This window comes from Bradyrhizobium sp. 142, assembly GCF_023074015.1.
Classification (GTDB): domain Bacteria; phylum Pseudomonadota; class Alphaproteobacteria; order Rhizobiales; family Xanthobacteraceae; genus Bradyrhizobium.
In genome coordinates this window covers 1-57671 of the sequence record NZ_JADPKQ010000509.1, presented here as the reverse complement: position 1 = coordinate 57671, position 57671 = coordinate 1, and the positions used below count along the sequence as shown (strand labels likewise).

48 protein-coding genes and 1 pseudogene (1 of these 49 running past the window's edge) are annotated in these 57671 nt (G+C 65.2%); 30 read left to right on the top strand and 19 right to left on the bottom strand.

Translation table 11 applies throughout. From position 1 onward, the window contains the following. Positions 1–454 carry the 3' portion of a tRNA (guanosine(46)-N7)-methyltransferase TrmB gene (gene trmB, locus IVA82_RS45685; protein WP_247384130.1) on the top strand. It extends 257 nt beyond the left edge of the window, so the window shows 454 of its 711 coding nt (coding positions 258–711); the start codon falls outside the window, past its left edge; its stop codon occupies positions 452–454. Here trmB and IVA82_RS45680 read toward each other — a convergent pair. Next, positions 451–1533, bottom strand: coding sequence for a DUF2336 domain-containing protein (locus IVA82_RS45680; RefSeq protein ID WP_247384129.1), 1083 nt, complete (start codon positions 1531–1533; stop codon positions 451–453). The genes trmB and IVA82_RS45680 overlap by 4 nt on opposite strands. A 381-nt stretch (positions 1534–1914) precedes the next feature. On the opposite strand from IVA82_RS45680, the gene rimP reads away from it, so the two are divergent. The 8 genes from rimP to pnp all read left to right on the top strand — a co-directional run bounded on the left by rimP (position 1915) and on the right by pnp (position 12275). Next, entirely contained in the window at positions 1915–2673 is a 759-nt protein-coding gene (rimP, locus tag IVA82_RS45675) for a ribosome maturation factor RimP (protein ID WP_247384128.1), read from the top strand. Between the two features lie 2 nt (positions 2674–2675). Beyond that, complete coding sequence (gene nusA, locus IVA82_RS45670; RefSeq protein ID WP_247384127.1) at positions 2676–4286, top strand: transcription termination factor NusA; 1611 nt, start codon at positions 2676–2678, stop codon at positions 4284–4286. 23 nt (positions 4287–4309) lie between these two features. Then, positions 4310–4993, top strand: coding sequence for an RNA-binding protein (locus IVA82_RS45665; RefSeq protein ID WP_247384126.1), 684 nt, complete (start codon positions 4310–4312; stop codon positions 4991–4993). A 72-nt stretch (positions 4994–5065) separates the two neighbouring features. Next, positions 5066–7753, top strand: coding sequence for a translation initiation factor IF-2 (infB, locus tag IVA82_RS45660; RefSeq protein ID WP_247384125.1), 2688 nt, complete (start codon positions 5066–5068; stop codon positions 7751–7753). A gap of 158 nt (positions 7754–7911) precedes the next feature. Then, positions 7912–8346 carry a 30S ribosome-binding factor RbfA gene (rbfA, locus tag IVA82_RS45655; RefSeq protein WP_247384124.1) on the top strand — a complete coding sequence of 145 codons (435 nt, stop codon included), beginning with the start codon at positions 7912–7914 and terminating at the stop codon, positions 8344–8346. Continuing rightward, entirely contained in the window at positions 8343–9461 is a 1119-nt protein-coding gene (gene truB / locus IVA82_RS45650) for a tRNA pseudouridine(55) synthase TruB (protein ID WP_247384123.1), read from the top strand. Before rbfA ends, truB begins: the two co-directional genes overlap by 4 nt. A gap of 2 nt (positions 9462–9463) precedes the next feature. Then, positions 9464–9733, top strand: coding sequence for a 30S ribosomal protein S15 (gene rpsO, locus IVA82_RS45645; RefSeq protein WP_148741028.1), 270 nt, complete (start codon positions 9464–9466; stop codon positions 9731–9733). Between the two features lie 379 nt (positions 9734–10112). Further along, positions 10113–12275: a polyribonucleotide nucleotidyltransferase gene (gene pnp, locus IVA82_RS45640; protein ID WP_247384121.1), complete on the top strand. Its 2163-nt coding sequence runs from the start codon at positions 10113–10115 to the stop codon at positions 12273–12275. Between the two features lie 244 nt (positions 12276–12519). Here the strand turns inward: pnp and katG are convergent, their stop codons facing one another. Then, positions 12520–14688, bottom strand: coding sequence for a catalase/peroxidase HPI (katG, locus tag IVA82_RS45635; protein WP_247384120.1), 2169 nt, complete (start codon positions 14686–14688; stop codon positions 12520–12522). A 113-nt stretch (positions 14689–14801) separates the two neighbouring features. Here katG and IVA82_RS45630 point away from each other — a divergent pair, with 113 nt between their 5' ends. The 4 genes and pseudogenes from IVA82_RS45630 to IVA82_RS45615 all read left to right on the top strand — a co-directional run bounded on the left by IVA82_RS45630 (position 14802) and on the right by IVA82_RS45615 (position 17861). Next, complete coding sequence (locus tag IVA82_RS45630) at positions 14802–15731, top strand: hydrogen peroxide-inducible genes activator (RefSeq protein WP_247384118.1); 930 nt, start codon at positions 14802–14804, stop codon at positions 15729–15731. Between the two features lie 7 nt (positions 15732–15738). Further along, complete coding sequence (locus IVA82_RS45625; protein WP_247384117.1) at positions 15739–16203, top strand: GNAT family N-acetyltransferase; 465 nt, start codon at positions 15739–15741, stop codon at positions 16201–16203. Positions 16204–16724: 521 nt separating this feature from the next. Further along, positions 16725–17225: a hypothetical protein gene (locus IVA82_RS45620; protein WP_247384116.1), complete on the top strand. Its 501-nt coding sequence runs from the start codon at positions 16725–16727 to the stop codon at positions 17223–17225. A 43-nt stretch (positions 17226–17268) separates the two neighbouring features. Beyond that, positions 17269–17861, top strand: a pseudogene (locus IVA82_RS45615) (glutathione S-transferase family protein). A 111-nt stretch (positions 17862–17972) separates the two neighbouring features. On the opposite strand, the gene fabI reads toward IVA82_RS45615, so the two are convergent. From fabI to fabA, 3 genes are all read right to left on the bottom strand, one after another. Beyond that, positions 17973–18770, bottom strand: coding sequence for an enoyl-ACP reductase FabI (gene fabI / locus IVA82_RS45610; protein WP_247384115.1), 798 nt, complete (start codon positions 18768–18770; stop codon positions 17973–17975). Between the two features lie 136 nt (positions 18771–18906). Then, a complete protein-coding gene (gene fabB / locus IVA82_RS45605; RefSeq protein WP_247384114.1) occupies positions 18907–20130 on the bottom strand; it encodes a beta-ketoacyl-ACP synthase I in 1224 nt (407 codons plus the stop codon). A 39-nt stretch (positions 20131–20169) separates the two neighbouring features. Continuing rightward, entirely contained in the window at positions 20170–20688 is a 519-nt protein-coding gene (fabA, locus tag IVA82_RS45600; protein ID WP_247384113.1) for a bifunctional 3-hydroxydecanoyl-ACP dehydratase/trans-2-decenoyl-ACP isomerase, read from the bottom strand. A gap of 346 nt (positions 20689–21034) precedes the next feature. Here fabA and irrA point away from each other — a divergent pair, with 346 nt between their 5' ends. After that, positions 21035–21529, top strand: a complete 495-nt coding sequence (irrA, locus tag IVA82_RS45595) for an iron response transcriptional regulator IrrA (protein WP_247384112.1) — start codon at positions 21035–21037, stop codon at positions 21527–21529. 173 nt (positions 21530–21702) lie between these two features. Here the strand turns inward: irrA and IVA82_RS45590 are convergent, their stop codons facing one another. Next, entirely contained in the window at positions 21703–22233 is a 531-nt protein-coding gene (locus IVA82_RS45590) for an SH3 domain-containing protein (protein ID WP_247384111.1), read from the bottom strand. Between the two features lie 320 nt (positions 22234–22553). Between IVA82_RS45590 and IVA82_RS45585 the strand changes: the two genes are divergently transcribed. Then, entirely contained in the window at positions 22554–23555 is a 1002-nt protein-coding gene (locus IVA82_RS45585) for a D-glycerate dehydrogenase (protein WP_247384110.1), read from the top strand. Between the two features lie 3 nt (positions 23556–23558). On the opposite strand, the gene IVA82_RS45580 is transcribed toward IVA82_RS45585, so the two are convergent. Then, the gene (locus IVA82_RS45580; protein WP_247384109.1) at positions 23559–24470 is read right to left on the bottom strand and encodes a LysR family transcriptional regulator; all 912 of its coding nucleotides are present in this window, start codon (positions 24468–24470) and stop codon (positions 23559–23561) included. Positions 24471–24588: 118 nt separating this feature from the next. Here IVA82_RS45580 and IVA82_RS45575 point away from each other — a divergent pair, with 118 nt between their 5' ends. Then, on the top strand, positions 24589–25596 hold the full coding sequence (locus tag IVA82_RS45575; protein WP_247384108.1) for an aldo/keto reductase: 1008 nt from the start codon (positions 24589–24591) through the stop codon (positions 25594–25596). 9 nt (positions 25597–25605) lie between these two features. Here the strand turns inward: IVA82_RS45575 and moeB are convergent, their stop codons facing one another. Continuing rightward, positions 25606–26409, bottom strand: a complete 804-nt coding sequence (gene moeB / locus IVA82_RS45570; protein ID WP_247384170.1) for a molybdopterin-synthase adenylyltransferase MoeB — start codon at positions 26407–26409, stop codon at positions 25606–25608. A 232-nt stretch (positions 26410–26641) separates the two neighbouring features. Between moeB and IVA82_RS45565 the strand changes: the two genes are divergently transcribed. Together IVA82_RS45565 and IVA82_RS45560 are read left to right on the top strand one after the other, a co-directional pair. Next, positions 26642–28003, top strand: coding sequence for a serine protease (locus tag IVA82_RS45565; protein WP_247384106.1), 1362 nt, complete (start codon positions 26642–26644; stop codon positions 28001–28003). 257 nt (positions 28004–28260) lie between these two features. After that, complete coding sequence (locus IVA82_RS45560; RefSeq protein ID WP_247384104.1) at positions 28261–29001, top strand: ParA family protein; 741 nt, start codon at positions 28261–28263, stop codon at positions 28999–29001. 341 nt (positions 29002–29342) lie between these two features. On the opposite strand, the gene mutM is transcribed toward IVA82_RS45560, so the two are convergent. Further along, the gene (gene mutM / locus IVA82_RS45555) at positions 29343–30224 is read right to left on the bottom strand and encodes a bifunctional DNA-formamidopyrimidine glycosylase/DNA-(apurinic or apyrimidinic site) lyase (protein ID WP_247384102.1); all 882 of its coding nucleotides are present in this window, start codon (positions 30222–30224) and stop codon (positions 29343–29345) included. An 81-nt stretch (positions 30225–30305) separates the two neighbouring features. Here mutM and ubiE point away from each other — a divergent pair, with 81 nt between their 5' ends. The 12 genes from ubiE (at position 30306) to IVA82_RS45495 (ending at position 48670) form a co-directional block, all read left to right on the top strand. Next, positions 30306–31067, top strand: coding sequence for a bifunctional demethylmenaquinone methyltransferase/2-methoxy-6-polyprenyl-1,4-benzoquinol methylase UbiE (ubiE, locus tag IVA82_RS45550; protein WP_247384101.1), 762 nt, complete (start codon positions 30306–30308; stop codon positions 31065–31067). After that, complete coding sequence (ubiB, locus tag IVA82_RS45545) at positions 31064–32638, top strand: 2-polyprenylphenol 6-hydroxylase (protein WP_247384100.1); 1575 nt, start codon at positions 31064–31066, stop codon at positions 32636–32638. The genes ubiE and ubiB overlap by 4 nt, the downstream gene beginning before the upstream one ends. A gap of 56 nt (positions 32639–32694) precedes the next feature. After that, positions 32695–34146, top strand: a complete 1452-nt coding sequence (gene coaBC / locus IVA82_RS45540) for a bifunctional phosphopantothenoylcysteine decarboxylase/phosphopantothenate--cysteine ligase CoaBC (RefSeq protein WP_247384099.1) — start codon at positions 32695–32697, stop codon at positions 34144–34146. Continuing rightward, positions 34143–34601: a dUTP diphosphatase gene (gene dut / locus IVA82_RS45535; RefSeq protein WP_247384098.1), complete on the top strand. Its 459-nt coding sequence runs from the start codon at positions 34143–34145 to the stop codon at positions 34599–34601. The genes coaBC and dut overlap by 4 nt, the downstream gene beginning before the upstream one ends. Positions 34602–34958: 357 nt before the next feature. Further along, positions 34959–37463 (top strand): PAS-domain containing protein, encoded by a 2505-nt coding sequence (locus tag IVA82_RS45530; protein WP_247384097.1) that lies wholly within the window; start codon positions 34959–34961, stop codon positions 37461–37463. Continuing rightward, positions 37460–38992 (top strand): tRNA (adenosine(37)-N6)-threonylcarbamoyltransferase complex ATPase subunit type 1 TsaE, encoded by a 1533-nt coding sequence (gene tsaE / locus IVA82_RS45525; protein WP_247384096.1) that lies wholly within the window; start codon positions 37460–37462, stop codon positions 38990–38992. Before IVA82_RS45530 ends, tsaE begins: the two co-directional genes overlap by 4 nt. 87 nt (positions 38993–39079) lie before the next feature. Further along, positions 39080–39397: a PilZ domain-containing protein gene (locus tag IVA82_RS45520; protein WP_148741006.1), complete on the top strand. Its 318-nt coding sequence runs from the start codon at positions 39080–39082 to the stop codon at positions 39395–39397. 120 nt (positions 39398–39517) lie between these two features. After that, positions 39518–40240 carry a nucleotidyltransferase family protein gene (locus tag IVA82_RS45515; RefSeq protein WP_247384095.1) on the top strand — a complete coding sequence of 241 codons (723 nt, stop codon included), beginning with the start codon at positions 39518–39520 and terminating at the stop codon, positions 40238–40240. 222 nt (positions 40241–40462) lie between these two features. Next, positions 40463–43609: a double-strand break repair protein AddB gene (gene addB, locus IVA82_RS45510; protein ID WP_247384094.1), complete on the top strand. Its 3147-nt coding sequence runs from the start codon at positions 40463–40465 to the stop codon at positions 43607–43609. Further along, entirely contained in the window at positions 43603–47112 is a 3510-nt protein-coding gene (addA, locus tag IVA82_RS45505) for a double-strand break repair helicase AddA (protein ID WP_247384092.1), read from the top strand. Before addB ends, addA begins: the two co-directional genes overlap by 7 nt. 63 nt (positions 47113–47175) lie before the next feature. Further along, positions 47176–47496, top strand: coding sequence for a thioredoxin (gene trxA / locus IVA82_RS45500; protein ID WP_092289405.1), 321 nt, complete (start codon positions 47176–47178; stop codon positions 47494–47496). A 160-nt stretch (positions 47497–47656) separates the two neighbouring features. After that, entirely contained in the window at positions 47657–48670 is a 1014-nt protein-coding gene (locus IVA82_RS45495; RefSeq protein WP_247384168.1) for an ATP-dependent DNA ligase, read from the top strand. Positions 48671–48713: 43 nt separating this feature from the next. On the opposite strand, the gene IVA82_RS45490 is transcribed toward IVA82_RS45495, so the two are convergent. The 10 genes from IVA82_RS45490 to sppA form a co-directional block, all read right to left on the bottom strand. Further along, positions 48714–49142: an SRPBCC family protein gene (locus tag IVA82_RS45490; protein WP_247384090.1), complete on the bottom strand. Its 429-nt coding sequence runs from the start codon at positions 49140–49142 to the stop codon at positions 48714–48716. 96 nt (positions 49143–49238) lie between these two features. Next, positions 49239–49979 carry a metallophosphoesterase family protein gene (locus IVA82_RS45485; protein WP_247384166.1) on the bottom strand — a complete coding sequence of 247 codons (741 nt, stop codon included), beginning with the start codon at positions 49977–49979 and terminating at the stop codon, positions 49239–49241. A gap of 125 nt (positions 49980–50104) precedes the next feature. Further along, entirely contained in the window at positions 50105–51448 is a 1344-nt protein-coding gene (locus IVA82_RS45480; RefSeq protein ID WP_247384089.1) for a folylpolyglutamate synthase/dihydrofolate synthase family protein, read from the bottom strand. Further along, positions 51445–52386 (bottom strand): acetyl-CoA carboxylase, carboxyltransferase subunit beta, encoded by a 942-nt coding sequence (accD, locus tag IVA82_RS45475; protein ID WP_247384088.1) that lies wholly within the window; start codon positions 52384–52386, stop codon positions 51445–51447. The genes IVA82_RS45480 and accD overlap by 4 nt, the downstream gene beginning before the upstream one ends. 107 nt (positions 52387–52493) lie before the next feature. Further along, positions 52494–53330 (bottom strand): tryptophan synthase subunit alpha, encoded by an 837-nt coding sequence (gene trpA / locus IVA82_RS45470; RefSeq protein ID WP_247384087.1) that lies wholly within the window; start codon positions 53328–53330, stop codon positions 52494–52496. After that, positions 53327–54544, bottom strand: a complete 1218-nt coding sequence (gene trpB, locus IVA82_RS45465) for a tryptophan synthase subunit beta (protein WP_247384086.1) — start codon at positions 54542–54544, stop codon at positions 53327–53329. Before trpB ends, trpA begins: the two co-directional genes overlap by 4 nt. Beyond that, on the bottom strand, positions 54541–55200 hold the full coding sequence (locus tag IVA82_RS45460; RefSeq protein WP_247384085.1) for a phosphoribosylanthranilate isomerase: 660 nt from the start codon (positions 55198–55200) through the stop codon (positions 54541–54543). The genes trpB and IVA82_RS45460 overlap by 4 nt, the downstream gene beginning before the upstream one ends. A 66-nt stretch (positions 55201–55266) precedes the next feature. After that, positions 55267–55659: a lipopolysaccharide assembly protein LapA domain-containing protein gene (locus IVA82_RS45455; protein ID WP_247384084.1), complete on the bottom strand. Its 393-nt coding sequence runs from the start codon at positions 55657–55659 to the stop codon at positions 55267–55269. Between the two features lie 71 nt (positions 55660–55730). Next, positions 55731–56036 carry an integration host factor subunit beta gene (locus IVA82_RS45450; RefSeq protein WP_007598410.1) on the bottom strand — a complete coding sequence of 102 codons (306 nt, stop codon included), beginning with the start codon at positions 56034–56036 and terminating at the stop codon, positions 55731–55733. A 172-nt stretch (positions 56037–56208) separates the two neighbouring features. Then, complete coding sequence (gene sppA / locus IVA82_RS45445) at positions 56209–57189, bottom strand: signal peptide peptidase SppA (protein ID WP_247384083.1); 981 nt, start codon at positions 57187–57189, stop codon at positions 56209–56211. Between the last annotated feature and the right edge of the window lie 482 nt (positions 57190–57671).

The following is a 57671-nucleotide window of genomic DNA, read 5'->3' as shown; positions in this document are numbered from 1 at the left end:
CGGCTTCATCGGCTGCGAGCCCTATGTCAACGGCATGGCGAAGATCCTAGCGCAGATCGAGGCCGGCAACATCGGCAATATCCGCCTGTTCGCAGGCGATGCTGCCGAGCTGCTGGCGTGGCTGCCGCAAGCCTCGCTGTCGCGGATCGACCTGATCCATCCCGATCCCTGGCCGAAGCGGCGGCACTGGAAGCGGCGCTTCGTTCAGGACAGGACGATCGCAGCGATGGCCCGCGTGCTGAAGGCGGGCGGCGAATTCCGCTTCGTCTGCGACATCGACGACTACTGCGCCTGGACGCTGTCGCATCTTTCACGCTCGCCGGATTTCCAATGGCTCGCGGAGCGCGCCGACGATTTCCGGCAGCCCTGGGCCGGCTACACCATGACGCGTTACGGCCGCAAAGCCGCGCGCGAGGGACGCAAGGCTGCGTATCTGCGGTTTCGCAGGGTCTAGATCGTCTGCCGGTTGCGCCAGAAAGTCACGACGCGCTCGGCGGTCGCCGGCATCAGGCGCGTGAAATTCATGCGCGCCGCCTCGATGTCGGCATCGGCCGGGGTGCGATGCGGCCCGTACCACAGCAGGATGAGCGCGCGCACCGTGGGCCAGCCCAGGTTCAACATCCGCCCCACGATCAGAATCGGATCGTAGCGGTCGCCCGCGATCAGACGGTCGAGGATCGAGATCCTGACGCCCGACATCGCCGAGAGCGAGGCGATCGCCTCCTCGTATTTGTGCGCTTTGGCGAATCCAAATAGCGCGCTTTCGCCGAGATGACCGCCGCGATGCAGGCCGAGCACCGTGCGCTGCGCCGCCGAATAATCGCGCCGCGGCCCGGGCGGCTGCGTGGCTTCCTCGATTGAAGCCATCGCGCGCTTGATCTCGACCTGGCGCGCCGGTTTGACCACGATGGAGAGGCGGCGGCGGATTACGTCGAGCGTGCCGTTCAGCAGCTCCTTCAGATGCGCGCCGGATAGATCCTCGCGCTGGCCGATCTTGAGCGTCAGCACGCCGTCCTGCGCCGCGCGCTTGATCAATTCCGAATAGCCGCCGGACGAGAACGCCGCGCCGGCATTGCCGGCGGCACGGCGCACCACGTCGCGATCGCCGCGCTCGACCAGCACGTCGGTGATGTCGGCCGACAATGTCGGCCGCTCGGTCATGGCGAGCAGATGGCCCTGTCCCTTCAGCCGCGCGATCTCGACCAGCGCGGCGTCATCGAGCACGGGCGAGCGGCGCAGCACGGGCCCGGCCACCATGATCTCGTTTTCGCGCGCGAGCTGGCGCACGAGGTGGGGTGGCGCGTTGTTCAGGTGCGAGAAGCGCTCGGCGAGATCGACGCGCGAGGCAAGCTCGGCGTGCGGGACGAGATCGATGAGGAGATTGTCGAAGAGGTCGACGAGGTCGGGACGGAGGTTTGCTGCGTCGTGAAAGAACAATTCGGAGATGGCACGCGCCACCTCGCCACGGCGTCTCGGATCGCCGCGTTTGACGATATCGTCCAGTCCTGGAATGAGCGACGTGGCAACGGTCATGGAACGCTACTCGAATCTGGCACGCCGTGGGCGCGCCATAGGCTCAAGCCGCCCCACAATCAGGGAATTTAGGCCCCCTTGATGAAGGAAGCGTTGCGCGAGCGGCCGCAGACCCGGGCGCAAAAAGCCCGTTCGCAGCTGCAATGGGCCTTGTCCGTGTGGGTGGAAAGCGCTATATCCAGCCCAACTTCATCTTCTCATACGATCCGCGTAGTGAGAGTGGGCCCGAAAGGACCCGCTCTTTTTTATTACCTGAAGGTTTATTACCTGAAGGCGGCTTGGCAGAAGATGCACGGCCGACCACCTGTCGGGACAGAGAGTTCCGAAGCAGGCTCTGAAATCGTAACCAAGCCTTAACCATCGAGCGCCTTGACCCTGGATATGACCGAGCCGAACCCTGGTTCCACGGATGCCGAATTGCTGGCCGAGCCGCGGCTCGTGGTCGAGCCGGGCGTGGCGGCGCGGGTGTCTGCGGTCGCGGGTCCCGTGCTCGAGGGCATGGGCTACCGGCTGGTGCGGATTCGCATTTCAGGTGAGGCCGGCTGCACCGTGCAGATCATGGCCGAGCGGCCGGACGGCACCATGCAGATCGAGGATTGCGAGGCGATCTCGCGGGCGCTGTCGCCGGCGCTCGACGTCGCCGATCCCATCGAGCGCGCCTACCGCCTGGAGATTTCCTCGCCGGGAATCGACCGGCCGCTGGTGCGTCGCTCCGATTTCGAGCGGTATACGGGTCACCTGGTCAAGGTCGAGATGGCGACCGCCCATGAGGGGCGGAAGCGGTTCCGCGGCACGCTCGCAGGCGTCGAGGGCGACCGCGTGCGGCTCAAGCGCGACGACGTTAAGGGTAACGACGAGGCCGAGGTTCTCCTGGTGATGGAGGATATCGGCGAGGCGCGGCTGGTGCTGACCGATGCGCTGATCGCGGAATCCATGCGCCGCGGCAAGGCCGCAGTTCGCGAAATGCGACGCAATCTCGGCCTGGAGCCGCCGGCTGCCCCGCACGCCAGCATCAGCGAGAAGACCACCAAGAACACCAGGCCGGAGAAGAAGAAGCCGGCCCCGACCAATACGAAGAAACATCGCCTTGCTGCCGAACGTGCGCGGCGCGGCGAGATCGAGCCTGACGAAGGAGACTAGCCATGGCAGTCAGTGCCAATCGACTTGAACTGCTCCAGATCGCCGACGCCGTTGCGCGCGAGAAATCGATCGACCGCGGCATCGTCATCGCGGCGATGGAAGATGCCATCGCCAAGGCGGCGCGGGCACGCTATGGCAGCGAAACTGACGTTCATGCCGAGATCGACCCGAAGAAGGGCGAGCTACGGCTGTCGCGCCATATGCTGGTGGTCGACAAGGTCGAAAACCATTCCAACCAGATCTCGCTGGCGGACGCGCAGCGCGCCAATCCCGGCGCCCAGGTCGGCGACACCATCGCCGACACCCTGCCGCCGCTGGAATATGGCCGTATCGCCGCGCAATCGGCCAAGCAGGTCATCGTGCAGAAGGTGCGCGAGGCCGAGCGTGACCGGCAATATCAGGAGTTCAAGGACCGCATCGGCGACATCGTCAACGGTGTCGTCAAGCGCGTCGAATATGGCAGCGTGATCGTCGATCTCGGCCGCGGCGAAGCCATCATCCGCCGCGACGAGATGCTGCCGCGCGAGGTGTTCCGCAACGGCGACCGCGTCCGCGCCTATATCTTCGACGTCCGCCGCGAGACCCGCGGCCCGCAGATCTTCCTCTCCCGCACGCATCCGCAGTTCATGGCCAAGCTGTTCGCGCAGGAGGTGCCGGAAATCTACGACGGCATCGTCGAGATCAAGGCGGTCGCTCGCGATCCCGGCTCGCGCGCGAAAATTGGCGTGATTTCCCGCGATTCCTCGGTCGATCCGGTCGGCGCCTGCGTCGGCATGCGCGGCTCGCGCGTGCAGGCGGTGGTGAATGAATTGCAGGGCGAGAAGATCGACATCATTCCCTGGTCGCCCGACATTGCGACCTTCGTGGTCAACGCGCTGGCGCCGGCCGAAGTCTCCAAGGTCGTCATCGATGAGGACCGCGAGCGCATCGAGGTCGTGGTGCCCGACACCAACAACCAGCTTTCGCTGGCGATCGGCCGCCGCGGCCAGAACGTCCGTCTCGCCTCGCAGCTGACCGGCTGGGACATCGACATCCTGACCGAGCAGGAGGAATCGGAGCGCCGTCAGGCCGACTTCGAAAATTCCACCCGCGTCTTCATGGAATCGCTCAACGTCGACGAGGTTGTCGGCCAGCTGCTGGCGTCCGAAGGCTTCACCTCGGTCGAGGAACTCGCCATGGTGGACATCAAGGAGCTCGCCGGCATCGAGGGCTTCGACGAGGAGACCGCACAGGAGCTCCAGAACCGTGCTCGCGAATATCTCGATCAGCAAGAAGCCGAGCTCGAGGCCCGGCGCAAGGAACTCGGCGTCGAGGACGCCGTCAAGGACGTGCCCGGCGTGACCTCGAAGATGCTGGTGAAGTTCGGCGAGAACGACATCAAGACCGTCGACGACCTCGCCGGCTGCGCCACCGACGACCTGGTCGGCTGGACCGAGCGCAAGGAAGGCGGCGAGCAGACCAAATTCGCCGGCGCGCTCGAAGGCCTCGACGTCTCCCGCGACGATGCGGAAGCCATGATCATGCAGGCCCGCGTCAAGGCCGGCTGGATCACCGAAGCCGACCTCGCCAAGCCGGCCGAAGAGGCTGAGGCGACCGAAGATCAGCCGGCTTAAGGGCGGCAGGAGATGTCGACCGGATGCTCGCGGACAATGACCACGATCTCGACAATGGCCCGCGGACCGAAAGGTCCGCGACCATGCGGATGTGCGCGGTCAGCCGCGAGGTCAAGCCGATCGACGAGCTGATCCGCTTCGTCGTCTCGCCGGAAGGGCAGATAGTTCCCGATCTCAAGCGCAAGCTGCCCGGGCGCGGCATGTGGCTATCGGCCTCGCGGCAGACGGTTGCGGAAGCCGTCCGTCGTCACCAATTTAGCAAGGCCTTCAAGCGCGAGCTTCGAACGCCTCAGACGCTTCCCGCCGACATCGAGGCGCTCCTGGTTCGGAGCGTGATGGAAGCCCTTGGGATCGCCGCCAAGGCGGGCCAGATCGTAGCCGGTTTCGGCAAGGTCGAGAGCGCCCTGCGGGAAGGCACGGTCGAGGTCCTGATCCACGCCAGCGACGGGGCCGCGGACGGAATCCGCAAATTGGACACGCTGGCGCGTCAAAATGCCGGAAATCGCGGTACCAAGCCGCAGATTCCCGTCATCACCGCGCTGAAATCGATAGAATTGGATTTGGCACTTACCCGGTCAAATGTGATACATGCTGCGCTGCTCGCGGGCCCGGCGAGCCGGTCATTCCTGTCACGTAGCCAGATGCTGGTCCGATACCGGATGGCGGACGATGACAAGACGGCCGAAAAGCGCGGCCAGGATTTCTGAGAGACAACGACCACCCGATAGGACGGTGCGGCAACGCACAACGTTAACAAAGATCAGGATTAGGACTGCTGAATGGTTGATACCAAGACCCCTGGCGACAAGAAGCTGAGCGTTCCGAGCAAGACGCTATCGCTCAAGCCGCGCGTCGAAACGGGCACCGTGCGCCAGAGCTTCAGCCACGGCCGCAGCAAGCAGGTCGTGGTCGAAAAGCGCGGCAAGCGCCGGATCGGCGACGGCCCAGAGCCGCAGGCAGCCGAGGTTGCGAAGCCGGCACCGGCCGCGCCCGCTGCAGCGCCGCGTCCCGTGCCGAAAGCTGCTCCGCCGCGCAACGCCGGTTCCGGCGTGGTGTTGCGGACCCTGACCGAGGACGAGCGTTCGGCGCGTGCCAGCGCGCTCGCCGATGCCAAGGTGCGTGAGGTCGAGGAGCGTCGCCAGGCCGAAGAGGAAGCCCAGCGCCGCGCCATCCGCGAAAGCGCCGAGCGCGTCGAGCGCGACGCCGCCGAAGCCCGCCGCAAGGCCGAGGAAGAACGTCACCGCCACGAAGAAGAGGCCAAGCGCAAGGCCGAGACCGAGGCCAAGAAGCGTTTTGGCGAGGGCGAGCAGTCTCCGTCTGCCGCGCGCGCTGCGACAGCCGCGCCGGCCACCAGCGCACCGCGCTCCGCACCGACCACGTCGCGACCTGCGACGACCACAGCCCGACCGGCCACGACGACCGCTCAGCGGCCGGCCGGTGCGCCGGGTCGCGCCCCCGGCGTTGCAGCCGGGCCGGACGAGGATGATGGTCCGCGCCAGATCCGTCGCGGTCCCGGCGGCGCCATGCGTCCCGTGGCAGCCCCCAAGACCACCCACAAGCCGGGTCCGCAGAAGGAGCGCGGCCGCCTGACGCTCGTCACCGCGCTCAGCGCCGGCGACGTGCGCGAGCGCTCGATCGCGTCGTTCCGCCGCCGCACCCAGCGCCTGAAAGGTCACGTCTCGAACGAGCCGAAGGAAAAGCTGGTCCGCGAGGTGGTGATTCCGGAAGCGATCGCCATCCAGGAACTCGCCAACCGCATGTCCGAGCGCGCGGTCGATGTCATCCGCATGCTGATGAAGCAGGGCGCGATGCACAAGATCACCGACGTGATCGATGCCGACACAGCGCAGCTCATCGCCGAGGAACTCGGCCATACGGTCAAGCGCGTGGCGGCATCCGACGTCGAAGAAGGCCTGTTCGATGCCATCGACGATTCCAACGACACCGAGCCGCGCTCGCCGGTGGTGACCGTGATGGGCCACGTCGACCACGGCAAGACCTCGCTGCTCGACGCGCTCCGTCACGCCAATGTGGTCTCCGGCGAGGCCGGCGGCATCACCCAGCATATCGGCGCCTATCAGGTGCTGTCGCCGGAAAGCGGCAAGAAGATCACCTTCATCGACACGCCCGGCCACGCCGCGTTCACAGCGATGCGCGCACGCGGCGCCAAGGTCACCGACATCGTCGTGCTGGTGGTTGCGGCCGATGACGGCGTGATGCCGCAGACGGTCGAAGCCATCAACCACGCCAAGGCGGCGCGGGTGCCGATCATCGTTGCCATCAACAAGATCGACAAGCCCGATGCGAAGGCCGAGCGCGTGCGCACCGAGCTGCTCCAGCACGAGGTTCAGGTCGAATCCTTCGGCGGCGATGTCGTCGACGTCGAGGTGTCGGCCAAGAACAAGACCAATCTCGACAAGCTGCTCGAAATGATCGCGCTGCAGGCCGACATCCTCGACCTGAAGACCAATTCGGAGCGCCCGGCCGAAGGCACCGTGATCGAGGCCAAGCTCGATCGCGGCCGCGGCCCGGTCGCGACCGTGCTGGTCCAGCGCGGCACGCTTCGCGTCGGCGACATCATCGTCGCCGGCGCCGAGATGGGCCGCGTCCGCGCGCTGATCTCGGATCAGGGCGAGACGGTGCACGAAGCAGGTCCGTCGGTGCCGGTCGAGGTGCTCGGCTTCAACGGTCCGCCGGAAGCCGGCGATCGTCTCGCGGTGGTCGAGAACGAAGCCCGCGCCCGCCAGGTCACCAGCTATCGCGCGCACCAAAAGCGCGAGAATGCGGCTGCCTCGATCTCCGGCATGCGCGGCTCGCTCGAGCAGATGATGTCGCAGCTGAAGACCGCGGGCCGCAAGGAATTCCCGCTGATCATCAAGGCCGACGTGCAGGGCTCGCTGGAAGCGATCCTCGGCTCGCTGGAGAAGCTTGGCACCGACGAAGTCGCCGCCCGCATCCTGCATGCCGGCGTCGGCGGCATCTCGGAATCCGACGTGACGCTCGCGGAAGGCTTCAACGCCGCGATCATCGGCTTCTCGGTCCGTGCCAACAAGGAGGCCGCCGCGGCCGCCAAGCGCAACGGCATCGAGATCCGCTACTACAACATCATCTACGACCTCGTGGACGACGTGAAGAAGGCGATGAGCGGCCTGCTCGCGCCGACATTGCGCGAAACCATGCTCGGCAATGCCTCCATCCTGGAGATCTTCAACATCTCCAAGGTCGGCAAGGTCGCCGGCTGCCGCGTCACCGACGGCACCGTGGAACGCGGCGCCAATGTGCGCCTGATCCGCGACAACGTCGTCGTGCACGAGGGCAAGCTGTCGACGCTGAAGCGCTTCAAGGACGAAGTGAAGGAAGTCCAGTCCGGCCAGGAATGCGGCATGGCCTTCGAGAACTACCACGATATGCGCGCCGGTGACGTGATCGAGTGTTACCGCGTGGAGACGATCCAGCGCTCCCTGTAAGTCCAAATCTTACCGAAGCGCCCGGATCTTTTTGAGCTGAAATTGCGAGAACGCGATGGCCGGATTTATTCCGGCCATCCGCGCCTCATTCGTTTCCAACCGGACAAATGACAATGCCCGTGTCGCAAACGCGGACATGACGAGGTGATTTTCGAACAATGCCCCGCCACCATCAGAAGAGAAGTTCCGCGCCAGGCGGAGGCTCGCAGCGTCAGTTGCGCGTCGGCGAGCAGGTTCGCCACGCGATAGCCGATATTCTGGCGCAAGGCAGCGTGCATGATGCGGACCTCGAAGGCCACATCATCACCGTGCCGGAGGTGCGGATGTCGCCCGACCTGAAGCTCGCCACGGTCTACGTGATGCCGCTCGGTGGCCGCGACACCGGGATCGTCATCGCAGCGCTCGAACGCAACAAGAAATTCCTGCGCGGCGAGGTTGCGCGGCGCGTTAACCTGAAATTTGCACCTGACCTTCGCTTCCGCGTCGACGAACGATTCGACGAAGCGGAACGGATCGAGAAGCTTTTGCGAACGCCTGCGGTGCAGAAGGACCTGGAACAGGATCCGGACTCGGATCGGGAAGAAGAACGATGATGATGGACCCGGCTCACGGCACGATCGGCGGCGAAGAGCCCGATACGCGCGACGTGCAGAAAAATAATTTCGCGGACGTGGGCGGCGATACCCAGCCGCATCAGGAGCCGCGCCGCGTCAACAACGATCCTCGCGCGGGCAAGCAGAAGGGCAATCAACCGCGCCGCGACCGGCGCGATGTCCACGGCTGGGTCGTGCTGGACAAGCCGATCGGCATGACCTCGACGCAGGCCGTTGCCGTGCTCAAGCGCCTGTTCCAGGCCAAGCGCGCCGGCCATGCCGGCACCCTCGATCCGCTGGCCTCCGGCGGCCTGCCGATTGCGCTTGGGGAAGCCACCAAGACGGTCCCCTTCGTGATGGACGGCCGCAAGCGCTATCGCTTCACCGTATGCTGGGGCGAGGAGCGCGACACCGACGACATCGAGGGCCGGGTCACCCACACCTCCGACCAGCGCCCGACCCGGGAGGCCATCGAGGCCCTGCTGCCCCGCTTCACCGGGGTGATCGAGCAGGTCCCGCCGCGCTATTCCGCGATCAAGGTCCAGGGCGAGCGCGCCTATGACCTCGCCCGCGACGGCGAGATCGTCGAGCTGGCCCCCCGCCCGGTCGAGATTCACCATTTATCCCTTGTGGATCAACCAGATATCGGCAGGTCCACGTTCGAGGCCGAGTGCGGCAAAGGCACCTATGTCCGCGCGCTGGCCCGCGATATGGGCCGGATTCTCGGCACTTATGGCCATATCTGCGCGCTGCGGCGGACCCTGGTCGGCCCATTCGGCGAGAACGACATGATTCCGCTGGATCAGTTGGAGGCTTTGTGCGATAGAGCCGCGTCCGGCGAGGGTAGCCTCGCCGACGCGCTTATGCCCGTTGAGACCGCGCTGGACGACATCCCGGCACTGGCCGTCACTCGGGCTGATGCGGCAAGGCTCCACCGGGGCCAAGCCGTTTTGTTGCGCGGACGGGATGCGCCCAATTGTAGCGGCACAGTCTATGTCACGGTGGCAGGCCGGCTTCTCGCGCTTGCTGAAGTTGGCAATGGCGAAATCATCCCCAAGCGTGTGTTCAACCTGACCGGCCTGACTGCCAGCTCCGGTCGCAACGAGAGAAATTGACGATGTCGATTGCCGCAGAACGCAAAGCGGAAGTCATCAAGACGAATGCCACCAAGGCCGGCGACACCGGCTCGCCCGAGGTTCAGGTCGCGATCCTTTCGGAACGCATCAACAACCTCACGAGCCATTTCAAGACCCACGTGAAGGACAACCATTCGCGTCGCGGCCTCTTGAAGCTGGTCTCGACGCGCCGCTCGCTCCTCGACTATGTGAAGAAGCGGGACGAGGCGCGCTACAAGGCGCTGCTCGAGAAGCACAACATTCGTCGTTAAGTGTTCCTGCGCGCGCCAAACGGCGCGCGTTTTCACGCGTGGTTTCGAACGAAAGCGCTTGTTTAAAGGTTTTTGATCGAGGCTGCGTGCGCGTCGGGTGCGAGCCAATGATGATTCGCATCCGGGGTATGACCGGCGAAGACCGCGGTTTGGTATTCGCGTTCGTGCCGACTGACAGTCCAGCAGCAATCCGGCGGCTGGGCACAACGGGCAAGGCGCCCGTATGACCCGAAGGGATGGACGCCATCCGAATTCCAAAAACCATGGCAGGATCGCAGGACGCTGATCGCCCGCTCCGATCAGCGTCCCGCAATCTTGCGCATGGTTTTTGTTTTTCGGGGCCGTCCCTTCTTTCGAGAACCCATGAAAGAAGACCTCTATGTTCAATAAGCATTCAGTCGAGATCGACTGGGGCGGACGCCCTCTCAAGCTCGAAACCGGCAAGATCGCACGCCAGGCCGACGGCGCCGTCGTCGCCACCTATGGCGAGACCGTGGTGCTCGCCACCGTCGTCGCGGCGAAATCGCCGCGCGAAGGCGTCGACTTCCTGCCGCTGACCGTCGACTACCAGGAAAAGACCTACGCTGCGGGCCGCATTCCCGGCGGCTATTTCAAGCGCGAGGGCCGTCCGACCGAGAAGGAGACGCTGGTCTCCCGTCTGATCGACCGTCCGATCCGCCCGCTGTTCGTCGACGGCTGGCGCAACGAGACCCAGGTGATCGTCACCGTGCTGTCGCACGACATGGAAAACGATCCCGATATCGTGGCGCTGGTGGCCTCGTCGGCGGCGCTGACCCTGTCGGGCGCCCCCTTCAAGGGTCCTATCGGCGCAGCGCGCGTCGGCTTCGTCAATGACGAATACGTGCTCAACCCGACCCTCGACGAGATGGTCGACACCCAGCTCGACCTGGTCGTCGCCGGCACCGCCGACGCGGTGCTGATGGTGGAATCGGAAGCCAAGGAGCTGAACGAAGACATCATGCTCGGCGCGGTGATGTTCGGTCACCGTCACTTCCAGCCGGTGATCAACGCGATCATCGAGCTCGCCGAGAAGGCCGCGAAGGAGCCGCGCGAGGTCACCACGATCGACAATTCGGCGCTCGAAAAGGAAATGCTCGGCCTCGTCGAGCAGGAACTGCGCGCCGCCTACGCCATTCCGGTCAAGCAGGATCGCTACGCTGCGGTCGGCAAGGTCAAGGAAAAGGTGATCGCCCATTATTTCCCTGAAGGGCAGGAGCCGAAATACGACAAGCTGCGCATCGGCGGCGTGTTCAAGGAGCTCGAAGCCAAGATCGTTCGCTGGAACATCCTCGACACCGGCAAGCGCATCGACGGCCGCGACTCCAAGACGGTGCGCAACATCGTCGCCGAAGTCGGCGTGCTGCCCCGCGCCCACGGCTCGGCGCTGTTCACCCGCGGCGAGACCCAGGCGATGGTCGTGACCACGCTGGGCACCGGCGAGGACGAGCAGTACATCGACGCGCTGTCGGGAACGTACAAAGAGACGTTCCTGCTGCACTACAACTTCCCTCCCTACTCGGTCGGCGAGACCGGTCGCCTCGGCGGCACCAAGCGCCGCGAGATCGGCCATGGCAAGCTCGCCTGGCGCGCGATCCACCCGGTGCTGCCGCCGCATCACGAGTTCCCCTACACGATCCGCGTGGTCTCCGAGATCACCGAATCCAACGGCTCCTCGTCGATGGCTTCGGTCTGCGGCGCCTCGCTCGCGTTGATGGACGCCGGCGTGCCGTTGAAGCGTCCGACGGCGGGCATCGCGATGGGCCTGATCCTCGAAGACAAGCGCTTCGCGGTTCTCTCGGACATCCTCGGTGACGAGGACCATCTCGGCGACATGGACTTCAAGGTGGCCGGCACCGAGCAGGGCATCACCTCGCTCCAGATGGACATCAAGATCGAGGGCATCACCGAGGAGATCATGAAGGTCGCGCTCGGCCAGGCCAAGGATGGGCGTATCCACATCCTCGGCGAAATGTCGAAGGCGCTCACCAACGCGCGCGCCGAGCTCGGCGAATATGCGCCGCGCATCGAGACCTTCAAGATTCCGACCGACAAGATCCGCGAAGTGATCGGCACCGGCGGCAAGGTGATCCGCGAGATCGTCGAGAAGACCGGCGCCAAGGTCAACATCGAGGACGATGGCACCGTGAAGGTCGCCTCCAGCGACGGCGAGGCGATGAAGGCCGCGATCAAGTGGATCAAGTCGATCGCGTCCGAGCCGGAAGTCGGCCAGATCTACGAAGGCACCGTCGTCAAGGTGATGGAGTTCGGCGCCTTCGTGAACTTCTTCGGCTCCAAGGACGGCCTCGTTCACATCAGCCAGCTCGCTTCGGCGCGCGTGCAGAAGACCTCCGACGTCGTCAAGGAAGGCGACAAGGTCAAGGTCAAGCTGCTCGGCTTTGACGACCGCGGCAAGACCCGGCTGTCGATGAAGGTGGTCGACCAGACCACCGGCGAAGACCTCGAGGCCAAGGAAAAGGCCGCCGAAGGTCAGCAGGCTCCGCGCGAAGCGGCGGGCGAGTAAATCGCTCCACTCCATCAGAAACACGAAGGGCGGCCGAAAGGCCGCCCTTTTTGTTTGTGTTCGCTCCGGGAGTGCTTCGCTCCCTCTCCCGCTTGCGGGAGAGGGCTGGGGTAAGGGTGTTTCCGCAGAGAGACTCCCAACGAGGAGAGAGCCCTCACCCGGCGCGTGCGGGACGATGCTTCGCATCGCCCAGAGCGCGTCGACCTCTCCCGCAAGCGGGAGAGGTGAAGCAAGGCCGTTAAGCTCAGGCGGCGAGGTCGAACCGGTCGAGGTTCATCACCTTGGTCCAGGCCCTGGCGAAGTCCTTCACGAACTGCTCCTTGGAGTCGGACGTGGCATAGACCTCGGCATAGGCACGAAGCTGCGAGTGCGAGCCGAAGATCAGGTCGACGCGCGTGCCGGTCCACTTGACCGCGTTGGTCTTGCGGTCGCGTGCCTCGTAGGTGCCGTCAGTGCCGGCCGGCATCCATTGCGTGCTCATGCCGAGCAGGTTGACGAAGAAGTCGTTGCTCAGCGTTCCCACCTTCGAGGTGAACACGCCATGCTTCGAACCGTCCGTATTGGCACCGAGCACGCGCAGGCCGCCGACGAGCACGGTCAGCTCAGGCCCGGTGAGCCTCAGGAGTTGCGCGCGATCGATCAGGGCCTCTTCGGGCATCATGAACTGCTGCCGCTTGCCGATGTAGTTGCGGAAACCATCGGCCCGCGGCTCCAGCGGCGCAAAGGAAGCTGCGTCAGTCTGCTCCTGCGAGGCATCCATGCGGCCCGGCGTGAACGCGACCTTCACCTCGACGCCGGCGTCCTTCGCGGCCTTCTCGACCGCGGCGGTGCCGCCGAGGACGATCAGGTCGGCAAGCGAGATCTTCTTCGCGCCGGCCGAAGCGTTAAACTCCTTCTGGATCGCTTCGAGCTTGCCCAAAACCTTCGAGAGCTGAGCCGGCTGGTTGACCTCCCAGTCCTTCTGCGGTGCAAGCCGGATACGCGCGCCGTTGGCGCCGCCGCGCTTGTCGGAGCCGCGGAACGTCGAGGCCGATGCCCAGGCCGTCGACACCAGCTCCGGCACCGAGAGGCCCGAGGCCAGGATCTTCGTCTTCAGCGCGGCGATGTCCTGATCGCTGGCCAATTCGTGATTCACGGCCGGGATCGGATCCTGCCAGATCAGCGTCTCCTTCGGCACCAGCGGGCCGAGATAGCGTGCGATCGGTCCCATGTCGCGATGGGTGAGCTTGAACCAGGCGCGGGCGAAAGCGTCCGCAAGCTGATCGGGATGCTCCAGGAAGCGCCGCGAGATCTTCTCATAGATCGGATCGAAGCGCAGCGAGAGATCGGTGGTCAGCATTGTCGGCCGATGCTTCTTGGACTTGTCGAAGGCATCCGGAATGATTGCCTCCGCGCCCTTGGCCGTCCACTGGTGCGCGCCCCCCGGGCTCTTGGTCAGCTCCCATTCGTACTTGAACAGGTTCTCGAGGAAGTTGTTGCTCCACTTCGTCGGCGTCGTCGTCCACGTCACTTCGAGGCCACTGGTGATGGCGTCACCCGCCAGGCCCGAAGCGTGCTTGCTCTTCCAGCCGAGGCCCTGATCCTCGAGCGCCCCCGCTTCCGGCTCCGGTCCGACCAGCGACGGATCGCCCGCGCCATGGGTCTTGCCGAAGCTGTGGCCGCCGGCGATCAGCGCGACGGTTTCCTCGTCGTTCATTGCCATGCGGAAGAAGGTCTCGCGGATGTCCTTTGCCGCCGCGATCGGATCCGGCTTGCCGTTCGGGCCTTCCGGATTGACGTAGATCAGGCCCATCTGCACGGCGCCCAGCGGCTCTGCGAGCTGGCGTTCGCCGCTGTAGCGCTCATCGCCGAGCCACGTGCCTTCCGGACCCCAATAAAGCTCTTCCGGCTCCCACACATCGGCGCGGCCGCCGGCGAAACCGAAGGTCTTGAAGCCCATCGACTCCAGCGCGACGTTGCCGGCGAGGACCATCAGATCGGCCCAGGAGAGCTTGCGGCCATATTTCTGCTTGATCGGCCACAGCAGCCGGCGCGCCTTGTCCAGGTTAGCGTTGTCGGGCCAGCTGTTGAGCGGCGCGAAGCGCTGCTGACCCGCACCGGCGCCACCGCGGCCGTCGGTGATGCGGTAGGTGCCGGCGCTGTGCCAGGCCATGCGGATCATCAGACCGCCGTAATGGCCAAAATCGGCCGGCCACCACTCCTGCGACTCCGTCATCAGAGCGGTCAGGTCCTTGATGACCGCGTTCAGGTCGAGCGTCTTGAATTCCTTGGCATAGTCGAATTCCTTGCCCATCGGATCGGACAGGCCAGAATTCCTATGCAGCATGTCGATGCTGAGCTGGGTCGGCCACCAGTCGCGGTTCGTCGGCGCGGGTTTTCCGCCCGTAAACGGGCATTTTGAAGTGTCGTCCATGAATACCTCCTCTGGGGCGTCGAACTCGCGCCTTTGACCAGATGGAAACACTCTAAGCTCCACATTCCATCAGGGGAAGTTGACTTTAATGATCGCTGCGATAGGATTTTCTGATGGTCGTCAACGTAACGATGCGCCAGCTCCGGTATTTCGATGCGCTGGCGCGCCACAACCATTTCGGCCGCGCGGCGGAGGCCTGCTCCATCTCGCAGCCGGCCCTGTCGATGCAGATCAAGGAGCTCGAGGAGGCGCTCGGCGGCCTGCTGCTGGAGCGCAGTGCCCGGCAGGTCGCGCTGACCCGGTTCGGCGAAGAGCTCGCGCCGCGCGTCCGCGACATCCTGCGCTCGGTCGATGAACTCGGCGATTTCGCGCGCGCCTCGCAGGACCGGTTCGCAGGGCGCCTGCGCATCGGCATGATCCCGACGATCGCGCCCTATCTCCTGCCCAAGATCACCAAGAATCTGACGCGGATGCATCCCGAACTCGACATCCGCGTGCGCGAGACAATGACGCCGCGGCTGATCCAGGAACTGGTGGAAGGCCGGCTCGACACCGCCATCGTCGCGCTGCCGGTGTCCGAGCCCTCTCTCACCGAGGTCGCACTGTTTGATGAGAAGTTCCTGCTGGTCCGGCCGGGCGCGGACGAGGGAACGCCGGTGCCGTCGCGCGAGATGATGCGCGAGATGCGGCTGTTGCTGCTCGAGGAAGGGCACTGCTTCCGCGATCAGGCGCTCTCGTTCTGCAATATGCAATCGGCGCCGCCACGGGAGATGCTAGATGCGAATTCACTGTCGACGCTGGTGCAGATGGTCAGCGCCGGCATCGGCGTTACGCTGATTCCGGAGATGGCCGTGCCGGTGGAGACGCGATCGGCCTCGGTCTCGCTCGCGCGCTTCCGCGACCCGCAGCCCTCGCGCACCATCGGCATGGTGTGGCGCAAGACCAGCCCGTTGGCGCGACAGCTCCTGCAAATCTCCGAGGTGGTGTGCCTCTCGGCCGGCAAGGAGCGCCTACCGCAATCCCTGCGTAGCCAGAGGGCTTGAGCTCGCGATGTCACATCCCGTTATCCGCCTCGCCCGCGCGGACGAATATGATGAGATCGCCCGCGTCTGGATGGAGAGCTGGGTCTCGACCGGGCTCGCTGAAGCGAGCGACTTCCTGCTCGCGAACCTGCGCGCGCGCATCCGTCGCGAGATCGAGGACGGCTGGAGCCTGTTCGTCGCCGACGACGCCGGCACGATTGCCGCCATGCTGGCGCTGCATCTACCAAAGCTCTATCTCGACATGCTTTTCGTCGCGCCCGCCTATCAGGGTCAATCGCTCGGCCGCCAATTGCTCGCCTTCACGCGCGCGCAAATGCCGGATGAAATTTATCTGCGCTGCGTGCGCGAAAACGAAAAAGCCTGGCGCTGGTACGAGCGCGAGGGCTTTGTGTTCGTGAAGGAAGAGGTCGAACCCTCGAACGGGTTTGTGATGAAATATTATCGGTGGAAGCGGCAGCGGCCAACCGGATAGACAGCGATTTTCCGACTGCAGCTTGCGGTTGTCACGATCCCAACCTAGTGTGGTGTGTCCGATGACCTCTTGCCTCTGATCCCTGGAATCCATGATTCGATCTGCTGCCTCGGTGCTCGTCCTGCTGTCCTTTCTCACTCCGGCAGCCGCGCAAACCCCTTCCTCGACCGCCCCGCCATCCGCTCAAGCTGCACCGGCGAAACCGGTTGCCAAGAAGTCGGCGCCGAGGCCAAACCGGTTGCGAAGCAACCGATCGCGGTGGAGAGCGGCCCTTGCCGGCTTGGCGTGATCCCGGTGATCGGAGACCATTACTCCGTACAGAAATTTGGTCTTACGATCTTCGAGAATGAGGCAAGCGAGGTTGCAGTCGACTGGAGCCTCGATGACCTTGTCTTTGCGCGGGTGCGCGCGGCAACGAACAACGATCCCGCAGTGCGCAGGATCGCCTATCCCAAGGGCATTTCGAGCCCTTCTATAATCCGAAAACGATCCTCATCCGAGATCCCGGAGAGCGTCTGCCGGTGATCGTGCGCAGCTTCACCGCGAATGCGAATTGCGATCGCTATCTTGTTGCAACCACGTTCAAGGCGGAGTTGCCGAACACGCATATGACGCTGAATGGCATCGGCACCTACAATCAGGGGCTCGGCGGCCTGCTCCGGCACTCCCACCTTTTCGCCAATGTTGCGATCACGCTGATTGACGGCCGGAGCTACGAGGAGATCAAGCGCCCCTTTGTGAATTTCGGCGCGAACTTCGCCGCAAGCATGCGACTGTCCGAAGACCCGCTGACCAAGCTCGACAACTCTCTATTCCCTGACCGGCCCGCGGCGGCTTCGGCCAACGCGGCGCTCCGCGAGAGGACGCGAGCACTCGTCGCAGACAGGCTCGACCGGGGCCTGCCGGGCTATCTCAAAGGAAGACTGAGCTGGAGCATCGATTCCGGACGAGGCCGCCGAAGAAGCTCGGATCATCTGGACCTAGACGTATTGCGTTGCGGATTCGAAGGAGACGCTCGATGAATGGACCGGTGCCCGCCACCCGCCGAGGAAAGGTCCGCTCGCCATGATCAAGCTTTATTGGTCGCCCCGCTCGCGCTCGTTCACTGCGCTCTGGCTGATGGAAGAAAGCGGCCTGCCCTATGAGCGTGTGCTGACCGACATTTCGACCGGCGCGAAGGCGCCGGATTTCCTCAAGGTCAATCCGATGGGCAAGGTGCCGGCGCTCACCGATGGCGACGCCGCGCTTGGCGAGGGTGCGGCGATCTGCGCCTACATTGCCGACCGCTATCCCGAGACCAGGCTCGCCCCTGCTGTGACCGACCCGCGTCGCGCGCGCTATCTGCAATGGCTGTTCTTCTCATCGGGCTGTATCGAGCCCGCCATCATCCAGATCTTCACCAAGGTCGAAGTGCCGACCTCGACCGCGGCCTGGGGCAGCGCGACGCAGGTCTTCGACGTGCTGGAAGCTGCGCTCGCCAAAGGACCAGGGATTCTCGGCGAGGACTTTTCCGCCGCCGACATCGCGATCGGCTCGGGCCCCAACTTCGCGGTGCGCCTGTTCAAGATGGTGCCGTCGCGCCCAGCCTTCGATGCCTATCTCGCCCGCTGTATGGCGCGGCGGCATTCCAGCGCGCGGAGAAGATCGCGGCGGGCTAGCGCAATTGTCGTAGGATGGGCAAAGCGAAGCGTGCCCACCTACCGTCTCGCCATTGTTGAGAGATGGTGGGCACGTCGCTTGCGCTGCTTTGCCCACCCTACCGACTCTGTCTATTCCGACTTCAGATCCTCCGGTTTCGGCATCAAAACAATGTTGTAGCCGGAATCGACATAGTGGATCTCGCCGGTCACGCCGCCGGAAAGATCCGACAGCAGATACAGCGCCGAGCCGCCGAGCTCGTCGAGCGTAACGCCGCGACGGAGCGGCGAGTGCTTCTGCTGGAACGCGAACATCGCGCGCGCCTCGCCGATGCCGGAGCCGGCGAGCGTGCGGATGGGGCCTGCGGAGATCGCGTTGACGCGGATGCCGCGCGGTCCGAAATCCGCGGCGAGATAGCGCACGGAGGCTTCCAGCGCCGCCTTGGCGACGCCCATCACGTTGTAGTTCGGCATCGCGCGCTGAGAGGCGCCGAAGGTCAAGGTGATCATGCTGCCGCCCTGCGGCATCAGCTCGGCGGCGCGCTTGGCCACTTCCGTGAACGAGAAGCAGGAGATCACCATGGTGCGCGAAAAATTCTCGCGGCTGGTGTCGGCATAGCGGCCCTTCAGCTCGTTCTTGTCGGCGAAGCCGATCGCATGGATGACGAAGTCGAGCTGCCCCCATTTTTCGCGCAACGCAGCGAACATGGCATCGACGCTGGCGATGTCCTCGACGTCGCAAGGCAGCACCAGATCGACGCCGAGCTGCTCCGCCAACGGCTTGACCCGCTTGCCCAGGGCCTCGCCCTGGAAGGTGAAGGCAAGCTCGGCGCCATGGGCATGCAGCGTCTTCGCCATGCCCCAGGCGATCGAATGATCATTGGCGATGCCCATGATCAGACCGCGCTTGCCCTTCATTAATTCCTGCATCTCCTACTATTCTCCGCTTTTCGTCATGCCCGGGCTTGTCCTGGGCATCCACGTTCTTCCGAAGCCTCGGGCTAAGACGTGGATGGCCGGGACAAGCCCGGCCATGACGAACAATCACTGGTCACCGATAAAAACGTCACACGTCGAGCCGGCTGAACACCAGCGTGGCGTTGGTGCCGCCGAAGCCGAAGGAGTTCGACAGCACGGTGCCGATCTTGACGTTGTCGATGCGCTTGCGCACGATCGGCATGTCGGCGAACACGGGATCGAGCTCCTGGATGTGTGCGCTCTCGCAGATGAAGCCGTTGTTCATCATCAGCAGCGAATAGATCGCCTCCTGCACGCCGGTGGCGCCCAGCGAATGGCCGGTCAGCGCCTTGGTCGCCGAGATCGGCGGGCACTTCTCGCCGATGCCGAACACCTTGCGGAGCGCTTCGATCTCTGGCGGATCGCCGGCTGGGGTCGAGGTGGCGTGCGGATTGATGTAGTCGACCTTGGTCTTCACCGTCGACATCGCCATGCGCATGCAGCGCTCGGCGCCTTCGCCGGAGGGCGCGACCATGTCGTAGCCGTCGGACGTCGCGCCGTAGCCGACGATCTCGCCGTAGATGCGGGCGCCGCGCGCCTTGGCATGCTCGAGCTCTTCCAACACCAGCACCCCGGCGCCGCCGGCGATGACGAAGCCGTCGCGGTTGATGTCGTAGGGGCGCGAGGCGGTGGCGGGGGTGTCATTGTATTTCGACGACATCGCGCCCATCGCGTCGAACAGCACCGAGAGCGACCAGTCGAGCTCTTCGCAGCCGCCGGCGAAGATGATGTCCTGCTTGCCGATCTGGATCGTCTCATAGGCGTTGCCGACGCAATGGTTCGACGTCGCGCAAGCCGAGGAGATCGAGTAGTTCACGCCCTTGATCTTGAACCAGGTCGCGAGCGTCGCCGACGCCGTCGACGACATCGCCTTCGGCACCGCAAACGGTCCGACCCGCTTAGGTCCCTTGGTGCGGGTGAGGTCGGCGGCTTCGACGATGGTCCGGGCGGACGGACCACCGGAGCCCATGATGATGCCGGTGCGGACGTTGGAGACTTCGTCGGGTCCGAGACCGGAATCCTGGATCGCCTGCTCCATCGCAATGTGATTCCACGCCGCACCTTGGCCGAGGAAGCGCATCGCGCGCCGGTCGACCACCGTCGAAGGATCGAGCGTCGGCTCGCCCTGGACCTGGGAGCGGAAGCCGAGCTCGGCGTATTTCTCCGCCCGCGAGATGCCTGACTTCGCCTCGTGAAGGCTCGCAAGCACTTCCTGGGTGTTGTTTCCGATGGAAGAGACAATGCCCATCCCGGTGACCACAACCCGCCTCATGACAGCCTCGCCCTAATCGTTGTCTTCTTGGTGATGCGCTCAGCCCAGGCTCGTGCCCTGCTTGAACAAGCCGACTTTCAGATCCTTCGCGCGATAGATAATCTGGTCGTCGACCGAAAGCCATCCGTCGGCGATCCCGAGCACCAGCTTTGAACGCATCACCCGCTTCATATCGACATTGTACACAACCTTGCGGGCCTCGGGCAGCACCTGGCCGCCGAACTTCAGCTCGTTCAGGCCAAGCGCGCGCCCGCGACCTTCGCCGCCAACCCAGCCCAGATAAAAGCCGACCATTTGCCACAGCGCGTCGAGGCCAAGGCAGCCGGGCATCACCGGATCGTTCTTGAAGTGGCAGCCGAAGAACCAGAGATCGGGCTTCACGTCGAGCTCAGCGCGCACCAGCCCCTTGCCGAATTCGCCGCCGGTCTCGTTAATGTCCGTGATGCGGTCGAACATGAGCATCGGCGGCAGCGGCAATTGTGCATTGCCGGGGCCGAACATCTCGCCGCGACCGCATGCCAGCAAGTCTTCATATTCGTAATTGCGCCTGTTCAACATGCGGAAGCCTCTGTGTTCTAACCCGATTGAGCGGCGTTTCTGGCGAAAATGGGCTCCGTCTTGTTCGGAAAGCAACGCCGATTGCCGTCGTCAGGCGCGAATACCGAGGGCCCGGATGGACCTGCGGGCCTCAATGCCTGGCTGCGCCAAAATCGGCTAAGCGGAACCGCGCGCTCTCTAACACAGGCCTTTTCGAGTGGCAAAGCGGTCTCATGAAGGTAAAATAACGAGGGCCGCGCCCGGTTCCTGCTCATTAGAACCGCTCTAGTTGCGAGAAACTTGCATCTGCATCTATCTCTCCATATATTGCGAGATAGATAGTGTTCACGCGTGCCCGAATTTGGAAATGAACGAAAACAACGCGCCCCATCGCGACGACGACGACGCCCATGCGGCGGCCCTTCTGTCCGGCCGCCAGCCGGCACTGACCGGCTGCCCCTGGCATGACGTCAACGAAATGCTCCAGTCCGCCGGCCTTCGCCCGACGCGGCAAAGGATGGCGCTTGGCTGGCTGCTGTTCGGCAAGGGTGCCCGCCACCTCACGGCTGAAATGCTCTACGAGGAAGCGACGCTGGCCAAGGTCCCGGTCTCGCTTGCGACGGTCTACAACACGCTGAACCAGCTCACAGATGCAGGCCTGCTGCGTCAGGTCAGCGTCGACGGCACCAAGACCTATTTCGACACCAACGTCACCACGCACCACCACTATTACCTTGAGAACAGCCACGAACTGGTCGACATCGAGGACCCGCATCTTGAGCTGTCCAAGATGCCGGAGGTGCCCGCGGGCTACGAGATCGCGCGCATCGACATGGTCGTGCGCCTGCGCAAGAAGCGCTGAGGTCAATCCTAAACTGTCGATTTCGTCGTCATGGCCGGGCGTAGCCGTCTGAAGGACGGCGTCGCTTCGCTTGCCTATGTCCCGGCCATCCACGTTTTTGGGCTAGGTGCGAAGTCCGTGGATGCCCGGGACAAGCCCGGGCACGACGACGGGGCGCCAGATTGCCCCTAAACTCAGTTCACCTGCTCGTCCGAGTACACGCCCCAGAGGCGTTCCTGCTGGATCCAGCCGTCGAAGCCGTTGCCGGTGACACGGCACCAGTTTGCGCTGCACCTTTTCACCTGCGTGACGACTCCGGCCTGGAGCTTTGCTGCAATCGCACTATCGACATCGGCCCGGTCGTAGATCGGAGCGAGCTCGTCCTTCTGCTTCATGGTCACGACCGCGGTGCGGCGGCCCGACAGCAGCGAGTGATAGACCCAACCTTCGGCGCCTTCGGAATCGCGCACCCGGCGCCAGTTCTCGAACTCGGCGGTGATTTCGACCGGCAGGCCGGCGCGGGTATAGACCCAGGCCACGTCATTGTCCTTGGTCGGGCCGGCACGGACGTTGACGTGGTCCGACTTGAGGCTGACATAACGCGGCACCGGCAGGCCGCTGGCGGTCTGCGGCGTGTTGTCCTTGGCCGAATGCCCGGGGCTGACCGAGGCGCTCAACCAGCCGCAAACGAGCGCCATCACCGCGCAAAAACGCCCCAACGCCATCAACCCGTCTCCTGTCGAGGACCGGCCAAGCCGGATCCTCACCCCAAGTCCAAACCCTGCCGCGCACCCCTTCGTCTTGCCCCACGCGGGTGTTCCCGAAGCCCGGCCCGTGGTTCTTGTCTTGGCCCGGCCTTCTGCTAGAGAGGACGGACGCTTGAACAACCAGTTTGCCCGATTTTCCGGCCGGAAATGTCGGGGGAGCTTGAAGGAAACGCCGGGGACGACGCGGCAAGGGCAGTGTCGAACAACCGGGTTAATGAGGCCTGAACGGCCGGCCTTTGGCGACAGAGGCGGCTTGCGACGCCTGATGAGAGCAGGACATGTCGGTGAAGAAAAAGCCCCTCGTCGTCGTGACGCGCAAGTTGCCGGATTCGATCGAGACCCGGATGCGCGAGCTGTTCGACGCGCGGATCAATCTCGACGACACGCCGATGTCGGCCGAGCAGATCGCCGAAGCCGCGCGCGGCGCCGACGTGCTTGTTCCGACGGTCACCGACCACATCACGGCCGACATCGTCAATCAGCCCGACTGCAAGCTGCGGCTGATCGCGAATTTCGGCAACGGCGTCGACAACATCGATGTCGAGGCCGCGCACGCCCGCGGTATTACCGTCACCAATACGCCGAAGGTTTTGACCGAAGACACCGCCGACATGACCATGGCGCTGATCCTGGCCGTGCCGCGCCGGCTGATCGAGGGCGCTTCCGTCCTCACGGAGGGCAAGCCCTGGGCCGGCTGGTCGCCGACCTGGATGCTCGGCCATCGCATCGGCGGCAAGCGCCTCGGCATCATTGGCATGGGCCGCATCGGCCAGGCGGTGGCGCGCCGCGCCCGCGCCTTCGGCTTGCAGATCCACTATCACAACCGCCGGCCCGTGGCGCCGAAGATCGCCGAAGAGCTTGGCGCGACCTATTGGGAAAGCCTCGACCAGATGCTGGCGCGGATGGACATCATCTCCGTGAACTGTCCGCACACGCCGGCGACCTATCATCTGCTCTCGGCGCGACGGCTGAAGCTGATCCGGAAAGACGCCTACATCGTCAACACAGCGCGCGGCGAGGTCACCGACGAGGACACGCTGATCAAGCTGATCGAAGCCGGTGACATCGGCGGCGCCGGCCTCGACGTCTACGAGCACGAGCCCGCGGTCAACCCGAAGCTGGTACGGCTCGCCAGGGCCGGCAAGGTGGCGCTGCTGCCGCATATGGGCTCGGCCACCATCGAGGGCCGCGTCGAGATGGGCGAGAAGGTGATCATCAACATCCGCACCTTCCTCGACGCGCACAAGCCGCCGGATCGCGTGCTGCCGAGCATGCTCTGAGGTTTATTTCCTTGGGTTCTCGCGCTTGCGCCAGCCTGCGACGAAATCGATGAAGGCGCGCAGCGCCGGCGGCACCTGGCGCCGGCTCGGATAGTACAGGAACGGGCCCGGAAACGGCTCGCACCAATCCTGAAGCAAGCTGACCAGCGCGCCCGACCTCAGCGCTTCGTGTACGTAGCCATCGAGCGTTGCCCAGATGCCGGCGCCGTCGAGCGCAGCGCGCATCGCAAGGCCAATATTGGTCGAGATCAGCTTTGCCGGCGGATCGACCTTCACGAGCTGGCCAGCCTTCTCGAACTCCCAATCATGCATGACGCCACTCGAGTAGCGGGCGCGGATGCAATCATGGTCGAGGAGATCCTTCGGATGCCTCGGCCTGCCGCGGCGCGCGACGTAATCAGGCGATGCGACCACGACGTAACTCTGCGGGCCGCTCAGCGAGATCGCCACCATGTCCTGCGCGAGATGCTCGCCGTAGCGCACGCCGGCGTCGAAGCCTGCGCTGACGATATCGACAAACCCGCTTTCGGAGACGATGTCGAGATCGACCTGCGGATGCGCCTGCAGGAACGGCCCGACCATCGGCGCCAGCACGAGGTCGACCGCCGGCGGCGGCGCGTTGATGCGCAGGCGGCCAGATGCCACCTCACGCAAACCGCGGACCTGATCGAGGGCATCGCCGACGTCACGCAGGGCCGGCGCGACGCGCGACAGCAGCAGCTCACCCGCCTCGGTCAGCGCAACGCTGCGGGTGGTACGGTTCATCAGGCGAACGCCGAGGCGTTCCTCCAGGTCCCGTAGCCGCTGACTAAGGCTCGACACCGACACGCGAATTTCTACCGCCGCGCGCCGAAAATTACGGGTGCGGGCCACCGCCACGAAGACATCGAGATCGCGCAAGTCTGGATCGGCCATTGTTCGATAATGTGAACAAGCTATTCTTGATTGTCCAGCTTATCGGCGCAATGGAGCGGAGGCATATGTGCCCCGTCACGCGGCGCAAACAGCTTGCCGCCTTTCTAGGAGAGCCATCATGGAACAGCGCAAACTCGGTTCAACCGGCCCCACCGTCTCGAGCCTCGGTCTCGGCTGCATGGCCATGTCGGACGCCTACGGTCCCGCCGATCGCGGCGAGAGCATCGCCACGATCCGCGCGGCACTCGATGCCGGCATCACGCTGCTCGACACCGGCGACTTCTACGCCATGGGCCACAATGAAATGCTGGTCCGCGAGGCGCTGAAGGAGGTCCCACGCGACAAGGTGCAGATCAGCGTCAAATTCGGCGCGCTGCGCGGCCCCGCCGGGGAATTCGCCGGGATAGATTGCCGGCCGGCCGCAACGAAGAATTTTCTCGCCTATTCGCTGCAGCGCTTGGGCACCGAGTACATCGACATCTACCGCCCGGCGCGTCTTGATCCCAACTTTCCCATCGAGGAGACCATTGGCGGCCTCGCCGAGATGGTAAAGGCCGGTTACATCAGGCATATCGGGCTGTCCGAGGTCGGCTCCGACACCATCCGCCGCGCGCATGCGGTGCATCCGATCGTCGATCTCCAGATCGAATATTCGCTGATCGAGCGCGGCATCGAGCGCGACATCCTCAAGACCTGCCGCGAACTCGGCATCGGCATCACCGCCTATGGCGTGCTGGCGCGCGGCCTGATCAGCGGTCACTGGTCGAAGGGCAGCGGCAAGGTCGGCAAGGACTACCGCCTGATGAGCCCGCGCTTCCAGGGCACGAATCTCGATGCCAATCTCGCGCTGGCGGAGCAGTTGCGCGCGATCGCCGCCGGGATCGGTGCAACGCCTGCGCAGGTCGCGATCGCCTGGGTGGCGGCGCAGGGTGAGGAGATCGTTCCGCTGGTCGGCGCCCGGACCCGCAACCGCCTCACCGAGGCGCTCGGTGCAACCAAGGTCAATCTGACGCCGGTTCAGCTTGCGACACTGGCGAAGGCCTTTCCGCCCAGTGTCGCCTCAGGCACGCGCTATGCGGCCGAGCAGATGGCGCATCTGGACAGCGAGAAGCCGGCCGCCGCGTAACATCTGCACTCAAGTGCGATGGGCGCTGAGGTCGGTCATGACCGGCCCATCGCCGTTGAGCGGATTGGCCGGATCGCGCGCGTAGCGCAAGGTCTCGAAGCGCATCGCGCGTGCATCGATCATCAGGAGGCGGCCGACGAGACCGTCGCCAAAGCCGACGATCTCGCGGATCGCCTCCAGCGCCATCATCGAACCCATCACGCCCGCAAGCGCGCCCATGACGCCGGCCTCCGCGCAGGCCGGCACCGTGCCCGGCGGCGGCGCCTCCGGAAACAGGCAGCGGTAGGTCGGGTTGAACACACCCTCGTCGTTCTTTTCATGCGCGCGGATCGTCGTCAGCGATCCATCGAAGGTGCCGAGCGCGGCGGTGATGAGGGGCCGCTTGGCGAAGAAGCAGGCGTCGGAGGCCAGATAGCGCGTCGAGAAATTGTCGGAGCCGTCGAGCACAAGATCGTAGTCGCCGATCAGCGAGAGCGCGTTGTCGGCGTTGAGCCAGGTGGCGTGGCCGACAAAGCGCACATGCGGATTGAGCGCGGTGATCCGCTCGGCGGCGCTCTCGACTTTGTGCCGGCCGATGTCAGGTGTCGTATGGATGACCTGGCGCTGAAGGTTGGACAGCGACACCACGTCGTCATCGACCACGCCGAGAGTGCCGACGCCGGCAGCGGCCAGATACATCAGGGCCGGCGCGCCGAGCCCGCCGGCGCCGATCACCAGCACGGATGCCCGTTTCAGCGCGGCCTGGCCGGGGCCACCGACATCGCGCAGCACGATATGGCGGGCATAGCGTTCGAGTTCGTCCGCGCTCAGCATCGTCATCCTTTCAGGTGCCTACCCTCATGGTGAGGAGGCGCGAAGCGCCATCTCGAACCATGAAGGCCCCGTTGCAACAGCTTGGCCTTCATCCTTCGAGACGCGCGGGAAGAGCGCGCTCCTCAGGATGAGGAGTCAGCTACCTTTCCCTGGCCTGAACCACCTCAACATTGTTCGCGACCGATGAGATGTGCTTCAATGGCAGCACGTTCAATGGGCTGGCTGATTTGTCATGAGATCGATGCTTGCGGCAACACTGTTGGTCGCGACCGCCGCAGGCGCGAACGCCCAGATGACGACGCCGCAGGTCTCCGGCACCAGGCCGAAGACGATCCAGACCGTTCCGATCCGCCCGCCCGCCTTGCAGACGCCGTCGGAGACCGCCGACGCCATGGCGCAGGCGGAACGCCTGTCGCTGCAATCCGACCTCGCCTGGGTCGGCCAATATAACGGCGCCATCAGCGGCGACGTCAGCGCGCGCATGGTCGACGCAATCAAGGAATACCAGAAGGCCAAGGGCGGCAGGCCAACCGGCGCGCTCAATCCGCAGGAGCGCGCCGCACTCGCCGAGACGGCGCGCCGAAAGCAGGACAGCGTCGGCTGGAAGATCGTGATGGAGCCGACCAGCGGCGCCCGGCTCGGCATCCCCGGCAAGTTGGTGACGCAGCAGGCGACCGATGCCAACGGCTCGAAATGGACCTCACCGACTGGAACGGTGCAAGTGCTGCTCGGCCGCCGCAAGGAGGCGAACCCGACCACAGCCAAGCTCGCGGCAGCGGAGAAGAAGGAGCCCCCCGGACGCAAGGTCGACTACACCGTGGTGAAGCCGGACTTTTTCGTGCTTTCGGGCCTCCAGGGCCTGAAGAAATTTTACGTCCGCGGCACCTTCAAAGGCGACGAGGTCCGCATCATGACCATCCTCTACGACCAGGCGACCGAGAACACGGTCGAGCCGGTCGTGATCGCGATGTCGAGCGCGTTCAACGCATTCCCGGCGGGGCCGCAGGCCGGACCGACACCGCGCAAGAGCGTCGAATACGGCACCGGCATCGTCGTCAGCGACGACGGCGCGATCGTCACCGATCGCCTCATCACCGACAGCTGCCTCGCGATCACGGTCGCCGGCTATGGCAATGCCGACCGGCTCGCCGAAGACAAGGAGCACGATCTCGCACTGCTGCACATCTACGGCGCGCGCGGCCTGAAACCGCTCGGCCTCACCGGCGGCGCGGCCAAGACGAACGTCGATGTCATCGGCATCGCGGATCCGCAAAGCCAGGGCGGCGCGGCCAGCGTCTCAAGTGTCAAGGCGGCGCTGGCGCCGGTGACGAGCAACGATTCCGCACTGTCTCCGCCACCGGCCGTGGGGTTCTCCGGCAGCCCGGCGATCGACGGCGACGGCAAGTTTGCCGGCATCGCGCTGCTGAAGCCGGCGATAGTCGCGGGTCCCGCGACATCGGTCCCTGCGTCACAAGCGGTGATGGTGTCTGCGGAAACGGTGCGCGACTTCCTGAAAGCGAACGATGTCATGGCGAACGGCACGTCGACCGATGCAAAGGCCGCCGTGGTGCGCGTGATCTGCGTGCGCAAGTAGGCCAAGGGCAGCATCCCTGATTCCCCGCGCCCTTGGGTGGTAACGAGCACGCCCACGTACGACTACGGGTCCAGTAGTGGTACGGATTCGCCGTCATTCCCTATTCCGCCATCATCGTTAGCGTTGATTCGGACATCCGCGGTCCCCCTTGGACTGGGCAGGGCACGTCCTGAGCGAGAAGAGCTCAGCATCGAGAAGCGATGCACGTTCGCGTGGCGTTACCCAGAGACCCAAGCACTCCAAAGGATTCATCTTCCATGCACACGATCGTACTGGCCACCCAAAAGGGCGGCAGTGGCAAGAGCACGCTCGCCATCGGCCTCGCGCTGGCAGCCAAGCAGGTCGGCTTCACCGTTCGCCTGATCGAGACCGACCTGCAGGGTACCCTGTCCAACTGGCGGCGCCGCCGTACCGCGGATGATCTCGTCGTCGAGCCGATCTATCATGCCGCCGACATCGAACCGCGTCTGAAGATGCTGGCCAAAAGCGGCCTGCAGCTCGCGATCGTTGACACCGCGGCCGGCCTTAGCGCCGCCACTACCGCCGCGATCCGCCATTGCGACCTCTGCCTGATCCCGGCCCGGCCGAGCGTCGCCGACATCGAGGCGACCGCTTCGACGCTCAGCGTCGCGCGCGCCTGGAAGCGGCCCTATAGCTTCGTGCTGAACCAGACGCCTATCCGCGGCCAGCGCATCGACAACGCGGCCACCACGCTCGCCGAGGATGCGGCGCTCGATCTCGCTGAGGTGCTCGCGCGCCCGCTGATCGTGATGCGCAATGATCACCAGGACTCGCTGGCAGCCGGCCTCGCCGTCAGCGAATTCGCACCGAACGGCAAGTCGGCGGACGAGGTCCGCGGCCTCTGGCAGTGGATCGATACCCGTCTCGAGCTCGTCGCCACGACCAATGTCCGGAGCGACCAGGTGATTACGACGGCGGACGGCATGCTGCACGCTGCCGAGCTTGCGTCGGACGAGACCACGACACTGGCGTCCTGAGCGAAGCGATCGCTCAGACGGCCGCCGGGCTCTTCGCCATCCGGTAAAAAGAGTCCAAGCGACGAAGCAATCCGGCCACCAGCCCGGCCGGATTGCTTCGCTTCGCACTGGCGGCAATTGATCGAACTAATGTAGCCGCGGGCTCCCTTACCTCTCCCGCCTGCGGGAGAGGTCGGCGCGCTCTTTGCGCGCCGGGTGAGGGTTTTCTCCTCACAGGGAATCTCTCTGCGGAAGCCCCCTCTCCCCAACCCTCTCCCGCAAGCGGGAGAGGGAGCGCAACTAGCGCCTGATTAGCTCAAGGCTTCCGCGCAGTGGTCAAGCTGCGATGTCTGCATGGCCGGCTACTTCTGACATTTCGCACACCAGAAGGTCGATCGCCCATTCTGGGTGAAACGCTTGATCGTGCCGCCACAGCGCGGCGTCTTGCAGGACTCGCCTTCGCGGTCGTAGACCTTGAACGCGTGCTGGAAATAGCCGAGCTCGCCTGAGGTCTGGCGATGGTCGCGAAGTGAGGAGCCGCCGGCCTTGATGGCGTCGTTCAGCACGGTGTGGATCGCGCCAACCAATCTCTTCGCATGGTCGGTCGGTTCGCCCTTCTTGGTCGACAGCGTCGCGGCAATCCGGCGCGGCGACAGATGCGAGCGGTGCAGGACTTCGCAGACATAGATGTTGCCGAGCCCCGCCACCACGCGCTGATCGAGCAGCGCGGCCTTCAGGTTCGTGGTCTTGCCGGCGCACGACCCCGCCAGCATTGCCGCGTCGAACGCGTTGCCGAGCGGCTCGGGACCGAGGTCGCGCAGCAGCGGCTCCTCGTCCAGCGCGTTGCGCGCGATCACTTTCATGTAACCGAAGCGGCGCGGATCGTTGAAGACGATGTCGGCACCCGAGGACATGCGAAACAACACGTGGTCATGCGTGGAGTCCTTGGCCCGCGGATAGTGAAACTCGCCAGGCGCCGCATCGTTGTCCGGCTTGATGACGCGGAACGAGCCTGACATGCCCAGATGCATAAGCAGCACGTCGCCTGAAGCGAGATCGGCCATGAGATATTTTGCACGGCGGCCGAGCCCGGTGACGAGCTGCCCCTGGAGCCGGGCCACGAAATCCGGCTGAAAGGGAAAGCGCAGATCTGGGCGCCGGGCCTCCGCGACGAGGATCTTTGCACCTTCCATGACTGGCTGAAGGCCGCGGCGGACGGTCTCGACTTCGGGCAATTCAGGCATGGTCAGGCATTCACCTTATGAGGGCGGTGTGATAGCGCCATTGCGGCGGGCGCGCTATGGTCCGCCTCGTGGAGTAGAGTAATGGATCGGCCGGGCGAAACCACGCATTTTGGCTTCAGGGACGTTCCCTTGGGCGACAAGCAGACACTGGTGAACGATGTGTTTCACAGCGTGGCTTCGCGCTATGATTTGATGAACGACTTGATGTCCGGTGGCCTGCACCGGGTCTGGAAGGACATCATGATCAACGCGCTAGATCCGCCCAGAAGCGAGCGGCCGTTCGCGTTGCTCGATGTGGCCGGCGGCACCGGCGACATTTCGTTCCGGGCCGCCAAGGCGGCCGGGTCCGGCTTCCATGCCACCGTTTGCGACATCAATTCCGGGATGCTGGCGGTAGGCCGCGAGCGCGCCGCCAAGCGGCATCTCGAGACCCAGGTCGATTTCGTCGAGGGCAATGCCGAAGCGCTCGCCTTCGCCGATCGCAGCTTCGACGCATATACGATCGCTTTCGGCATCCGCAACGTGCCGCAGATCGGCCTTGCGCTGCGCGAGGCCTATCGCGTGCTGAAGCCTGGCAGTCGCTTCCTGTGCCTGGAGTTCTCCACCGTCGAGATGCCCGGCCTCGACAAGCTTTACGATCTGTTCTCGTTCAAGGTGATTCCGCCGCTCGGCCGCATGGTGACCGGCGACGCCGAGTCCTATCAGTATCTCGTCGAATCGATCCGCAAGTTTCCAAAGCCCAACGCCTTCGCCGACATGATCCGCAATGCCGGTTTCGCCCGCGTGAGCTGGCAGACATTGACCGGCGGCATTGTTGCACTGCATTCGGGCTGGCGTTTGTGATCTCTGCAATTACCCACACTGCGCGCCTGATGCGCGCTGCGTTCGTGTTTGCGCGCGAAGGCGTGTTCGGCTCCGTCGATCCGAGCCTCGTGCCGCCGCCCGGACAGCTTGCGCTGAAGCTTGCCCGTCTCATCGAGCGGCGCGGCATCAAGCATGGACCACGGATATCGCGCGCGCTGACCCGGATGGGTCCGGCCTATCTCAAGCTCGGGCAATTCCTCGCGACGCGCCCCGATGTCGTCGGCGTCAGCATGGCGCGCGATCTCGAGAGCCTCCAGGATCGCCTGCCGCCATTCCCGCAGGACGAGGCGGAAGCTGCGATCGCGACCTCGCTGGAGCGCCCGCTGAAAGACGCGTTCACAAGCTTCGGCCCGGCGGTCGCGGCCGCCTCGATCGCGCAGGTGCATCGCGCCGAAGTCTGGCACGACGGCGTCCGCAAGGCGGTCGCCGTGAAAGTGCTGCGACCCAACGTGGCCTCGCGCTTCCGGCGCGACCTCTCCGATTTCTTTTTCGTCGCGCACAAGGCCGAATCCTACTCGGCCGAAGCGCGGCGCCTGCGCCTCATCGAGGTCATCAACACCATGTCGCGCTCGGTCGCGATGGAGATGGACCTGCGGCTCGAGGCTGCGGCGCTGTCGGAGATGGCGGAGAACACGCGCGACGATCCCGACTTCCGCATACCGACCGTCGACTGGGACCGCACCACGCACAACGTGCTGACGATGGAGTGGATCGACGGCATCGCGCTGAACGATCACAAGCGTCTGGCAGAGGCGCAGGTCGATCTGCCCGATCTCGGCCGCAAGATCATCCAGAGCTTTCTGCGGCACGCGTTGCGCGACGGCTTCTTCCATGCCGACATGCATCCGGGCAATCTGTTCCTGGATGATACGGGCCGGCTGGTCGCGGTCGATTTCGGCATCATGGGCCGGCTCGGCATGAAGGAGCGGCGCTTCCTCGCGGAAATCCTGCTCGGCTTCATCACCCGCGACTACCGCCGCGTCGCTGAAGTGCATTTCGAGGCGGGCTACGTGCCCGCGCATCATTCGGTCGAGAATTTCGCACAAGCCATCCGCGCCATCGGCGAGCCGATCCACAACCGCACCGCCGAAGAGATCTCGATGGCGCGGCTGCTGACGCTGCTGCTCGAGGTCACCGGCCTGTTCGACATGACCACAAGGCCGGAACTGATCCTGCTGCAGAAGACCATGGTGGTGGTCGAGGGCGTGGCGCGCGGCTTCGATCCCAAGCTCGATATCTGGAAGATCGCCGACCCGGTGGTGCGCGAATGGATCGAGCGCAATCTCGGACCGCTCGGCCGGGTCCAGGGTGCGATTTCCGGCACCGGCGACCTCGCGCGCGTGCTGATGCGGCTTCCCGATATCGCGCAGCGCTCGGTCGTGGTGCTCGAGCAATTGGAGACCATGACGCGCGAGGGCCTGCGGCTGTCACCGGAGAGCATCGCGGCGATGGGGCGCAGCGAGGGCCGCAAGAACCGCTGGCGCACCGTGGCGCTCTGGATCATCGCCGCGACCTTTATCGGCATCCTGATCGCCGTCCGGAATCTATGATTGCACTGCAATCATAGCGCTGATAGCATCGCCATCATTCTGTCCTGGAGGGCGTCATGGCGAGCCTGACCATCCGCAAGCTCGACGAGACCGTCAAAACCTATCTACGCCTGCGCTCGGCCAAGAACCGCAGGTCGGTCGAGGAAGAGGTCCGGGTCATCCTGCGGGAGCTGATCGAGGGCCGTGAGGAGCCGCTGACGCCGTTTGCGGTCCCACCCGCGGCATCTACCGCCTCCACATCCCAGCGCACCGGCGCCCTCCCTGAGGCCAGCGTCACCCTGATCATCGGCGGCGGGATTGCGGCCTATAAGTCGCTCGACCTGATCCGCCGGCTCAAGGAGCGTCGCATCGAGGTCCGCTGCGTGCTGACCAAGGCGGCGCAAGAGTTCGTCACGCCTTTGGCGGCGAGCGCACTCTCCCATGAGCGCGTCTATACTGACCTGTTCGATCCCCAGAGCGAGTTCGACGCCGGCCACATCCGGCTGGCGCGCGACTGCGACCTGATCGTGGTGGCGCCTGCGACCGCCGACCTGATGGCGAAGATGGCAGGCGGCCATGCCGACGATCTCGCCAGCGCGATCCTGCTCGCCACCAACCGAAAAATCCTGCTGGCGCCGGCGATGAATCCGCTGATGTGGAATAACGCCGCGACGCGCCGCAATGTGGCGCAGCTTCAGCGCGACGGCGTGGTGCTGATCGGCCCGAATTCCGGCGAGATGGCTGAAGCCGGAGAAGCCGGCACCGGCCGCATGTCCGAAGCGGTGGAGATCGCGGCCGCCGCCGAGCGGCTGCTGCGGCCGCCGATGCCGCGCCCGCTCGCCGGCAAACGCGTGCTGATCACCGCGGGCCCCACCCACGAGCCGATCGATCCGGTGCGCTACATCGCCAATCGCTCGTCCGGCAAGCAGGGCTTTGCCATTGCCGCGGCTGCGCAAGCCGCGGGCGCCGAGGTGATCCTGGTGAGCGGCCCGGTCGATCTCAGCGATCCCCAAGGCGTGACGGTGAAGCATGTCGAATCGGCGCGGCAGATGCTGGAGCAGGTTCGGGCTTCGCTCCCGGTCGACATCGCCATCTTCGCCGCCGCGGTCGCCGACTGGCGGGTCGCCAGTGAAGGCGAACAGAAGCTGAAGAAGACCTCGGCCGGCATGCCGCCGCTTCAGCTCGTCGAGAACCCCGACATCCTCGCCACGATCTCGAAGCTGACGGACCAGCGCCCGCCGCTGGTGATCGGCTTTGCCGCCGAAACCGAGCACCTCATCGACAACGCCAAATCCAAGCTGGCGCGCAAGGGCTGCGACTGGATCGTCGCCAACGACGTTTCACCCGCAACCGGCGTGATGGGCGGGGACCGCAACACCGTTCATCTTATCAGCCGCAAGAATGGCGAGAGCACCGGCGAGATTGAGGTTGATTCCTGGCCGGTGATGACCAAGGAACAGGTCGCCACCCAACTGGTCGCGCGCCTCGTCAAGAGCGTGACCGGCAAATCCCTGGAGCTCGCATCTTGAGCACGAAAGTCACCGTCGAACTGCAACGCATGGCTCATGCCCAAGGCCTGCCGCTGCCGGCTTATCAGACCACTGAAGCCGCCGGCCTCGACCTCATGGCCGCAGTTCCGGACGGCGAACCTGTGACGCTCGCCCCCGGCCAATATGCGCTGGTGCCGACCGGGCTTGCGATTGCCTTGCCGGCCGGGCACGAGGCGCAGGTGCGGCCGCGCTCGGGGCTCGCCGCCAAGCACGGCGTCACCGTGCTGAACTCGCCGGGCACGATCGACGCGGACTATCGCGGCGAGATCAAGGTGATCCTGATCAATCACGGCGCGGCACCCTTCGTGATCCAGCGCGGCGAGCGCATCGCGCAGATGGTGATCGCCCCCGTGGTGCAGGCCGCGCTGGTTCCCGTGGCCGAATTGTCGGCAACCGGCCGCGGCGACGGCGGCTTCGGCTCGACCGGCCGCTAGTTTCTTACCTCTCCCGCTTGCGGGAGAGGTCGGCGCGGAGCGCGGGGTGAGGGCTCTCTCCATACGGGCAGAGTCGCCCGCGACGAGACCCCCCTCCCCAACCATCCCCCGCAAGCGGGAGAGGGAGCGCAGCTGCATCATGGCAAACAATCCGCATGGGCCGCTTACACACGGCAATTCCAACCGAATCACCCGAACAATGACGGGGCTTGGAACAACGCGGCCGGCATTTTTGTGGGGCCGGCTTTGCGTTCACGATCTGGACTCTTACCGGTCGAGTCACGATGAGGATATTGTCGTTTGATTCGCGCGCGGCGGGGGTCGCCGCGCGCAAATCCGTGCGATCTTGGGGCAACTATGTCAGGCGTGATCGTGTCGATGCGTCGGACGCTGCTGTCTTGCACATCGTTGGTGCGCGACGGTCTTGTGGGAAGCGCTCTGGCGGCGCTGTCGCCGGCTGGCCCGGCGCAGGCCGCCGACCTCGCCGACACCCTCTCCACATTGCTGGACTTCAACCGGCAGGAACTCGCGGTGCTGGCGACTGCACTGGCCCTGCTCGGCTTCTCGGTCATGGCCGCAATTCTGCTGATGCGCACGCGTGTGCGCACTGCGAAGAACGAGGCCGGGCTGCGCGCGCGGATCAGGGAGCTGCAATTGCAGACCGATCGCTTCGGCGCGCTGCTGTTCGCCGAGCCGCAGATCCTTATCTCGTGGCCGGCTGGCGATAACCGCGCGCAGATTTCCGGCGACCTCTCGATGGTGCTGCCGCGCGACTCGTCGCCGCAACGCGTGCTGGCGTTCGGAACCTGGCTGCCGCCGGAACCGGCGCTCCGGATCGACCACGCGGTCGAAGCGCTGCGTGACCGCGGCGACGGGTTCCAGCTGACGCTCAGCACTGCCAACGGCCGGACGCTGGAGGCCCTCGGCCGCGCCATCGGCGGTCAGGCCATCGTCCGGATTCGCGAACTCTCGGGCCTGCGCCGCGAACTGGCCGAGACCAATCTGCGCCACAAGGCGCTCGCCCACGAGACCGAGATGCTGCGCGGCTTTGCCGCCGCTTCGCCATGGCCGATCTGGGCCAAGGGCGAGAACGGCGCGCTGACCTACGCCAATCCGGCCTATGTGCGTGCGACCGAGGCAACCAGCGTCAGCGATGCCCAGGAGCGCAAGCTCGAATTGCTCGACAGCGACGACCGTACCGCCATGGAGCGCGGTCTGAAGGACGCCGCCAACTTCACCTCGCGGCTGCCGATCGTGATCGGCGGCGAGCGGCGCATCTATGACGTGCGCGCCGTCAATGTCGGCAGCGGCAGCGTCGGCGTCGCCATCGATGCCAGCGAAGCCGATGCGCTGAGCTCGGCCCTGGTGCGAATGGCCGAAGCGCACCGCCGCACGCTCGACCAGCTCTCCTCGGGAGTCGCCCTGTTCGACGGCCAGCGCCGGCTCGCCTTCTACAATGATTCCTATCGCCGGCTGTGGGACCTCGACCGCAGCTTCCTCGACGCCAGTCCCGACGATTCCAGCGTGCTCGACCAGCTCCGCGCCGCGCGCAAACTGCCGGAGCAGCCGGATTTCCGCGCCTGGAAAGCCAAGCTGCACGAGGCCTATCGCGCGGTCGAGACCGCCAAGGACACATGGTTCCTGCCCGATGGCCGCGCGCTCTCCGTCGTCACCACGCCGAACCCGGAAGGCGGCGTCACCTATCTGTTCGACGACGTCACCGAGAGCCTCGACCTTGCCCGCCGCTTCGACGGCCTGATCCGGGTCCAGCGCGAGACGCTGGACAGCCTCGCCGAGGGCGTCGCCGTGTTCGGCAGCAACGGCAAGGCGCAGTTGTTCAATCCGGCCTTCGTCCGCATGTGGAAGCTGTCGAGCGACGCTATGCGCGATGAGCCGCACATCCAGACCGTCGAAGGCTGGTGCCATCAGCTGTTCGACGATCCGATTGTCTGGCGGCAGATCCGCGAGGCCATCACTTCGATCGAGAACCGCGCCGACGTGCCGCTGAAGCTGGAGCGCAAGGACGGCAGCGTGCTCGACGGCATGATCCGGCCGCTGCCCGACGGCGCCACCATGCTGACGTTCCAGGACATCACCGATACCGAGAACGTCGAGCGCGCGCTGCGCGAGCGCAACGAGGCGCTGGAAGCCGCCGACCAGATGAAGGTGGATTTCGTCCACCATGTCTCCTACGAGCTGCGCTCGCCGCTGACCACCATCATCGGCTTCGCGCATTTCCTTAGCGATCCCTCCACCGGGCCGCTGACGCCGAAGCAGGCCGAATATCTCGACTACGTCACCAAATCGACCAACGCGCTGCTCGCGCTCACCAACAACATCCTCGATCTCGCCACCATCGATGCCGGCGCGATGAAGCTGGAGCTCGGTCCGGTCGACGTCGTCAAGGCCATCGAGCTTGCCGCCGAGGGCATCCAGGACCGGCTCGCGACCGACCGCATCCGCCTCAAGGTCGAGATCGCGCCGGACATCGGCAGCTTCATCGGCGACGAGAAGCGCGTGGTGCAGGTGCTCTATAACCTCCTCGCCAACGCCGTCGGGTTTTCTCCACAGGATTCCACCGTCGGCATCAGCGCGCGCCGAACCGACCGCAATGTCGTCTTCACCGTGACAGATTCCGGGCCTGGAATACCGGCCGACATGAAGGACAAGGTGTTCAACTGGTTCGAAAGCCGCTCGCAGGGCTCGCGTCATCGCGGCGCCGGGCTCGGGCTATCGCTGGTGCGCTCCTTTGTCGAGCTGCATGGCGGCAAGGTGCGGGTGGATTCGAGCGCGGGCAAGGGCACCGTCGTGGTCTGCGACTTCCCGACCGACCAGGCGGCGCATCGCGACGCCGCCGAATGACCGTGCCCAAGAACACGTCAACGACATTCTCCGTCGCGCTCGTCAACGAGACGGCCACGGCAGAGCTGATGGCCGATCTGGCGCTGCTGGTCGGGCCCGGCGACGTCATCACGCTTACCGGTGATCTCGGCGCCGGCAAGACCGCGGCCGCGCGCGCCATGATCCGCTATCTCGCCGGCGACGAGACGCTGGAGGTGCCGAGCCCGACATTTACGCTGGTGCAGGGCTATGAGCTGCCGCCCTTTCCGGTACAGCATGCCGATCTCTACCGCGTCGAGGACGAGAGCGAGCTCGAGGAGATCGGGCTGTCGCCGCTGCCGGAAGCCACGCTCATCCTGATCGAATGGCCTGAGCGTGCGCCGTCGGCAATGCCGGAGGACCGCATCGACATCGCTCTGACGCATCGGCCGGCGCTGGGTTCGACCGCGCGCGCCGCCGAAGTCACCGGTTACGGCAAGAGCGCCGCGCAGGTCGCGCGGCTGAAGGCGCTGCGGGAATTCCTCGATGCATCCGGCTACGTCGACGCGGCGCGCCGACGTATGGACGGCGACGCCTCGAGCCGTTCCTATGCGCGGCTGATCCGCGACGACGACGTCGTCATCCTCATGAACTTCCCGCAGCGCGCCGACGGCGCTGCGATGTACAACGGGAAATCCTACAGCGCCGCGGTGCACCTTGCCGAAAACGTCAAGCCCTTCGTCGCCATCGCCCAAGGCCTGCGCGCGGCAGGACTGTCCGCGCCGGCGATCTACCATTCCGATCTCGACCACGGCTTCCTGATCACCGAAGATTTCGGCAGCGAAGGCGTGATCGAAGGCGATCCGCCGCGCCCGATCGTCGAGCGCTACGAGGCTGCAACCGACGTCCTCGCCGTCCTGCACGGAAAGACGCTGCCGGATACGCTGCCGCTAGGGGATCAGAGCTACGCCATTCCGGTGTTCGACGCCGAGGCGCTGCTGATCGAGATCGGATTGATGCCGGAATGGTATCTGCCCGACCGCAACGCTCCGCTGAGCGAGGCAGCCCGCGCGGACTTTTTCGCGATGTGGCGCGAGTTGCTGCAGAAGCCGCTGGCGACGCCGAGGACGTGGATCATCCGCGACTATCACTCGCCCAATCTGATCTGGCTCGCCGACCGTACCGGCATCGCGCGCGTCGGCGTGATCGATTTCCAGGACACCGTGCTCGGACCACAATCCTACGACGTGGTCTCGCTGCTCCAGGACGCCCGCGTCGACGTGCCGGAAAGCCTCGAGCTGACGCTGCTGTCGCGCTACATCAAGGCGCGCCGCGCGCAAGATGCGAGCTTCGATCCGGCCGGCTTCGCCGAGCTCTACGCCATCATGTCGGCGCAGCGGAATACGCGCCTGCTCGGTACCTTCGCCCGCCTCAACCGCCGCGACGGCAAGCCGCATTACCTCCGCCACCAGCCGCGGATCTGGACCTACCTTCAGCGCTCGCTGGCGCACCCCGCGCTTAGCTATCTGCACGACTGGTACCTCACCCACGTCCCGCCGCCCCAATCCTGATTCGGGGCCGATTTACCGGCTGTTAGCCAAGGCGCCGGTATTCTGGCTGCGAGGCAGCCGGATCGTTACGGGGCTGGAGCAGAGCAGATGGCGGTGAAGACGGACCAGCGCGGCAACAGCCGGGTTGTTTTCGAGCGCGGGATTGCAGCCCAGATGATGGGGATCGACGGCACCTGGCGGCGCGACTGCACCATGGAGGACGTCTCCGAGAGCGGCGCCAAGCTGACCATCGACGGCTCGGTCGAAGGCTTGCATCTGAAGGAATTCTTCCTGCTGTTGTCGTCCACCGGACTAGCTTACCGCCGCTGCGAGCTTGCCTGGGTCAATGGCGACCAGATCGGCGTCAATTTCCTTAAGCTGGGCGACAAGAAGAAAAAGGCGCGTTCCACAGCCATCGGAGCGTAAGTGCAACACCCGTCGTACAACTGTCACGGCGGGTGACTAAGGCGATTGAGACGCGGTGCGGCTGACCGGGGCCCGTGCTAGGATTGCTGCGAACGCTCACAAGGACCGAGAAAGCGAAGGATGTCCGTCAAACCGACCAAAGCCATGGTGCTCGCCGCAGGGTTTGGCCTGCGTATGCGTCCGTTGACGGAGAAGATGCCGAAGCCGCTGGTGCCGGTGGCCGGCCAGCCGCTGCTCGACCATGTGCTCGACAAGCTCGACCAGGCCGGCGTGAGCGAGGCGGTCGTCAACGTGCACTATTTGCCGGACCAGATCATCAACCACGTCGCGCCCCGCCAGCATCCGCGCGTGATCATCTCGGACGAGCGCGACGAGGTGCTCGGCACTGGCGGCGGCGTGGTGAAGGCGCTCCCGCTGCTCGGCGATGCGCCGTTCTTCCATGTCAATTCCGACACGCTATGGATCGACGGCGTCCGCTCCAACCTGGCCCGGCTCGCGGAAAACTTCGATCCCGCCCGGATGGACATCCTGCTCTTGATGGCGCCGACCGCGACCAGCATCGGCTATGGCGGCCGTGGCGATTACGGCATGATGGCCGACGGCGCCCTGCGTAAGCGTCGGGAAAACCAGGTGGTGCCGTTCGTCTATGCGGGCGCCGCGATCATGTCGCCGTCGATCTTCGCCGGTGCGCCAAAGGGCGAGTTCTCGTTGACGAAAATGTTCGACCGCGCCAATGAGCAGGAGCGGCTGTTCGGCTTGCGGCTCGACGGTGTCTGGATGCACGTCGGCACGCCTGATGCCGTGCACGCGGCCGAAGAGGCGTTTCTGGAGAGTGTGGCTTAGGGCTGCTCTCGTGTCCCGGCCTCGGTGCTGTAGGGTGGGCAAAGCGAAGCGTGCCCACCGCCCAAGCTGAAACTCGGAGATGGTGGGCACGGCGCCAGTGCGCCTTTGCCCGCCCTACGATGCTCGCTAAGTGTAGCAAACAGCGGGGAAGACTCCGCCTGCGCGCATGACCATTTGAATCCGCCCCCCTATATTGGCGCCTGATTCCGAATCAGGCAGCCCATGCGCGTCTTCAGCGTTCCAGTCTCAGTTCCGTTCCTGCGCACGGTCGTATCAAGCTTGCTCGACGGCCGGCTGGTCGATGGTTTCGAGGCGCGTAGCGAGCCGGCGCGGCTTGCGGATGCCACGCTCTATTTGCCGACGCGGCGCGCCATGCGCGTCGTGCGCGAGATCTTCCTCGACGAGCTGAAGGCGGACGCGGTGATGCTGCCGCGCATCGTCGCGCTCGGCGACATCGACGAGGACGAGCTCGCCTTCGCGGGCGAGGTCGAACAGCTTTCCGGTGCGACGCAGATCGATATTCCGCCGCGGCTGGGCGAGCTGGAACGGCGGCTGACGCTGGCGCGGCTGGTCGCGGTCTGGGCCAAGGGCCCGGTGCTGGCGCCGCTGGTGGTCGGCGGCCCTGCCTCGACGCTTGCCTTGGCCTCCGACCTCGCACGCCTGATCGACGACATGGTCACGCGCGGCGTCGATTGGAGCGCGCTTGATGGCCTCGTGCCCGACCAGCTCGATCAATACTGGCAGCACTCGCTCGAATTCCTGCGTATCGCCCGCATCGCCTGGCCTAGTCACCTCGCCGAGGTCAACCGGATCGAGCCTGCGGCGCGGCGCGATCAGCTCATCGCCGCCGAAGCGAAGCGGTTGATCGCGCATCCCGGCGGTCCCGTGATCGCGGCCGGTTCGACCGGCTCGATGCCGGCCACCGCGAGATTCCTCCAGGCGGTTGCATCGCTGCCGCGTGGCGCAGTGGTACTGCCGGGGCTCGACACCGATCTCGACGAGGACGCCTGGCGGAGCATCGGCGGCGTGCGCGATGCGCTGGGCAAATTCGTGGAGCATCCGGCGTCGAACCATCCGCAATACGCCATGCACGCGCTGCTAGAGCGCGTTGGCATCAAGCGCAGCGATGTCGATATCCTCGAACCGCCGGCGGAAGGCGGCCGCGATCTGCTGGCCTCCGAATCGATGCGGCCATCCGCCAAGACGGAGATCTGGCACGACCGCCTGAAGCAGCCGGATGTGGCCGCAAAGATCACCGGCGGCATGGCAAATCTCGCAGTCGTTGAAGCCCCCAATCCCGAGATGGAGGCGCTTGCGATCGCGATCGCGATGCGCGAGGCGCGACATCTCGACAAGTCGGCGGCGCTGGTAACGCCGGACCGCGCATTGGCGCGGCGGGTGATGGCTGCGCTCACGCGATGGAATCTCGCTTTCGATGATTCCGGCGGCGACGTGCTGATGGAGACCTCTGCCGGCACTTTCGCGCGCCTCGCGGCGGAGGCCGCGACCAAGGGGCTGGAGCCGCCGACGCTGCTGGCGATGCTGAAACATCCGCTGTGCCGGCTCGGCCGGCCACCTGGCGCGTGGAAGGCGGCGGTCGAAGGCCTGGAGCTTGCGGTCTTGCGCGGCACGCGACCGCCCGCGGGGACCGCAGGCCTGCTCCGCGAATTCAACCGTTTTCGCGAGGAGCTCGCAAAGCTGTGGCGCAGTGAAGTTTCTTCGCTCCATCGCGCAGAGCCGCGCGCGCGTCTCAAGGCGGAGGATCTCGATCGCATCCAGGCGCTGATCGATATCCTGCAAAAGGCTCTGGCGCCGATCGAGAGCATGGCCTTATCGAAACCGTATGACTTCGCTGAGCTCGCGCACCGGCATCGCGAGATCCTGATCGAGCTGTCGCGCGACGAGCACGGCATCCCGCTGGCCTTCGAGCAGCGCGAGGGCCTCGCGCTCGCCGCCGCTTTCGACGATCTCTTGCGCAGCGGCACGAGCAGCGGATTGATGGTTCCGCTGCCGGATCACGCGGACGTCTTCCAGACCGCGTTCGGCGATCGCGCGGTCCGGCGACCGGACAGACCGGGCGCACGGCTTCACATCTACGGTCCGCTCGAATCGCGCTTGATGCAGGCCGACCGCGTCATCGTCGGCGGCCTGATCGAAGGCGTCTGGCCGCCGGCGCCGCGCATCGATCCGTGGTTGAGTCGGCCGATGCGGCACCAACTCGCTCTCGATCTGCCAGAGCGGCGCATCGGCCTCTCCGCCCACGATTTTGCCCAGCTGCTCGGCGCCGACGAGGTGATCCTCACCCATTCCGCCAAGGCCGGCGGCGCACCGGCGGTGGCTTCGCGCTTCCTGCACCGGCTTGAAGCGGTCGCGGGCGATGCGCACTGGAAGGCCGCGAAACAGGCCGGCGAGAAATATATGCAGTTCGCCGGCGCGCTGGACCAGCCCGCCGAAGTCACGCCGATCAAGCAACCGGAGCCGCGGCCGCCGCGCGCGACGCGGCCGCTCAGACTTTCGGTCACCGCGATCGAGGACTGGCTGCGCGATCCCTACACGATCTATGCAAAACACATCCTGCGGCTCGACGCGCTCGATCCGGTCGACATGCCGCTCTCGGCCGCCGACCGCGGCTCGGCGATCCACGATGCGCTGGGCGAATTCACCGAAACCTATGCAACCCAGCTGCCTGACGATCCCGCCCGCGTGCTGCGTGCGATCGGCGAAAAGTATTTTGCGCCGCTGATGGAACGTCCCGAGGCGCGGGCGCTGTGGTGGCCGCGGTTCCAGCGCATCGCGCGCTGGTTCGGCGAATGGGAGACGGCCCGCCGCGACGCGATCGAGACAATCGTCGCGGAGACCCGCGGCGAGATCTCGATCCCGCTCGACCATGAGCGCAGCTTCCGCCTCTCCGCGCGTGCCGACCGCATCGAGCGGCGCCGCGGTGGCGGCTATGCCATCCTCGACTACAAGACCGGCCAGCCGCCAACCGGCAAGCAGGTCCGCATGGGCCTGTCGCCGCAGCTCACCCTCGAAGCTGCAATCCTGCGCGAGGGCGGCTTTCCCGAGATCGACGCCGGCTCCTCCGTGAGCCAGCTCGTCTATGTGCGCCTGAGCGGCAACAATCCGCCGGGCGAGGAACGCGTTCTCGAACTCAAGATCAAACCAGGCGACGCGCCGCAGCCGCCGGACGCCGCGGCTGCAGAAGCCAGGGCCAAGCTGGAGGCGCTGATCCGTGCCTTCGACGACGAGCAACAGGCCTACATCTCGCTGAACCTGCCGATGTGGACCAACCGCTACGGCGCCTATGACGACCTCGCCCGCATCAAGGAATGGTCGGCAGCCGGCGGACTGGGGATCGAAGAATGGTGAAAGCACCACGCCCCATCCCGGATGAGGTGCGCGCGCGGCAGGCACGCGCCTCCGATCCGACCGCATCCGCCTTCGTGTCGGCCAATGCTGGCTCGGGCAAGACCCATGTGCTGGTGCAGCGCGTGATCCGCCTGCTGCTGGCGGGCGTGCCGCCGGAAAAAATCCTCTGCATCACCTTCACCAAGGCCGCGGCCGCCAACATGGCCGAGCGGGTGTTCACCACGCTGGGTCACTGGGTGACGCTGGACGATACTGCGCTCGATGCGGCGATCCGCGCCGTCGGCATCCCCCACCCCAACGCGAAGCTGCGGCGCGAGGCGCGAAAGCTTTTTGCCTGCGCGCTGGAGACGCCGGGCGGGCTGAAGGTGCAAACCATTCACGCGCTGTGCACGCGCCTGCTGCAGCAGTTTCCGTTCGAGGCCAACGTGCCGGCGCGCTTCGCCGTGATCGACGAGCGCGACCAGACCGACATGATGGAGCGCGCCAACCTGAAGGTGCTGCTGGAGGCTGCGCGCGATCCCGAGAGTGTCACCGGCCGCGCGCTCCTGACGGCGATGGCGAATGCCGCCGACGTCACCTTCAAGGAGGTCGTGCGCGAGGCTTGCCTGAGCCGCGACCACTTCATGGCCTGGACCGATGAAGCCGGCAGCGCCGAAGCGGCTGCCGCGGAGATGGCGGCGGTGCTGGGCGTCGATGCGAGCGAGCGCATGGAGGATATCGAGAGCGACATCCTCGATGGCCCGTTCCTGCCCCGATCGCGCTGGGACGAGATCGCCTTTGCGCTGGAGGATGGCAGCAAATCCGACAACGACCAGGCGGGCCGTCTGCGCGAGGCTAAAGTCTTTTCAGGAAGTGCGCAGGTCGATGCTTATCTCGGCGTTTTCCTCACCGACGAAAAGCTGCCGCGCAAGGCGGTGCTGACCAAGAAGTTCTGCGATCAAAATCCGTCCGTCGCCCGCCTGTTCGAAGCCGAGGCGCAGCGGCTCGACGCCCTGATCGAAAAGCGGCGCGCGATAACCGTGCGCGACCGCACCGCAGCCCTGCTGCATATCGCGACGACTGCTGCTGCAAATTACCGGCGTGAGAAGCAGGAGCGCGGCCTGCTCGACTATGACGACCTGATCGACAAGACCCTGGCGATGCTCAACCGCGTCTCTTCGGGCTGGGTGCATTACAAGCTCGACCGCGGCGTCGACCATGTCCTGATCGACGAAGCCCAGGACACGAGCCCGCGGCAATGGGACATCGTCGCGCACATCATCTCGGAATTCACCGCCGGCGAAGGCGCGCGCGAGGGGCTGAATCGCACGGTCTTCGCGGTCGGCGACGAGAAGCAGTCGATCTTCTCGTTCCAGGGGGCAGCACCGCACGAATTCGACGCACGCCGGCGCGAGCTGGACCGCAAGTTCACCGCCGCCGGGCTAAAATTCGACCCGGTCGCCTTCACCTACTCGTTCCGCTCGGGCGCGACGATCCTGCACTCGGTCGACCACGTGTTCCGCGAGCCCGAGATCTACAAGAGCATCCATTCGGCGGCGATCGGCCATCCCCTGCACAATGCGCTAGGCGATGCCGGTCCAAGCGCGATCGAGCTGTGGGATCTCGCCGAAGCCGACGACCGGCAGGACATCGAGGGCTGGCGCGCGCCGTTCGACGGCGTTGCCGTCACCAGTCCCGAGGTGAAGCTCGCCCGCCGCATCCAGACTGAGATCAAGCGGCTGGTAGAGAGTGGCACGCTGACGGGACACGAGGGCGAGCGGCGACCGCTGCGCTACGGCGACATGCTGATCCTGGTGCGCCGTCGCGGCAACGCGTTCGACGCCGTGATCCAGGCGCTGAAGCACGCTGGCATCCCGGTCGCGGGCGCCGACCGGCTGAAGCTGACCGAGCACATCGCGATCATCGATCTGATGAACCTCGCCGACGCGCTGCTGCTGCCGCAGGACGATCTCGCGCTCGCGGTCGCACTGAAAAGCCCGTTGTTCGGGCTCGATGATGACGATCTGTTCAGGCTTGCCTGGAACCGCAAGGGATCGCTGCGCCGCGCGCTCGGCGAGCACGCGTCCGAAAGCGAGAAATTCGCCGCGGCGCTGCGGCGGCTGGAAGCCTGCGAGCTCCGCGCACCCGAGGAGACGCCGTTCGCCTTCTACGCCTGGCTGCTCGGCGGCGACGGCGGACGCGCGCGCATCCTGCGCCGGCTCGGCTTTGAGGCCAACGACGCGCTCGACGAATTTCTGGAGCTGGCGCTGAACTACGAGCGCAAGGCACCGGCCTCGCTGCAGGGTTTCATGGCGTGGCTGCGCTCGGCCGACACCGAGGTGAAGCGCGACATGGAGATCTCGCGCGACGAGGTGCGGGTGATGACCGTGCACGGCGCCAAGGGCCTGGAGGCCTCCGTCGTGTTCATGGTCGACACCACGTCCTCGCCCGCGGACACGCAACGCTTGCGGCTGATCCATGTGCCGCGCGGCAATGGCGGCGAGATCGTGGTCTGGGCCGGCCGGAAGGCGGACGATCCAATGCCCGTCGTCGAGGCGCGCAAGGCGATGCTCGAAGAGACCGAGGACGAATACCGCCGCCTGCTCTACGTCGCGATGACGCGCGCGGCCGATCGCCTGGTCGTCGGCGGCTGCATGCCCGGCAACATGAAGACGGTCCGCAAGCTCAGCTGGTACGACCTGATCGACAAGGGCCTCGCCGGATCGGGCCTGGAAAAGCAGGTGGTCGAGATGCCGCTCGGCAAGGTGACCCGCTTTGCCCGGCCGGAGGACGTCGCGGCGAGCGGCACCCCCGCGACCGCGGTGGACCAGACGATCGCATTGCCGGCCTGGCTGCGGACGGCGGCGCCGCGCGAGACCATCGATGACGATTCGGTGCGTCCCTCCGGTCAGGCCGCTGAGGACGGCCGCGCAGTCAGGACCGACGAATCGGTCCAGACCCGCGCGCTTGCGCTGCAGCGCGGCACGCTGGTGCACCGGCTGCTGCAGTCACTGCCCGATGTCGCCGCCGAGCGCCGGCGCGACGCAGCGCTCGGCTTCATGGCGCGCAACGCCTCCGACTGGACGGAGGCTGACCGCGCCGCGCTCGCGGACAAGGTGCTCGCGCTCATCGCCGAGCCGCGATTCGCGCCCGTGTTTGCCACCGGCAGCCGGGCAGAGGTCGCCATCGTCGGCCGGCTGGAGCGGCCGGGCCGGCCACCGGCGCTGGTGTCGGGGCAGATCGACCGGCTGGTGGTCACGTCGGACGAGGTCCTGATCGTCGATTTCAAGACCAACCAGAGCCCGCCCAGGAGCGCCGCCGAGGCGCCGGCGGCCTATGTGCGGCAGCTTGCGCTGTACCGGGCGGTGCTAGCCCGGCTTTATCCCCAAAAGCCGATCCGCGCCGTGCTGCTCTGGACCGAGGCCCTTGAATATATGGAGATTTCCGCGCCCGCGCTGGACGCGGCACTGGCATCCCTTCATCTCAGTGTGAGCGTCCTTGACCCGGCAAGGAGCCATTCATAGGTTGACGCCATGATCTCTGGCGCGATTCCCGTCGCGCCCTTCTCTCAGGTACGAGGTATGTCCATGGCCGTTGGTAAGGTTTCCGATTCCGATTTCGAAGCCGAGGTGCTCAAGGCGAACGGCCCGGTGGTCGTGGATTTCTGGGCCGAATGGTGCGGCCCCTGCCGCATGATCGCACCCGCGCTCGACGAGATCGCCGGCGCGATGGGCGACAAGGTCAAGATCGTCAAGCTCAACGTCGACGAGAGCCCGAAGACCGCGTCGAAATATGGCGTGATGTCGATTCCGACCCTGATGATCTTCAAGGGCGGCGAGATGGCTTCCCGCCAGGTCGGCGCAGCGCCGAAGGCGAAGCTCCAGCAGTGGATTACCTCCGCGGTCTGATGCACCCGCGACAACGGTTATTTTTCGACAACGGCCGGCGGAATGCCGGCCGTTTGCGTTGAGGGGGCATGTCCTGCGTATCATGAGCCGCTTTTGACGAGTCTTGCCCTTGCCCGCTCCTCCCCGAAAGCGCACGCGCAAATCGACCTCCCTCGTTGCGATGGAAGCGCGGTCGGTCGACGCGATCCCGCGCGGCAAGGAATGGCAGTACGAACTGAAATGGGATGGCTTTCGCTGCCTGCTATCGCGCGATGGCGACCACGTCGATCTGCGCTCGAAGTCCGACGAGGATCTGGCGCGCTATTTTCCTGAAGTCGTTGCCGCCGCCCTGAAGCTGAAAGAAAATCGCTTCACGCTCGACGGCGAGATCGTCGTGCCGCAGGGCAAAGGCTTTTCGTTCGACGCGCTGTTGCAGCGGATCCATCCGGCCGCAAGCCGCGTGAAGAAGCTCTCGCAGGAAACGCCGGCGCTTTATCTCGTCTTCGATCTGCTCGCAACCGCCACGGAGAAACAGCTCGCCGAGAAGCCACTCGACGAGCGAAGGCCGGCGCTGGAGGCCTTTGCGAAAGCCAATCTGAAGGGCGGCATCTTCCGTGTCTCCCCGGCCACGGCGAGCTACGCCACGGCGAAAAAATGGCTGGCGCAATCCGGCGGCGGTTCGGACGGCGTGATCGCCAAGCGCGTCGACCTGCCCTATCAGTCCGGAACGCGCGACGGCATGCAGAAGATCAAGAAATTCCGCAGCGCCGATTGCGTGGTTGGCGGCTTTCGCTATGCGACCAACAAAATCGCCGGCCGCAACGTCGTCGGCTCGCTGCTGCTCGGCCTCTACGACGACAAGGGCTTGCTGCACCATGTCGGCTTTACCTCGGCGATCAAGGCGGACGAGAAGCCGGCGCTGACCGACCGGCTGGAAGCCCTGATCGGCGAACCCGGCTTCACCGGCAACGCGCCCGGCGGTCCGAGCCGGTGGTCGACCGAGCGGTCGGCGAAATGGTGTCCGCTCAAACCGAAGCTCGTCATCGAAGTCTGCTACGACCATTTCAGCGGCGAGCGATTTCGCCACGGCACCTCGATCCTGCGCTGGCGCCCTGACAAGGCGCCGCGGCAATGCACCTTCGAGCAGTTGAAGCAGAAGGCGGTGGATCCGATGAAGCTGCTGCCGCAGCCGTAGGTCGAATCGACCCGCCGAACCGTGCTTGGGACGAGCCATGCTGTCATGCCGACCTCGTTTCAGCAATCTTGGCGAGGGCTGCAAGAACCTCCGGAAAATCGGACGCGACCGCGGGACCGACCTCGGCAGCGCCGGGCCCGTTCGCTTGGGCCGCATAAACGATGCGGGTGCGCCCCGCGCCAAGGGATTCGATGCGATGCTCGACCGTAATCGTAAGTGGTCCGACGCGGGTCTCATCCACAAAGCATTCGTTCTCGCGAACTTCGATCAGCCTTGATCGAAGCGCATCCTGCCCGGGAGGCTTCATTGTGAACCACGTTCCGGTCGCGAACGGCCCATCGATCCCGATGTGTTCGATGCCTGCGTTCCAGGTCTTCCATCCAGGCACATCGTGGAAGATGCTCCAGACGACGTTCGGGGTCGCCGAAGTTTCGATCCCGTATTCTGCGCGCCAGGTCTCTTCGTGGTTCATTGCGAAGTCTCCCATGACTAACGCGCATTCTACATGCGCGCTTGTCACATGTGTCAATCGGTAGAGTGCGGACGCCTTGTCGCAAAGGCAGCCGGCTTATCCGATCCAGCCCGTTGCCAAGGCGGACGCGAGCGTAGGCTGGCCGTTTTTGCGCGCCAGCTCCACCATCAAATCGTGATCGTAGGGTACCTGGCGGAACATCACGCACCAGCCTTCGTGGACAAGCTCCAGGATCGCATAGCGCGCGTGCGGCGTGCCGGCTTCGACGACATGGGGAAACGGATGCACGTCGCGATAGCCGGGGCTGCCCACGCTGCCGGGATTGACGATCAGCCGACCGTCACGCAGCCGCACGCTACGGGCGAGATGGGTGTGGGCGCAGAGGATCAGGGACTGCGTGACGCCTTGCGCGAATTGTTCGATGCGATCCAGGGGCGACATCGCGACCGTGCCGTCAGGATGCACGGTGTCGAGCCAATAGATCTCGTCATTGTCCGGCGTCGCGTGGCAAAGGAAGACCCGGTCGCGAAATACGCGTGTCATGGGCTGGGCGCGCAGCCAATCGAGATGCGCAGCATCGAGCTGCGCATGCGCAGGGCGGTCCCACGAACCCATCTTCTCCGGGGGGCGGTCGAGCAGATAGCGATCGTGATTGCCGAGCACGTGCACGGCGTCGAGTGTCATCAGGACGTCGATGGTCCGCCGCGCATCGAGCGGCCCGCTCAGCATGTCGCCGAGATTGACGATGTCGGCAATGCCCTGTGCCCGGATGTCGGCAAGCACGGCTTCCAGCGCGAGGTAGTTTCCATGGATGTCGGCAATCGCGGCAAAGCGCATTGGCATTCTCACTCGTGCCCCGGAGACGATATCGTAGCCCGGATGGAGCGAAGCATAATCCGGGGCCTCCATTGCTTCCGGCACAACCACGGATTTCGCTTCGCTCCATCCGGGCTACGCAATCCCTATGCAGGAGGCGTGCCGTTGATGGCGAGCACGTGGCCGGCGAGATAGAGCGAGCCGGTGATCAGGATCCGCGGCGGCACCTCATAGGCGAGTTTCGCCAATGTACGTAGCGCGGCCTCGATGCCGGGGGCGATCTCGACGCGCATGCCGAGGCTGCGCGCGGCATCCGTGACGCGATCCACCGGCATCGCGTTCTCGGTGCCCGGAATCGGCACCGCGATGATGTGGCGGGTAAGGCCGGCGAAATTGGCGAGAAACGCTTTCGCGTCCTTGTTGGCCATCATGCCTGATATCACGACCAGCGGCCGCGACACCCGCTCCTCGAGGTCGCCGAGCGCTGCCGCTGCGACGCGTCCACCCTCGGCATTGTGCCCGCCGTCGAGCCAGATCTCCGATCCCTGCGGGCCCCAAGCGAGTAGCTCGCCCGACGTGATGCGCTGCATCCGCGCCGGCCATTCGGCACCGACGATGCCGGCCTCGAACGCCGCTTGATTGACCTTGAAAACGTTGGTGGCGCGCAACGTCGCGATCGCAAGCCCGGCATTGTCGAACTGGTGGCGGCCGAACAGCCGCGGCGCGGCAAGATCCAGCAGGCCGCGATCGTCGGAATAGACCAGCCGTCCGTGCTCGACATTGACATGCCAGGCTTCGCCTGCGGCGAACAGCGGCGCGCGCATGCGCCTGGCCTGCGCCTCGATCACGGTCATCGCTTCGCCCGCCTGCTCGGCGGTAATCACCGGCACACCGCGCTTGATGATCGCGGCCTTCTCGCCGGCAATCGAGGCGAGGGTATCGCCGAGAAAATCCATGTGATCCATGCTGACCGGCGTGATCACGCAGGCGGCCGGCGTCTCGATCACGTTGGTCGAGTCGAGCCGCCCGCCGAGACCGACCTCGAGCAGCACCGCATCGGCAGAGTTCTGCGCGAACAGAAGGAAGGCGGCCGCGGTCTTGAGCTCGAACACGGTGGCCGCCTCGCCGGCGTTAACGCGCTCGACTTCTAGCAGGGCCGCACGCAATTCATCGTCGCCGACCAGCACGCCGCCTCCGGCACGGCCGAGCCGGAAGCATTCGTTGATCCGCACCAGATAGGGCGAGGTATAGGCGTGGACGCGCAGGCCCGCGGCTTCCAGCATTGCGCGCAAATAGGCGAGCGTCGAACCCTTGCCGTTGGTGCCGGCGATATGAACCACCGGCGGCAGCTTGCGCTCGGGATGGCCAAGCCGCTCGAGCAGGCGGTGCATCCGCTCCAGCCCGAGATCGATGCGCTTTTGGTGCAGGGCCGACAACCGCCCGATCAAGTCACCGAGCGACGGTTTTGCGCTGTCCGCGGAGCCGTTCACGCGTGCGGCGCGGCCGGCGCCACGTCGGCGGCCGACACGATCTGGGTCGGGCTGGCGACCGGCTGCGCCGATTTCGAAACGGTCTCGAGCGCCGGCGATCTGGTCAGGAGACGGCAGAGCCGCGCCAGCGTCGGACGCAAATCATGGCGGTGCACGACCATGTCGACCATGCCGTGCTCTTTCAGGTATTCGGCGCGCTGGAAGCCCTCGGGGAGCTTTTCCCGAATGGTCTGCTCGATCACGCGCGCCCCGGCAAAGCCGATCAGCGCACCCGGCTCGGCGATCTGCACGTCGCCGAGCATCGCATAGGACGCGGTGACACCGCCGGTGGTCGGATTGGTCAGCACGACGATGTAGGGCAGCTTCGCCTCACGCAGCATCTGGATCGCAACAGTGGTGCGCGGCATCTGCATCAGCGACAAGATGCCTTCCTGCATGCGCGCGCCCCCCGACGCCGCGAACACGATGAACGGCGACTTCTTCTCGACCGCGAGCTCGAGCCCGCGCACGATGGCCTCGCCCGCGGCCATGCCGAGTGAGCCGCCCATGAAATCGAAATCCTGCACCGCGACGACGACGGCGGCGCCCTCGAGCCTGCCATAGCCGACCTTGATCGCATCGTTCAAATTGGTCCGGGCGCGCGCATCCTTGATGCGGTCGGCATATTTCTTCTCGTCACGGAACTTGAGCGGATCGGGGGTGACGTCGGGCAATGCGACGTCGAACCACGTCTCGTTGTCGAAGATCGACTTCAGCCGCGCCACTGCGCCCATGCGCATGTGGTAGTTCGAGCCGGGAATGACGAACTGGTTGGCCTCGACGTCCTTGTAGAACACGAGCTGTCCGGAATCCGGGCACTTGATCCACAAATTCTCCGGCGTCTCCCGCCGGAGGATGTTGCGGATTTTCGGCCGAACCACATTGGTGAGCCAGTTCATGGTTTGCTCCGATGTGCGATGCCGCTTCGGGATCGCCTGAAGGGATATATGGCCGCCGGACCTTGCCCCGGCAAGCCGCCGTGTCGCCCTGAGAGCGGAATTATGGCCTATTCAGCCGCCGCTCGCGCGCCCCTGACGCCCTCCGCCAGGGACGCCGTCAGTTCAGCGACGGCGTTAACGGTTTTGCCGGTCGCCCGCCCTTCCGCATCGAGGCTGCTCCTGAGCGCATCGACCAGCGCAGTGCCGACCACGGCGCCGTTGGCATGCGAGGCGATGGAGCGGGCGGTCTCCGGCGTGCGGATGCCGAAGCCGACGCAGACCGGCAGTTTGGTGTGCCGCTTGATCCGGGCAACCGCCTCACTGACGGCGGTGGAGTTTGCAGCCGCCGCGCCGGTGATGCCGGTGATCGAGACGTAGTAGACGAAGCCCGAGGTGTTCGCGAGCACCGCGGGCAGGCGCTTGTCGTCGGTCGTCGGCGTCGCCAGGCGAATGAAGTTGAGGCCGGCCTTCATCGCGGGCAGGCAGAGCTCGTCATCTTCTTCGGGCGGCAGGTCGACGATGATGAGGCCGTCGACGCCGGCGGTCTTTGCGTCGGCGAGAAACTTGTCGACGCCGTAGATGTAGATCGGATTGTAGTAGCCCATCAGCACGATCGGCGTAGCGTTGTCGTCCTTGCGGAAGCCGTGCACGAGCTCCAGCGTCTTCTTCAGCGTCATGCCCGCCTTGAGCGCGCGCAGGCCCGCAGCCTGGATCGACGGACCGTCGGCCATCGGATCGGTGAAGGGCATGCCGATCTCGATCACATCGGAGCCCGCCTTCGGTAGCGCCTTGATGATCTCCAGCGACGTCGCCGGATCGGGATCGCCGGCCATCAGGAAAGCGACAAAGGCCGAGCGGCCCTGCTTCTTCAGCTCGGCAAAACGGGTGTCGATACGCGTGGTCACTTGGCTTTGCCCCTTAGAATGTCGCCGACCTGCGGCACGTCCTTGTCGCCGCGGCCGGAGAGATTGACGACCATCAGATGATCCTTGGGCCGCTTCGGCGCGAGCTCCATCACCTTGGCGATGGCATGCGCCGGCTCGAGCGCGGGGATGATGCCTTCGAGCCGCGACAGCAGCTGGAATGCGGCCAGCGCCTCATCATCGGTCGCCGAGAGATATGTCACGCGCCCGGTCTCGTGCAGCCAGGAATGCTCCGGGCCGATGCCGGGATAGTCGAGACCGGCCGAGATCGAATGCGCGTCCTGGATCTGGCCGTCCGCGTCCATCAAGAGATAGGTGCGATTGCCGTGCAGCACGCCAGGGCGGCCGCCCGCAATCGACGCCGCATGCAATTGCGTGAGCCCGTGGCCCGCGGCCTCGACACCGAAGATTTCGACCGAGGGATCGTCGAGGAACGGGTGGAACAGGCCCATCGCGTTGGAGCCGCCGCCGATGCAGGCGACCAGCGAATCCGGCAGGCGGCCTTCGACCTCCTGCATCTGCACCTTGGTTTCGTTGCCGATGATCGACTGGAAGTCGCGCACCAGCGTCGGATAGGGATGCGGACCCGCCACCGTGCCGATGCAGTAGAAGGTGTTGTGCACGTTGGTGACCCAGTCGCGCAGCGCCTCGTTCATGGCGTCCTTGAGCGTGCGTGTGCCGGACTGCACCGGGACCACCTTGGCGCCCAGCATCTCCATACGGATGACGTTGGGCTGCTGCCGCTCGACGTCGACGGCGCCCATATAGACCACGCATTCGAGACCGAAGCGCGCGCACAGCGTCGCGGTGGCGACGCCGTGCTGGCCGGCGCCGGTCTCGGCGATGATGCGCTTCTTGCCCATGCGCCGCGCCAGCATGATCTGGCCGAGCACGTTGTTCACCTTGTGCGAGCCGGTGTGGTTGAGCTCCTCGCGCTTCAGATAGATCTTTGCGCCGCCGAGATGCTCGGTCAGGCGTTCGGCGAAATACAGCGGCGAGGGCCGGCCGACATAGTGCTTCAGATAGCCGTTCATCTCGGTTTGGAAGGCCGGGTCGGCCTTGGCGTCGGTGTAGGCCTTTTCCAGATCGAGGATCAGCGGCATCAGGGTTTCGGCGACGAAGCGGCCACCGAAGATACCGAAATGGCCGCGTTCGTCGGGGCCGCTGCGATAGGAGTTTGGTTTGGCGATATTCATCGGACGCTCAACTCTTGCGTGGCGCGCGCGGCGCGAATGAAGGTTTTGATCAGATCCGGATCTTTCACGCCCGGGGCGCTCTCGACACCGGAGGACACGTCGACGCCGCCGGCGCGGGTGACGCGAAGTGCTTCGGCGAGGTTCTGCGCATGCAGGCCGCCGGAGACCATGTAGGGCAGGCTCAGCTGAAGGTTTTCGAGCAGGTGCCAGTCGAAGGGCGTACCGAGGCCGCCGGGCCGGGTCGCGTCTTTCGGCGCGCGCGCATCGAACAGGATGCGGTCGGCAATTGCGGCATAGCCAGGCAGCACGGCGAGATCGGCTGATGTTGCGACCGGCACGACCTTCATCACCGGGCGGCCGAACCTCTGCTTGATGTCGCGCAGCCGCGCCACGCTTTCCTTGCCGTGAAGCTGGAGGATATCGGGCGACAGCGCGTCCATGACGTTGCCCAGCGTCGCATCGTCGGCGTCGACGGTGAGCGCCACCTTGAGCGCGCGCCCCTTGACCTGGTGACCGAGCTCGCGCCCCAGCTCCAGCGACAGATGCCGTGGCGACGGCGGAAAGAACACGAACCCCACCATGTCGGCGCCCGCGTCGAGCGCCGCTTCAAGCGTCTCGCGCGTGGACAGGCCGCAGATTTTGACGAGCAGGGACATGGTCTCAAAGCAAATGGCGGCCGCGGGCCCGCGGCTGGAGAACCGGGTTTTCGATTGCGGCCGCTTCTACAACGTCGCGCGCTGCTTGTCTCGCCCGATGGGCCCGTAAAGGCCCAGCCCGGAGGGGGCTGGAAGGCGCTGCGAATCCGGCCGCGCCGGGGCCGTCGAGGCCCGCAAATCGGTGAGCTCGGCCCTGGCGGTGCGCACATCTGCCTCATGCCGTCGTGCCGCCCGCCGCCAGTGCCGCTGGCCGAACCAGACGGCAGAGCCGCCGGCCAGGACACCCAGCGCGGCCACCAGGATCAGGAGCAGGAACAGCGGCAGCGTGATCGACAACGACGGATCGTTCGAAATGAAAGGATCGAACGAGACGGTGACGAAATGCCGGTTGGCGACGGCGAAAACCACCAGGAGCAGGCCCAGCGGAATCACGATCACCGCGGTCAGGAACTTTCGCATTCTGGCTTCGCTCGCCTTGAATCAAGCGTCCGGCCGCATTGCAGCGGCCCTGGGAAATCCTGACGCCGGCCTCAGTCGGGCGCGCCCGGATCCGGATGGTCGCGATTCAGCCGCTCGCGCATTTCCTTGCCGGTCTTGAAGAACGGAACGCTCTTCTGGTCGACGGGGACATGGGCGCCGGTGCGCGGATTGCGCCCGGCGCGCGCGGGGCGATGCTTGACCGAAAAGGCACCGAAGCCGCGCAGCTCGACGCGGTCACCGCGTGCGAGGGCCGCTACGATCTCTTCGAGAATCGCATTCACAATGTTCTCGACATCCCGCTGGTACAGATGCGGGTTGTGCTCGGCGATACGCTGAACAAGTTCGGATTTGATCATCGAGAGATAGGACCCGGGAGCGTGCGGATGACCATTTCCGTGAAAATGCCTTGATCTGTCAAGACGCTAAATCAAGGTTGAGCGTCGTGAAAATGCGTGACAAATGCCGAAAAAGCGGGCTGCCCCGACACCCGCAGTGCGGGAAAGGGCTCGGTCGCTCGCGCGGTTCCGGTCAATTCGACGCCGCGGGCTGCCACAAGGCCAGCATTCCATCCATTCCGAAGCGATCAACCGCCTGCACGACGCCGGTTTGCCCGATCTGGTGCGCAATCGAGCCTAAACCCAGCGCTTCCAGCGTAACGGCAGCGGCCGCCTTGAGGAACGTCAGATCGCTGAAGCGCGGCTGAAGCTTGTAGTCGCGCACGTTAAGCCCCTTCTTGACGCCCTTCTGCTCGACCAGCCAGGTCACCGCCGTCTTCTCGTCGCCGATCTGGTCGATAAGCTTGAGATCGAGCGCCTGGCGCCCGGTGAAGACGCGGCCATCGGCAACTTTTTCGAGCTGCGTGTCATCCATGCCACGCCGCTCCTTCACCAATCCTTTGAACCAGGCGAAGGAATCCTTGACCAGCGCGTCGAGCGCGGCGCGCGCCTCGGGGCTGGTCGGCTCAAAACCGTTGGGCGCGGCCTTCAGCGGCGACGACTTCACCTCCTCGACCTTGACGCCGATGGTCTTCAGCAGCTCGCTGACGTTCGGATACTGGAACAGCACGCCAATCGAGCCGACCAGCGAGCTCTGCTGGGCGACGATGTGATCGCTGGCAATCGCGGTAATGTAGCCGCCGGAGGCGGCGAGACCTTCGACCACGACGACCAGCGGCTTCTTCGCCTTGAGCCGTACCAGCGAGTCGTAGAGTTGCTCGGAGCCGGCGGTGGTACCGCCGGGCGAGTTGATGTGGATGATGACGGCCGCGGCCTGCGAGTTTTCGAGCCGCTCCAGCGCCTGGGTGCGGTCGGAATCGCTGCGGATCAGGCCATCGATCTGTACACGCGCGATCGAGCCTGCGGACGCGAAGGTGCCGCGCGCACCAGGCGTCGCGATCAGCGCAAAGCCTGCAATCGCCGCGATCACGATCAGCGCGGCGAAGACTCGCCAGAAGGTCAGCTTGCGGCGGATCCTGCGACGATCAACGATGATGTCCGAATCGAGCGACATCGGAATAATCTCCAAATGAAAGGCCAGGCGCGTTGTGCCGTCACAGCGTGACCATTGGCTTATCTGGATACATCAATTGCGGCGCAATTTGAAGAAAACAAGACTAGTCCTGACGGGGCCGAGATCTTGCCACACGCTCCCTCGTCGTCCCGGACAAGCGCAGCGAAGCGGAGCGCCGATCCGGGATCCATACCCACAGGATTGAGTTTGGCGAAGACTCGGAGTTGCCAACCCGCGCCAAACCACTCCCTGTGGTTATGGATCCCGGATCTACGCGCGCTTAGGGCGCGCTTGTCCGGGACGACAGCGGAGTTCGCGAAGGCCGCAAACAAAAATCGGGATAGGGGGAGTCTCGCGACTCTCCCCTCCCACACCACCGTACATACGGGTCCGTATACGGCGGTTCACCGGATTGAGCGCGAACGGCTTGTTTTGCGTCCGCGCCAGAGGTTCAGATGGTGGACTCCGTCACGTCGGCTTCG

Excerpts from the sequence above, each read along its gene's own strand:
- addB (WP_247384094.1), top strand. The coding sequence starts at position 40,463 with ATGCGCGTCTTCAGCGTTCCAGTCTCAGTTCCGTTCCTGCGCACGGTC.
- IVA82_RS45565 (WP_247384106.1), top strand. The coding sequence starts at position 26,642 with ATGAGATCGATGCTTGCGGCAACACTGTTGGTCGCGACCGCCGCAGGC.
- IVA82_RS45485 (WP_247384166.1), bottom strand. The coding sequence starts at position 49,979 with ATGCGCTTTGCCGCGATTGCCGACATCCATGGAAACTACCTCGCGCTG.
- rimP (WP_247384128.1), top strand. The coding sequence starts at position 1,915 with ATGACCGAGCCGAACCCTGGTTCCACGGATGCCGAATTGCTGGCCGAG.
- mutM (WP_247384102.1), bottom strand. The coding sequence starts at position 30,224 with ATGCCTGAATTGCCCGAAGTCGAGACCGTCCGCCGCGGCCTTCAGCCA.
- IVA82_RS45530 (WP_247384097.1), top strand. The coding sequence starts at position 34,959 with ATGTCAGGCGTGATCGTGTCGATGCGTCGGACGCTGCTGTCTTGCACA.
- IVA82_RS45630 (WP_247384118.1), top strand. The coding sequence starts at position 14,802 with ATGGTCGTCAACGTAACGATGCGCCAGCTCCGGTATTTCGATGCGCTG.
- trxA (WP_092289405.1), top strand. The coding sequence starts at position 47,176 with ATGGCCGTTGGTAAGGTTTCCGATTCCGATTTCGAAGCCGAGGTGCTC.
- truB (WP_247384123.1), top strand. The coding sequence starts at position 8,343 with ATGATGATGGACCCGGCTCACGGCACGATCGGCGGCGAAGAGCCCGAT.
- fabI (WP_247384115.1), bottom strand. The coding sequence starts at position 18,770 with ATGCAGGAATTAATGAAGGGCAAGCGCGGTCTGATCATGGGCATCGCC.
- pnp (WP_247384121.1), top strand. The coding sequence starts at position 10,113 with ATGTTCAATAAGCATTCAGTCGAGATCGACTGGGGCGGACGCCCTCTC.
- trpB (WP_247384086.1), bottom strand. The coding sequence starts at position 54,544 with ATGAATATCGCCAAACCAAACTCCTATCGCAGCGGCCCCGACGAACGC.
- tsaE (WP_247384096.1), top strand. The coding sequence starts at position 37,460 with ATGACCGTGCCCAAGAACACGTCAACGACATTCTCCGTCGCGCTCGTC.
- IVA82_RS45460 (WP_247384085.1), bottom strand. The coding sequence starts at position 55,200 with ATGTCCCTGCTCGTCAAAATCTGCGGCCTGTCCACGCGCGAGACGCTT.
- IVA82_RS45585 (WP_247384110.1), top strand. The coding sequence starts at position 22,554 with ATGTCGGTGAAGAAAAAGCCCCTCGTCGTCGTGACGCGCAAGTTGCCG.
- sppA (WP_247384083.1), bottom strand. The coding sequence starts at position 57,189 with ATGTCGCTCGATTCGGACATCATCGTTGATCGTCGCAGGATCCGCCGC.
- IVA82_RS45680 (WP_247384129.1), bottom strand. The coding sequence starts at position 1,533 with ATGACCGTTGCCACGTCGCTCATTCCAGGACTGGACGATATCGTCAAA.
- IVA82_RS45575 (WP_247384108.1), top strand. The coding sequence starts at position 24,589 with ATGGAACAGCGCAAACTCGGTTCAACCGGCCCCACCGTCTCGAGCCTC.
- IVA82_RS45455 (WP_247384084.1), bottom strand. The coding sequence starts at position 55,659 with ATGCGAAAGTTCCTGACCGCGGTGATCGTGATTCCGCTGGGCCTGCTC.
- accD (WP_247384088.1), bottom strand. The coding sequence starts at position 52,386 with ATGAACTGGCTCACCAATGTGGTTCGGCCGAAAATCCGCAACATCCTC.
- IVA82_RS45495 (WP_247384168.1), top strand. The coding sequence starts at position 47,657 with ATGGAAGCGCGGTCGGTCGACGCGATCCCGCGCGGCAAGGAATGGCAG.
- irrA (WP_247384112.1), top strand. The coding sequence starts at position 21,035 with ATGAACGAAAACAACGCGCCCCATCGCGACGACGACGACGCCCATGCG.
- IVA82_RS45520 (WP_148741006.1), top strand. The coding sequence starts at position 39,080 with ATGGCGGTGAAGACGGACCAGCGCGGCAACAGCCGGGTTGTTTTCGAG.
- nusA (WP_247384127.1), top strand. The coding sequence starts at position 2,676 with ATGGCAGTCAGTGCCAATCGACTTGAACTGCTCCAGATCGCCGACGCC.
- fabB (WP_247384114.1), bottom strand. The coding sequence starts at position 20,130 with ATGAGGCGGGTTGTGGTCACCGGGATGGGCATTGTCTCTTCCATCGGA.
- coaBC (WP_247384099.1), top strand. The coding sequence starts at position 32,695 with ATGGCGAGCCTGACCATCCGCAAGCTCGACGAGACCGTCAAAACCTAT.
- IVA82_RS45490 (WP_247384090.1), bottom strand. The coding sequence starts at position 49,142 with ATGAACCACGAAGAGACCTGGCGCGCAGAATACGGGATCGAAACTTCG.
- IVA82_RS45665 (WP_247384126.1), top strand. The coding sequence starts at position 4,310 with ATGCTCGCGGACAATGACCACGATCTCGACAATGGCCCGCGGACCGAA.
- addA (WP_247384092.1), top strand. The coding sequence starts at position 43,603 with ATGGTGAAAGCACCACGCCCCATCCCGGATGAGGTGCGCGCGCGGCAG.
- IVA82_RS45580 (WP_247384109.1), bottom strand. The coding sequence starts at position 24,470 with ATGGCCGATCCAGACTTGCGCGATCTCGATGTCTTCGTGGCGGTGGCC.
- fabA (WP_247384113.1), bottom strand. The coding sequence starts at position 20,688 with ATGTTGAACAGGCGCAATTACGAATATGAAGACTTGCTGGCATGCGGT.
- IVA82_RS45590 (WP_247384111.1), bottom strand. The coding sequence starts at position 22,233 with ATGGCGTTGGGGCGTTTTTGCGCGGTGATGGCGCTCGTTTGCGGCTGG.
- IVA82_RS45560 (WP_247384104.1), top strand. The coding sequence starts at position 28,261 with ATGCACACGATCGTACTGGCCACCCAAAAGGGCGGCAGTGGCAAGAGC.
- rbfA (WP_247384124.1), top strand. The coding sequence starts at position 7,912 with ATGCCCCGCCACCATCAGAAGAGAAGTTCCGCGCCAGGCGGAGGCTCG.
- infB (WP_247384125.1), top strand. The coding sequence starts at position 5,066 with ATGGTTGATACCAAGACCCCTGGCGACAAGAAGCTGAGCGTTCCGAGC.
- rpsO (WP_148741028.1), top strand. The coding sequence starts at position 9,464 with ATGTCGATTGCCGCAGAACGCAAAGCGGAAGTCATCAAGACGAATGCC.
- ubiE (WP_247384101.1), top strand. The coding sequence starts at position 30,306 with ATGGATCGGCCGGGCGAAACCACGCATTTTGGCTTCAGGGACGTTCCC.
- IVA82_RS45450 (WP_007598410.1), bottom strand. The coding sequence starts at position 56,036 with ATGATCAAATCCGAACTTGTTCAGCGTATCGCCGAGCACAACCCGCAT.
- moeB (WP_247384170.1), bottom strand. The coding sequence starts at position 26,409 with ATGCTGAGCGCGGACGAACTCGAACGCTATGCCCGCCATATCGTGCTG.
- IVA82_RS45625 (WP_247384117.1), top strand. The coding sequence starts at position 15,739 with ATGTCACATCCCGTTATCCGCCTCGCCCGCGCGGACGAATATGATGAG.
- katG (WP_247384120.1), bottom strand. The coding sequence starts at position 14,688 with ATGGACGACACTTCAAAATGCCCGTTTACGGGCGGAAAACCCGCGCCG.
- IVA82_RS45515 (WP_247384095.1), top strand. The coding sequence starts at position 39,518 with ATGTCCGTCAAACCGACCAAAGCCATGGTGCTCGCCGCAGGGTTTGGC.